The organism is Streptococcus cristatus (assembly GCF_003943505.1).
Taxonomy (GTDB): Bacteria; Bacillota; Bacilli; order Lactobacillales; family Streptococcaceae; genus Streptococcus; species Streptococcus cristatus_E.
This window is the reverse complement of sequence record NZ_RJPS01000003.1, coordinates 1-57,671: the sequence shown is the minus strand read 5'-3', so window position 1 is coordinate 57,671 and position 57,671 is coordinate 1. Positions and strand designations below refer to the sequence as shown.

At 40.7% G+C, this 57,671-nt stretch carries 61 protein-coding genes and 1 other annotated feature (1 of these 62 running past the window's edge); of the genes, 9 read left to right on the top strand and 52 right to left on the bottom strand.

Annotated features, from left to right (window positions below; translation table 11 throughout):
- From D8792_RS03805 to D8792_RS03780, 6 genes are all read right to left on the bottom strand, one after another.
- Window positions 1-115 carry the 5' portion of a tyrosine-type recombinase/integrase gene (locus D8792_RS03805; RefSeq protein WP_125372947.1) on the bottom strand. 1,064 nt of this gene lie to the left of the window's left edge, so the window shows 115 of its 1,179 coding nt (coding positions 1-115); the start codon lies at window positions 113-115; its stop codon lies beyond the left edge, outside the window.
- A gap of 18 nt (window positions 116-133) precedes the next feature.
- Complete coding sequence (locus D8792_RS03800; RefSeq protein ID WP_016465959.1) at window positions 134-358, bottom strand: DUF3173 family protein; 225 nt, start codon at window positions 356-358, stop codon at window positions 134-136.
- A complete protein-coding gene (locus tag D8792_RS03795) occupies window positions 345-1,028 on the bottom strand; it encodes a rolling circle replication-associated protein (protein WP_102568072.1) in 684 nt (227 codons plus the stop codon). The genes D8792_RS03800 and D8792_RS03795 overlap by 14 nt, the downstream gene beginning before the upstream one ends.
- A 302-nt stretch (window positions 1,029-1,330) precedes the next feature.
- Window positions 1,331-2,500, bottom strand: a complete 1,170-nt coding sequence (locus tag D8792_RS03790) for an FtsK/SpoIIIE domain-containing protein (RefSeq protein ID WP_260470204.1) — start codon at window positions 2,498-2,500, stop codon at window positions 1,331-1,333.
- A 112-nt stretch (window positions 2,501-2,612) separates the two neighbouring features.
- On the bottom strand, window positions 2,613-3,014 hold the full coding sequence (locus tag D8792_RS03785) for a hypothetical protein (RefSeq protein WP_260470202.1): 402 nt from the start codon (window positions 3,012-3,014) through the stop codon (window positions 2,613-2,615).
- A gap of 63 nt (window positions 3,015-3,077) precedes the next feature.
- Window positions 3,078-3,566 carry a hypothetical protein gene (locus D8792_RS03780; RefSeq protein WP_125372945.1) on the bottom strand — a complete coding sequence of 163 codons (489 nt, stop codon included), beginning with the start codon at window positions 3,564-3,566 and terminating at the stop codon, window positions 3,078-3,080.
- Between the two features lie 341 nt (window positions 3,567-3,907).
- Between D8792_RS03780 and D8792_RS03775 the strand changes: the two genes are divergently transcribed.
- Entirely contained in the window at window positions 3,908-4,780 is an 873-nt protein-coding gene (locus tag D8792_RS03775; protein WP_125372944.1) for a hypothetical protein, read from the top strand.
- 1,532 nt (window positions 4,781-6,312) lie between these two features.
- On the opposite strand, the gene rplL is transcribed toward D8792_RS03775, so the two are convergent.
- The 30 genes from rplL to D8792_RS03605 all read right to left on the bottom strand — a co-directional run bounded on the left by rplL (window position 6,313) and on the right by D8792_RS03605 (window position 31,289).
- Complete coding sequence (gene rplL, locus D8792_RS03765) at window positions 6,313-6,681, bottom strand: 50S ribosomal protein L7/L12 (RefSeq protein ID WP_001196964.1); 369 nt, start codon at window positions 6,679-6,681, stop codon at window positions 6,313-6,315.
- A gap of 74 nt (window positions 6,682-6,755) precedes the next feature.
- Window positions 6,756-7,256, bottom strand: coding sequence for a 50S ribosomal protein L10 (gene rplJ / locus D8792_RS03760; RefSeq protein ID WP_075229427.1), 501 nt, complete (start codon window positions 7,254-7,256; stop codon window positions 6,756-6,758).
- A gap of 38 nt (window positions 7,257-7,294) precedes the next feature.
- Window positions 7,295-7,429 (bottom strand) — a sequence feature (ribosomal protein L10 leader region).
- Between the two features lie 93 nt (window positions 7,430-7,522).
- The gene (locus tag D8792_RS03750) at window positions 7,523-8,320 is read right to left on the bottom strand and encodes a formate/nitrite transporter family protein (RefSeq protein WP_005589763.1); all 798 of its coding nucleotides are present in this window, start codon (window positions 8,318-8,320) and stop codon (window positions 7,523-7,525) included.
- A 107-nt stretch (window positions 8,321-8,427) separates the two neighbouring features.
- A complete protein-coding gene (gene mmuM / locus D8792_RS03745) occupies window positions 8,428-9,375 on the bottom strand; it encodes a homocysteine S-methyltransferase (protein ID WP_125372942.1) in 948 nt (315 codons plus the stop codon).
- Between the two features lie 137 nt (window positions 9,376-9,512).
- Entirely contained in the window at window positions 9,513-10,211 is a 699-nt protein-coding gene (locus D8792_RS03740; RefSeq protein WP_125372941.1) for a glucosaminidase domain-containing protein, read from the bottom strand.
- A gap of 293 nt (window positions 10,212-10,504) precedes the next feature.
- Window positions 10,505-11,092 (bottom strand): ribosome biogenesis GTP-binding protein YihA/YsxC, encoded by a 588-nt coding sequence (gene yihA, locus D8792_RS03735; RefSeq protein ID WP_125372940.1) that lies wholly within the window; start codon window positions 11,090-11,092, stop codon window positions 10,505-10,507.
- A 9-nt stretch (window positions 11,093-11,101) separates the two neighbouring features.
- The gene (gene clpX / locus D8792_RS03730) at window positions 11,102-12,331 is read right to left on the bottom strand and encodes an ATP-dependent Clp protease ATP-binding subunit ClpX (RefSeq protein WP_015604700.1); all 1,230 of its coding nucleotides are present in this window, start codon (window positions 12,329-12,331) and stop codon (window positions 11,102-11,104) included.
- 219 nt (window positions 12,332-12,550) lie between these two features.
- Window positions 12,551-13,063 (bottom strand): dihydrofolate reductase, encoded by a 513-nt coding sequence (locus tag D8792_RS03720; protein ID WP_125372939.1) that lies wholly within the window; start codon window positions 13,061-13,063, stop codon window positions 12,551-12,553.
- A gap of 153 nt (window positions 13,064-13,216) precedes the next feature.
- Window positions 13,217-13,702, bottom strand: coding sequence for a hypothetical protein (locus tag D8792_RS03715; protein WP_125372938.1), 486 nt, complete (start codon window positions 13,700-13,702; stop codon window positions 13,217-13,219).
- Between the two features lie 135 nt (window positions 13,703-13,837).
- Window positions 13,838-14,677 carry a thymidylate synthase gene (locus D8792_RS03710; protein WP_125372937.1) on the bottom strand — a complete coding sequence of 280 codons (840 nt, stop codon included), beginning with the start codon at window positions 14,675-14,677 and terminating at the stop codon, window positions 13,838-13,840.
- An 83-nt stretch (window positions 14,678-14,760) separates the two neighbouring features.
- Complete coding sequence (locus D8792_RS03705) at window positions 14,761-15,168, bottom strand: hypothetical protein (RefSeq protein ID WP_125372936.1); 408 nt, start codon at window positions 15,166-15,168, stop codon at window positions 14,761-14,763.
- A 45-nt stretch (window positions 15,169-15,213) separates the two neighbouring features.
- Window positions 15,214-16,173 (bottom strand): ROK family glucokinase, encoded by a 960-nt coding sequence (locus tag D8792_RS03700; protein WP_125372935.1) that lies wholly within the window; start codon window positions 16,171-16,173, stop codon window positions 15,214-15,216.
- Window positions 16,174-16,380: 207 nt separating this feature from the next.
- A complete protein-coding gene (locus D8792_RS03695; RefSeq protein WP_125372934.1) occupies window positions 16,381-17,229 on the bottom strand; it encodes a DNA/RNA non-specific endonuclease in 849 nt (282 codons plus the stop codon).
- Window positions 17,230-17,302: 73 nt separating this feature from the next.
- The gene (locus D8792_RS03690) at window positions 17,303-17,491 is read right to left on the bottom strand and encodes a DNA-directed RNA polymerase subunit beta (protein ID WP_125372933.1); all 189 of its coding nucleotides are present in this window, start codon (window positions 17,489-17,491) and stop codon (window positions 17,303-17,305) included.
- On the bottom strand, window positions 17,484-18,764 hold the full coding sequence (gene murA / locus D8792_RS03685) for a UDP-N-acetylglucosamine 1-carboxyvinyltransferase (RefSeq protein WP_125372932.1): 1,281 nt from the start codon (window positions 18,762-18,764) through the stop codon (window positions 17,484-17,486). Before murA ends, D8792_RS03690 begins: the two co-directional genes overlap by 8 nt.
- A 68-nt stretch (window positions 18,765-18,832) precedes the next feature.
- On the bottom strand, window positions 18,833-19,063 hold the full coding sequence (locus tag D8792_RS03680; RefSeq protein ID WP_125372931.1) for a DUF1146 family protein: 231 nt from the start codon (window positions 19,061-19,063) through the stop codon (window positions 18,833-18,835).
- Between the two features lie 87 nt (window positions 19,064-19,150).
- Complete coding sequence (locus D8792_RS03675) at window positions 19,151-19,573, bottom strand: F0F1 ATP synthase subunit epsilon (RefSeq protein ID WP_005589741.1); 423 nt, start codon at window positions 19,571-19,573, stop codon at window positions 19,151-19,153.
- 7 nt (window positions 19,574-19,580) lie between these two features.
- Complete coding sequence (gene atpD, locus D8792_RS03670) at window positions 19,581-20,987, bottom strand: F0F1 ATP synthase subunit beta (protein WP_005589740.1); 1,407 nt, start codon at window positions 20,985-20,987, stop codon at window positions 19,581-19,583.
- Between the two features lie 37 nt (window positions 20,988-21,024).
- Window positions 21,025-21,903: a F0F1 ATP synthase subunit gamma gene (locus tag D8792_RS03665; protein WP_125372930.1), complete on the bottom strand. Its 879-nt coding sequence runs from the start codon at window positions 21,901-21,903 to the stop codon at window positions 21,025-21,027.
- Between the two features lie 15 nt (window positions 21,904-21,918).
- Entirely contained in the window at window positions 21,919-23,424 is a 1,506-nt protein-coding gene (atpA, locus tag D8792_RS03660; protein ID WP_045496794.1) for a F0F1 ATP synthase subunit alpha, read from the bottom strand.
- Window positions 23,425-23,439: 15 nt separating this feature from the next.
- Window positions 23,440-23,976, bottom strand: coding sequence for a F0F1 ATP synthase subunit delta (locus D8792_RS03655; RefSeq protein WP_125372929.1), 537 nt, complete (start codon window positions 23,974-23,976; stop codon window positions 23,440-23,442).
- Window positions 23,976-24,470 (bottom strand): F0F1 ATP synthase subunit B, encoded by a 495-nt coding sequence (atpF, locus tag D8792_RS03650; RefSeq protein WP_005589735.1) that lies wholly within the window; start codon window positions 24,468-24,470, stop codon window positions 23,976-23,978. Before atpF ends, D8792_RS03655 begins: the two co-directional genes overlap by 1 nt.
- Window positions 24,471-24,492: 22 nt before the next feature.
- Window positions 24,493-25,206: a F0F1 ATP synthase subunit A gene (gene atpB / locus D8792_RS03645; RefSeq protein WP_045496788.1), complete on the bottom strand. Its 714-nt coding sequence runs from the start codon at window positions 25,204-25,206 to the stop codon at window positions 24,493-24,495.
- Window positions 25,207-25,239: 33 nt separating this feature from the next.
- On the bottom strand, window positions 25,240-25,440 hold the full coding sequence (locus D8792_RS03640) for a F0F1 ATP synthase subunit C (protein ID WP_005589732.1): 201 nt from the start codon (window positions 25,438-25,440) through the stop codon (window positions 25,240-25,242).
- 347 nt (window positions 25,441-25,787) lie between these two features.
- Window positions 25,788-27,164 (bottom strand): sensor histidine kinase, encoded by a 1,377-nt coding sequence (locus D8792_RS03630; RefSeq protein ID WP_125372928.1) that lies wholly within the window; start codon window positions 27,162-27,164, stop codon window positions 25,788-25,790.
- A complete protein-coding gene (locus tag D8792_RS03625) occupies window positions 27,161-27,817 on the bottom strand; it encodes a response regulator transcription factor (RefSeq protein ID WP_125372927.1) in 657 nt (218 codons plus the stop codon). The genes D8792_RS03630 and D8792_RS03625 overlap by 4 nt, the downstream gene beginning before the upstream one ends.
- A 21-nt stretch (window positions 27,818-27,838) precedes the next feature.
- Window positions 27,839-28,993 (bottom strand): ABC transporter permease, encoded by a 1,155-nt coding sequence (locus tag D8792_RS03620; RefSeq protein WP_446677390.1) that lies wholly within the window; start codon window positions 28,991-28,993, stop codon window positions 27,839-27,841.
- A 74-nt stretch (window positions 28,994-29,067) separates the two neighbouring features.
- Window positions 29,068-29,742: an ABC transporter ATP-binding protein gene (locus D8792_RS03615; RefSeq protein ID WP_005589728.1), complete on the bottom strand. Its 675-nt coding sequence runs from the start codon at window positions 29,740-29,742 to the stop codon at window positions 29,068-29,070.
- Window positions 29,729-30,994, bottom strand: coding sequence for an efflux RND transporter periplasmic adaptor subunit (locus D8792_RS03610; protein WP_125372925.1), 1,266 nt, complete (start codon window positions 30,992-30,994; stop codon window positions 29,729-29,731). The genes D8792_RS03615 and D8792_RS03610 overlap by 14 nt, the downstream gene beginning before the upstream one ends.
- A gap of 28 nt (window positions 30,995-31,022) precedes the next feature.
- Complete coding sequence (locus D8792_RS03605) at window positions 31,023-31,289, bottom strand: hypothetical protein (protein ID WP_005592220.1); 267 nt, start codon at window positions 31,287-31,289, stop codon at window positions 31,023-31,025.
- A gap of 239 nt (window positions 31,290-31,528) precedes the next feature.
- On the opposite strand from D8792_RS03605, the gene D8792_RS03595 reads away from it, so the two are divergent.
- Together D8792_RS03595 and D8792_RS03590 are read left to right on the top strand one after the other, a co-directional pair.
- On the top strand, window positions 31,529-32,539 hold the full coding sequence (locus D8792_RS03595; RefSeq protein ID WP_125372924.1) for a lactonase family protein: 1,011 nt from the start codon (window positions 31,529-31,531) through the stop codon (window positions 32,537-32,539).
- A 31-nt stretch (window positions 32,540-32,570) separates the two neighbouring features.
- The gene (locus D8792_RS03590) at window positions 32,571-32,756 is read left to right on the top strand and encodes a hypothetical protein (RefSeq protein ID WP_005589722.1); all 186 of its coding nucleotides are present in this window, start codon (window positions 32,571-32,573) and stop codon (window positions 32,754-32,756) included.
- 59 nt (window positions 32,757-32,815) lie between these two features.
- Here D8792_RS03590 and D8792_RS03585 read toward each other — a convergent pair whose 3' ends face one another.
- Both D8792_RS03585 and eno read right to left on the bottom strand, forming a co-directional pair.
- Window positions 32,816-33,400: a hypothetical protein gene (locus D8792_RS03585; protein ID WP_125372923.1), complete on the bottom strand. Its 585-nt coding sequence runs from the start codon at window positions 33,398-33,400 to the stop codon at window positions 32,816-32,818.
- A 76-nt stretch (window positions 33,401-33,476) separates the two neighbouring features.
- Window positions 33,477-34,781 carry a surface-displayed alpha-enolase gene (gene eno, locus D8792_RS03580; RefSeq protein ID WP_015604660.1) on the bottom strand — a complete coding sequence of 435 codons (1,305 nt, stop codon included), beginning with the start codon at window positions 34,779-34,781 and terminating at the stop codon, window positions 33,477-33,479.
- A gap of 184 nt (window positions 34,782-34,965) precedes the next feature.
- Here eno and D8792_RS03575 point away from each other — a divergent pair, with 184 nt between their 5' ends.
- Together D8792_RS03575 and D8792_RS03570 are read left to right on the top strand one after the other, a co-directional pair.
- Window positions 34,966-35,424, top strand: coding sequence for a DUF1694 domain-containing protein (locus tag D8792_RS03575; protein ID WP_125372922.1), 459 nt, complete (start codon window positions 34,966-34,968; stop codon window positions 35,422-35,424).
- The gene (locus D8792_RS03570) at window positions 35,421-35,780 is read left to right on the top strand and encodes a nuclear transport factor 2-like protein (RefSeq protein WP_125372921.1); all 360 of its coding nucleotides are present in this window, start codon (window positions 35,421-35,423) and stop codon (window positions 35,778-35,780) included. Before D8792_RS03575 ends, D8792_RS03570 begins: the two co-directional genes overlap by 4 nt.
- 122 nt (window positions 35,781-35,902) lie before the next feature.
- On the opposite strand, the gene D8792_RS03565 is transcribed toward D8792_RS03570, so the two are convergent.
- The 9 genes from D8792_RS03565 to D8792_RS03525 all read right to left on the bottom strand — a co-directional run bounded on the left by D8792_RS03565 (window position 35,903) and on the right by D8792_RS03525 (window position 47,616).
- Complete coding sequence (locus D8792_RS03565; protein WP_125372920.1) at window positions 35,903-37,033, bottom strand: glycerate kinase; 1,131 nt, start codon at window positions 37,031-37,033, stop codon at window positions 35,903-35,905.
- 8 nt (window positions 37,034-37,041) lie between these two features.
- Window positions 37,042-37,689, bottom strand: a complete 648-nt coding sequence (gene serB / locus D8792_RS03560; RefSeq protein ID WP_125372919.1) for a phosphoserine phosphatase SerB — start codon at window positions 37,687-37,689, stop codon at window positions 37,042-37,044.
- Window positions 37,690-37,788: 99 nt separating this feature from the next.
- Window positions 37,789-39,513, bottom strand: a complete 1,725-nt coding sequence (gene ezrA / locus D8792_RS03555; RefSeq protein WP_125372918.1) for a septation ring formation regulator EzrA — start codon at window positions 39,511-39,513, stop codon at window positions 37,789-37,791.
- 85 nt (window positions 39,514-39,598) lie between these two features.
- Window positions 39,599-41,548, bottom strand: a complete 1,950-nt coding sequence (gyrB, locus tag D8792_RS03550; RefSeq protein ID WP_125372917.1) for a DNA topoisomerase (ATP-hydrolyzing) subunit B — start codon at window positions 41,546-41,548, stop codon at window positions 39,599-39,601.
- A gap of 1 nt (window position 41,549) precedes the next feature.
- Window positions 41,550-42,128 carry an HAD-IA family hydrolase gene (locus tag D8792_RS03545; RefSeq protein WP_185758394.1) on the bottom strand — a complete coding sequence of 193 codons (579 nt, stop codon included), beginning with the start codon at window positions 42,126-42,128 and terminating at the stop codon, window positions 41,550-41,552.
- A 123-nt stretch (window positions 42,129-42,251) separates the two neighbouring features.
- A complete protein-coding gene (locus D8792_RS03540) occupies window positions 42,252-42,800 on the bottom strand; it encodes a DJ-1 family glyoxalase III (RefSeq protein WP_125372915.1) in 549 nt (182 codons plus the stop codon).
- A 36-nt stretch (window positions 42,801-42,836) separates the two neighbouring features.
- Window positions 42,837-44,069, bottom strand: a complete 1,233-nt coding sequence (locus D8792_RS03535; protein WP_125372914.1) for an FtsW/RodA/SpoVE family cell cycle protein — start codon at window positions 44,067-44,069, stop codon at window positions 42,837-42,839.
- Window positions 44,070-44,081: 12 nt separating this feature from the next.
- On the bottom strand, window positions 44,082-45,056 hold the full coding sequence (locus tag D8792_RS03530) for a YeiH family protein (RefSeq protein WP_125372913.1): 975 nt from the start codon (window positions 45,054-45,056) through the stop codon (window positions 44,082-44,084).
- A 115-nt stretch (window positions 45,057-45,171) separates the two neighbouring features.
- Complete coding sequence (locus D8792_RS03525; RefSeq protein ID WP_125372912.1) at window positions 45,172-47,616, bottom strand: bifunctional DnaQ family exonuclease/ATP-dependent helicase; 2,445 nt, start codon at window positions 47,614-47,616, stop codon at window positions 45,172-45,174.
- Between the two features lie 132 nt (window positions 47,617-47,748).
- On the opposite strand from D8792_RS03525, the gene D8792_RS03520 reads away from it, so the two are divergent.
- Entirely contained in the window at window positions 47,749-48,384 is a 636-nt protein-coding gene (locus D8792_RS03520; RefSeq protein WP_125372911.1) for an MBL fold metallo-hydrolase, read from the top strand.
- Between the two features lie 469 nt (window positions 48,385-48,853).
- Here the strand turns inward: D8792_RS03520 and ftsX are convergent, their stop codons facing one another.
- The 5 genes from ftsX to D8792_RS03490 form a co-directional block, all read right to left on the bottom strand.
- Complete coding sequence (gene ftsX, locus D8792_RS03510) at window positions 48,854-49,780, bottom strand: permease-like cell division protein FtsX (protein WP_125372910.1); 927 nt, start codon at window positions 49,778-49,780, stop codon at window positions 48,854-48,856.
- Entirely contained in the window at window positions 49,773-50,465 is a 693-nt protein-coding gene (gene ftsE / locus D8792_RS03505) for a cell division ATP-binding protein FtsE (protein ID WP_005589698.1), read from the bottom strand. The genes ftsX and ftsE overlap by 8 nt, the downstream gene beginning before the upstream one ends.
- 54 nt (window positions 50,466-50,519) lie before the next feature.
- A protein-coding gene (gene prfB, locus D8792_RS03500) for a peptide chain release factor 2 (protein ID WP_111705360.1) occupies window positions 50,520-51,615 on the bottom strand; the annotation gives its coding sequence in 2 pieces (ribosomal slippage) (window positions 50,520-51,542 and window positions 51,544-51,615; 1,095 coding nt in all).
- Between the two features lie 283 nt (window positions 51,616-51,898).
- The gene (locus D8792_RS03495; protein ID WP_125372909.1) at window positions 51,899-54,595 is read right to left on the bottom strand and encodes a cation-translocating P-type ATPase; all 2,697 of its coding nucleotides are present in this window, start codon (window positions 54,593-54,595) and stop codon (window positions 51,899-51,901) included.
- Between the two features lie 191 nt (window positions 54,596-54,786).
- Entirely contained in the window at window positions 54,787-55,191 is a 405-nt protein-coding gene (locus tag D8792_RS03490) for a YwiB family protein (protein WP_185758393.1), read from the bottom strand.
- Between the two features lie 117 nt (window positions 55,192-55,308).
- Here D8792_RS03490 and D8792_RS03485 point away from each other — a divergent pair, with 117 nt between their 5' ends.
- The 3 genes from D8792_RS03485 to D8792_RS03475 all read left to right on the top strand — a co-directional run.
- Window positions 55,309-56,610 carry an HD domain-containing protein gene (locus D8792_RS03485; RefSeq protein WP_125372907.1) on the top strand — a complete coding sequence of 434 codons (1,302 nt, stop codon included), beginning with the start codon at window positions 55,309-55,311 and terminating at the stop codon, window positions 56,608-56,610.
- Window position 56,611: 1 nt separating this feature from the next.
- Entirely contained in the window at window positions 56,612-57,421 is an 810-nt protein-coding gene (gene yidA / locus D8792_RS03480) for a sugar-phosphatase (RefSeq protein WP_125372906.1), read from the top strand.
- Window positions 57,421-57,671, top strand: a 251-nt coding sequence (locus D8792_RS03475) for a peptidoglycan bridge formation glycyltransferase FemA/FemB family protein (RefSeq protein WP_185758392.1), incomplete at its 3' end; no start/stop codon positions are given. The genes yidA and D8792_RS03475, both read left to right, overlap by 1 nt.

Genomic DNA, 57,671 nt, shown 5'->3' with positions numbered 1-57,671 from the left:
TATTTCGATATCTTTTAAATCTTTGACGTTTACCTGTGGCTGATGCTTTGAATTCTGTCTGACAGTAAATTCTTCCTTTACTATCTCTAAATACTCCTTTATATTTCTTTGACATTGCTTTCAATTCCTTTCATTAAGTGAATTGAAAGCCGAGTAATTCTTCCACAATAAAACTAGGTGCAAGATCAAGTCTTTTGTTATCGAAAGGCGATTTACTTAATTTTACCATATTATTTGAAGAATTCAAAGATTCATCAAATTGATTTATAGCAATCTTTTTAGCTTGCTTAATTATTTCTTTTGAAGCTGTTTTGGAAAAACCAAGCTTCATAATATCTCTATGATTAACTGTCTTCATTTTTATCTCCTATATTATAGAACTCAGTAATATAACTAATTTCATCTCCTGTACTAATAATATGATTAGTTTTTTTTGAATAATTAGCTTCTAAATCAATATCTAGCCCATTGATAGTCATTACTTCTCCTTTAGTAGCTGTTATTTCAATTGGTTTTTTTATTCCTCTAGAACACCTATAAATCCTGACACCTTTTGGATATAAATATAATCGTGCACCTTTGATGTATTTTTTTGAATTCTGATTATCATCTATCTCCAAATTAGTTAAATACGCAATAACGTAATTACCAACTTTATCACTATTTTTAAGTCTTTTAGTTTTGGTAAAGCCTTTTTTCCAGCACTCTTCAATAATCTTATTTGGGATATAAAGAGAACTCCTTTTAGGTGCTTTTACAAGCAGATGACAATGCCAACTCCCACTAGCTTGCGGTTCAATAACATTGATATACTCTAAACCTGAATATTGTTTTCTTAAATCTCTTATAAATAATTTAAAATCTCTATATACATTTTCTATTTCATTAGTGTACTTAGCATAGGTCAACGTTATCCAAAGCTCATTCTTATTTCCATTGAAATTATGAGAAATAAGGCGCCTTAACTTTCTCATTGTAATGCGAGTTGACTTTATATTATCACTTCTTGTCACTCCACTTGTATCCATATCAAATACTTCTCCAGTCTCCAAAACAACATATTTTTTATTCGGGAGTACTTTTATTGTCTGCTTGTGTAATCCATTAGAGGTTGTTAATTCTAGGGTATTACCATATCTATAAGATTTAACGATAGCATCTGCCTGTACTTTTGAATTATTTACTTTCACTCCTTACTTTCCTTATTGTTCTATTGTTTGACGTTTATCAAGTTAAAAGCAATAGAAGCAAGCTTCTATTGCTGGGCACATTTCTTAGAGTAAAGAAAGAGGGACGTTCCACTTGCTCTAGCTCTCTGAGCTGAGCACCCCTATTCTTTACTTTCGAAAGTGCTCAAATAATATTTTTCCAATTCTTTTAAAAAGTCAAAATTTTTACCAAAAAATGGAGTTTCAAAATAAGCTGGTAAAGTCATTTTCCCATCAATCTGTACATACCCTCCTCCCTTTACTTCAATTGATTTATAGTCCTTAAAGTTAGAACCAAAAACCATTCTGTATCCATCTTCTGATAGATTGCCAAGTGCAACTCGGCAACCCAATTGATCCCTAATAGCACCATCAAGAATACTCGCATCTGGGCGCTGCAAAGACACCTCGATTAATATACCGACTTGCCTTCCCATCATCACTAAGTTATAAATGTAAGACATGGCTTCTTCAGCAATTTTTTTATCAGATACTTTTACAAAAGCTGTAACTTCATCAATAAAAACTACTATTGGTTTTAATCCAAAATCTGTAAAATCTTTACCAAATGATTCTTTACTAGAAAAATATTTATCGTACCTATTCATCATTTTTGTATTTACCATTCTAAGTATTTTACAGATTTGATTAGAGGTAACAGCAACATTCTCTTCTGAAAAACCATTAACATATCTCAATAAACTTAAATCTGCATTTTTCGGATCACAGATATAAATATCAGCCCCCATCGATGCATATTGTAAAATTTTATAGTTCAAAAACATACTTTTTCCTGAACCAGTTGTACCAACTGTTAAACCGTGCGGAGCTTTGCTAATATCGAAAGATATTTTTTTTGTGAGTTGAATTACTGTCGAATTTCTACCTTTTTCTAAATTTAAATCCGATACTTTTAAACGTTCATCTTTTATTAATTCAAAAATATAATCTGTGTATGTTAACTGCTTTTCATTAGATATCAATTTTTTCCCTAAGAATGCTTCCAACTTGCTTCCAAGATCATTAACTTTATGGCTTAGAAGTCCACCTATATTATAAACCCTAATGGTAAATGTACTTGTATCTTTTTTATTATCAATCCATTCCATTTCCAAGGTTTCAATATATTTTTTTTCTTTAGTTTCAGTTATCTGTGAAATATATAATTGGTTTAATTTAATAAATTTAAATAATTTTTTCTGTTTTAAATACTTACTCCTGTTAAATTGACCGAATACAAACAAAAGAACTAACAGTAATTCTAAAAAATATATAATCCAAATTTGATTCATACTTAATCTCAAATTAATTAATGGTAGCAAATATAAATCGATAAAAAAGACCACTATTACAAATAATAGTAATATTATTCGACTTGCCCAGAAAGGAAACATCCAATTTATACTAACCCTTTTCATGCTGTTTATTACCTTGTGGATCTGTAATTACATCTGCTGTTATTGACAATTGATTTTGGAACTCACCGTATACAACCGCTTTAGTAATATTTTCAATTCTACAAATTGTTTTCATTGGAATAAATTTGGAATATTCATCAATTCCTTTATTATTTACAGTAACGACTACTTGCTCTCCCAGATTGGTCTGACCATTCTGATATTCTGTTGTATCTTTAACAATAAGTAAGCTCACTTTAAATTTGTTATCTTGTGTAAGTTTAGAACCCAAATAAACAAGTTCTTTGTTATCAAAAAATGATTTATCAAACTTTAAAAAGTTTCTTAAATTTTTTAATGCCATTTTCATTCCTCTTTCAAAATATAAAATATTTAATTCATCTTGCATCTAGATCAGAATACTAAATTCAAAAATCTTTAACTAATCTAGATGCAAAATCCATTTTTATAATTAATCAGCTACATTAATTTTATGCTCAGAAATAGCTAATTCTATAGCTTCTAAAATATCTTTTTCAGTCAGTATATCTTTACTCCACTTTTTGCTAAATAGTATCTCTTGTATAGTATTAATAATTAAATTATTATCCATGTTTTCTCTAGAATAGTGATCAAAAATTATAATTTTAGATTTTGGAAAATCTTTAAATTTCCACTCTATTTTTGAGTCTTCAACTATTCTTGAATCTGAACAAACTAGTTTCAAATCACCACAAACAATTTTTTCGACAAAATCAGTTATTTCAATCTTCTTATAGAATTTATTGGTACAAACTATTTCATAAGCTGTAAGAACATAATTTGTTTGATCTTTATAATTTATTTGTATATATTTGAGCTTATCATTTGAATCTAATCCCCAATATTCGTGTAAGGGCTTAATTATGATATGAGAGTTACTACAATTAAAATCTGAAGAAACAATTAACACTATCGACATATAATTCTCCTTTTTCATTAGTTTTCTTTATTACCTTACTTTAAAGATAAATCACCTCATCTTTTAATGATGCATCACATTATTTGAATATTCATAGTTAAATTAAAACACATTATTTTTTAAATGTGAATACGACATTATTACATAAAATTATTGCATTTTTTATATAACGATGATATTCTATATAATAACAATAACTATTTTTCTATAAATGAAAAATGCTAATTCTATTGTTTTTTTATAATTTTTTTCTAAATCAAATGTCAAACTTTAAAGTAAATTCATTTAAAACTTATATTTTATTTGCAATAAAATTTTATATTTTTATATAAGAGGTACTTATGAAACATAAAAATGGGATATTTAAAAACTCTGCAGAATTTCTTCATAAATCAATTTCTCATAATTTAATTAATTTCTTGAATGAAAAAAATCAACCTCAATATAATTTATTGATTGATAATTCTGTTCCAGAAAGAATTCTGAACGGTGAAATTAAAAATATTGATGCCGAAAATTACTACTCTCATTCTAAAGAAGGTGCATCTTCCAAAATAAGTAACTTACTACAATGTAAAGAAAAATATTCAGATGGTATCATAGAACTCATTTGTAAGAATATAGATAAAAGTGTTGATGAAATAGTTTGGCTTAAACTTCCAACTAAAGATAATAACTACAATTCATTTGAATTTTATTTAAATATAATTATCCCTATGCTATATGATGCATTTTGTTCAAATGATTATCATGATTACATGAAAAATTATATTTTAGAATACTATGATTTTTCTGATGTTACTATTAAAAACATACAAGGAGCTTACACTAATATAGAAGAGTATTATGATAGTATGAAAAGAATTTTTATACATATCTTTCAAAATAAACTTGCTATTAAATTTGATGCAATTGCTCGTGATAAAGGTTTTATAAATTTTCATGAATACTTCCTTGATTTTTTCCATACTAAAAAGAATCCATTAAGAAATTTAGAAAAGTATTATTCTGAGTTTTTTATTTTAATGAAGAAAGAATTTTTAGATTATACAGGTCCCAACCCAGAGGGAAGTGACACTTTTGCTAAGTATTATCTCAACTTAATGATCCACAGGTATTCTTTAAAAATTAAAAATCCAGAAATTCAATTAAAATTTGACTACCTTACATCTGAATTAGTTGATTTACTTGAGGAGATTGATTATTCAAAATAGAAAAAGGTTACAATTTTTGTAACCTTTTTCTACTTCTCTATGCTTGTATCATATATAACTCTTTACTACTATTGATTTTTTCCGATGACTCGCTACTCAGGAAGTTATCTTAAGTATTCCAGTTGATACTGTTTTTGAGGAATTATTATCACAATCCGTCAGTACAAATGGAGACATAAGTAATGTTGCTATAGCTTTAGCAATTTATGTGTTAGGATTTCCGAGCTATACTGGGTTCACAAAAAAATAGATACCTACACTATTTAGAACTTCATATACACCAATATTCAATATTAAAACCTTTTTAATAGCTAAAAAGAATGTTGATTTATCAGCATTCTTTTTTAGTTATAGCAATAATACCCCTATATAATTACATAACAATAATACCATCTCTTCCTAGAGATATAGATGAATCTTTATGTAAATAATTTTCATAAGAGTAATATACCTCATACGAAAAGTTAAAAATAGTTTTGAATAAATTAGTTTCATTCCTATATTTCAAATCCATAAAATTAATAAAAAGTTTTTCAGACTCATCTATTCTAAAGTATTCCTTCAAAGTTCCAAAAATAAAGCTATTCAATCCCAATTTATAACTTTCAAATTCAACAAAAATATAATTATTATTATTCATTGTTATAGTTTTAGAGTCTTTATAGTTGAATAATATAAGAAACATAATATTTTTATAATACATTAAAATTTCAAAATCATTATCAAATTTATAAGTTATTGTACCAGTATCTTCCGGATCAATATCACAGATATTTAATTCTCTATTTTCAAAATAAGCTCCAACTACATGTCTATCAAACTCTGTGATTTTTCTTAAAGAATTTCTGAAATCGATAGACTTGATAGCATTTACTTGAGCTTTTGCCTTAAAAACGGTTGAGGTTGCTAAATTTGATCTATAAGTGCCTTTAGCTTCTATTAAGATTGGAGTATGAAAATCANAATTTTTAAAACCAAAAAAATCAGGACTTTTATTATTATAACCTTTATATCGAGTTATATTTTTAATAACTGGATCTTTTAAATGAAATAAAAATGGAACGTTATATTCTTTCTCTGCTATTGCATATGCTGCCATGCTACCAATGAAATAAGAAATAGCCGTTTTTATTGTTGCTTCTGCGTTAAAATAGTCATCTGAAATTTCAAAGATTCCATTTTTTTCTTCAATGGCCATTTTAACTAAGCTAAAATAGAATTTCATTCCATTAAAACTAAGCTTTGTATTGCTAAAAGCTCCTAAATTTATAAGATATCTTATAAAATCTTTATCAGTACAACTTATAGATGAGTTTTTAAAGGGGTTCTTATTTTTAAAATCTATATCACTATTATAAAAAGATACATTGACCATACTTCTATACCCTCAATCAAATCCACAAACACCCCCACAAAGTTATGTGGGGGTGTTTGTGGGGAAGTTTCAAAGGAAACATCTCCTATTATAACGCCTTTACAAATAACTAAAGGCTTTTAAACTCGGCTTTCGTCCTTAAACAATCAACAATTGATTATTTAAGAGTAACTGAAGCTCCAGCTTCTTCCAATTTAGCTTTGATTTCTTCAGCTTCTGCAGTTGGAACGCCTTCTTTGATGACACCTGGTGCACCATCAACAAGTTCTTTAGCTTCTTTAAGGCCAAGACCAGTGATTTCACGTACAACTTTGATAACGCCAACTTTTTTGTCACCAGCAGCTGTCAATTCAACGTCAAATGAATCTTTAGCAGCACCAGCGTCAGCAGCACCAGCTGCAGCAACAGCTACAGGAGCAGCTGCAGTTACACCAAATTCTTCTTCGATAGCTTTTACAAGGTCGTTCAATTCAAGGATTGAAGCTTCTTTAATTTCAGCAATAATGTTTTCAATGTTCAATGCCATTGTTATTTCCTCCAAATAAGTTTTTATTTTTATAATAATTTTTTTGTAGCTAGGCTACGCCGCGTAGCTTAAGATTAAGCTGCGTCTTCTTTGTTGTCTGCAACTGCTTTGACAGCAAGTGCAACGTTGCGAACTGGCGCTTGAAGTACAGAAAGGAGCATAGAAAGAAGTCCTTCGCGGTTTGGAAGAGTTGCAAGTGCAAGAATCTCTTCTTTTGATGCGACAGCGCCTTCGATAGCACCACCTTTGATTTCAAGTGCGTCAGCAGTTTTAGCAAAATCGTTCAAGATTTTCGCTGGTGCGATAACATCTTCGTTAGAAAATGCTACTGCAGATGGTCCAACAAATACTGATGCAAGATCTTCAAGACCAGCTTTTTCAGCTGCACGACGTAAGATTGAGTTTTTAATGACTTTGTACTCAACTTCGCTTCCACGAAGCTCACGACGAAGAACTGTATCTTGCTCAACTGTCAAACCACGAGCGTCCACAACAACGATTGATGCAGCAGCTTTCATTTTCTCAGCTACTACGTCAACTAATTCCGCTTTTTTAGCAATAATTGCTTCACTCATTTAGTGTTTCACCTCCGTAATTATTTTGCTTGGGACATTTTTCCAAAAGAAAAACGCGCCCAAACCTAGACACGAAAGTACAATACGCTTCTTTTACATGATACGTTTTGTCCTCGGTAGGATTTTTATGAGTCGAGCTCCCCTACTGTCTTAGGCAGTTTTTTCAAACCATGGATAATTATAGCAAAAGGAAAAAAAGATTGCAAGCTTTTTGCGCAATCTTTTTAAAATATTTTTATAGAATTATTGCAACACCTAGCTACAGATTAATCTACATAATGTTCTTCCTTTTTATTAAACCAAGCATATGGCAGACCGATTAGAAGACCACCGCCAATCAGGTTTCCTACGAAGGTCACAGCCCAGTGACGCAGGATATTTCCAATACCAAAATTTGCCACCTGTGATGCGGCTGAACTAAACTTAACGATAGCAAAAGAAGCAAAGTTAGCTGCCAAGTGTTCGTTGGTTAAGAATACAAACATATAAATGGCTGAAATAACCAAGAAAAGCTTAGCTGTACTATCTTTCACCAAGACGAAGGAAAGAATCGCAATATTAACGAATACATTGGCTAGAATTCCCTCAAGTAAAATAAGTTCATTGGAACGGGCAAGTTTCATCTGCACAACACCAGCAATGAAACTTTCCTTACTAAGTCCCGCATAAGCCGCCGAATTAGCAAAGAGCCACCCAGCAATCAAAGCCCCAATCAAGTTAAAGAAAGTACAATAGAACAAAATAATCAGTGCTTTTTTCCAGTCAATCTTCTTCAAGAAAGTGCCAGCTGTCAAAAACATCATGTTGGAAGTCACCAGCTCAGCATTCAGAAAGACGATATAGGCCAATCCCCAAGCAAAGATAAAAGGAAATAGAAAGCGACCTGTTCCTGGGACAATCTTATTTGTCAGGTCTGCCGCAATAGCTCCTGCTCCTGTACTGAAAGTCAGGAAAGCCCCCGCAAAGATAGAGCGGACAGCATACTTCCCTTTGCTTGTGTCGAACAAGCCTTCTTTCTTACGGCAAGCTGCTTCTATTTTTGGAATAAATGTCGATTCGACCATAATAATTCTCCTCTAAGTTAAACTATGTACAGTATATCACAAACTTTTATTTTTCGAAAGCGTTTTCTGTAAGTTTTTTTCTAAATTTGAACTTGGAATTCTATATTTCAAGTTCTTAATTCGCCTGCTAGCCGCCTTATATCTTCTGGCCGAGTTCGACAGCAACCGCCAAAAAGCTGAACGCCCTGCTTCTTCCAAAGCTGACTGTAATCAGTTAAACAGAGCTGCTGCTCAGGATTGTCTTGCCAAGTATTCGTCGCCACATTATAGACCTCTCCAGAATTTGGATAGGCCAGCAAGGGTTTATCGCACACCTGTTTTAACTTTTCTAATAAGGGAACAAGCAGATGCGGAGCTGTGCAGTTAAAACCAACAGCCAAAATTTGCGGACTTGATTGAGCTAAGCGCCCAACTTCTTCTATCAATGTTCCGTCCGAAATCGCCGATGCCGTCTGAGCTGTAAAAGATAAATAGGCCTCCGCCTGCGGAAATTCTTCTGATAGTAAATGAACAAGCGCCTCTGTTTCTGCTCCGTTAGGAATCGTTTCAAGTGCCAATAAATCACAGCCCGCGTTCAGTAAGGCTTGAATGCGCGGACGATGAAAGTCTTTAAATTCCTCCTCACTCAAGCGATAGGATCCTGTGTACTCCGAACCATCAGCCAGGTAAGCAGCATAAGGCCCGACCGATCCAGCTGTCAAAGGATAAGAGCGCTGCTTCTGTTCATCTAGCGATAATCTCCCCCAGACATTTTTAACCGCTGCCTGTGCCAAAAGGACTGTTTCTTTGAAGATTTCATGAGCCTTATCTAAACTCAATCCTTCTTCGACAAAAGCTGGAATGCTGGCCTGATAACTGGAAGTGGTGATAATATCACTGCCCGCCCAAACATAGTCTTCATGCAGGTCTTGGATAATCTGAGGATTCTCAAGCAAGTACTTGGCTGACCAAAGCCGACCAGAAACATCATAACTCTGCCTCTCCAGCTCTGTCCCCAAAGCACCATCTAGAATTATTATGTCTTGCTTTTCAAGTAAATCTTTAAACGCTCCCATTCTTGCTCCTCAAGCTTTTTCTAAAATAACAGCTTAGTCAGTTTTGCTAAAGATAAATAAGTCTGCTTATTTGAAATGATCGTCTACTTCATTAGTAAAACGCAAAAAAGAGATTATTATAATCTCTTTTTTCTTATCTAGTTATGTGATGCCCATGCTTGGTCTGTTTCCAGAACATCTTGAGTCGTGTATTGTCCACGGTAAGGATTATAAACCATATTAGACGCTCCTGTCTGATAGCTAGGTGAATCAAACTGAGTCAGATTATAAGCTTCAATCAGATAGTTCAATTTCGCGTAGTAGTTACTATCCGTCGCATACACACCAGTCAAGGCAGCTGTCGCGTCTTGATAAGTCGGAGCATTGCTCTTCCAAGCCCCCGCAAAATGACTTTGTCTCAAGACATAAACATAATCCTGAAGCGATTCAACGTAGCTTGAGTAAGAGCGGAATTGATCATTGATTGCGTAGGTATTGCCCTGACCGTCTTCTTCTAAGGTCTCCATCGTCGCTGACTGACCAGCATAGGCTCCTTTAATCCCGAACAGATTATAGTGAGGATAGCCTGATAGACCAGACTTGCCAGAACCACTCTCTAAAATAGCTTGTGCAATCATCACAGAAGCATATAGATCATTATCCTGAGCCAATTGGCGAGCCGGCTCACTGATTTGTGAAATGAAATATTCTGTTTGGTTCAATGGCTGCTGAACAGCATCATTTGCACTTGCTGGCTTGATTTGCTTTGACAAAGCAAGACCAAAGACAACGGTTGAAGCCATTACTGCCAAACCTGTCAAAAGTTTTTTTCTTTCTTTTGAAATTCTCTTCTTCACAGTCTTTCTCCTAAATACAATATTTATTCTACTATTGTAACATACTAAAAGCAAAATAACATTAGCAATAAATTACAAGTATATGACATTTTTTTAGATCTTCCGCGAATATAAGTTTCACAAGCCACGATTGTTCCATTCAAGACTTCCTCATTTGGCTTGCATAATGAGCCTTATCATTCAGATATGCAGGCTGAGCTAAAGATGAAAATAACCTGACTCCAACCCATACGGAATCAGGCTATGATCTTAAACTCTGAAAGTTCAACTATCATTCCGATACAATCTAACATCTAGATCTTGTCCAAAATCGCATCCCAGGCTTGATCAAGACCAGTTTTATCAACTGAAGAAAAGATGATAAAATCATCAGTTTTGTCAAAGTCCAGCTTTTTCTTAATGGCACTTTCATGCTTATTCCACTTACCGCGTGGAATTTTATCAGCCTTGGTAGCCACGATAATGACAGGAATTTCATAGTATTTGAGAAACTCGTACATCTGTACATCATCTGCACTAGGATCATGGCGTAAGTCTACTAGACTCACGACCGCTCGCAGATTGTCCCGACTGGTCAAGTATTCCTCAATCATTTTGCCCCATTTAGCACGCTCCGCTTTCGAAACCTTGGCATAACCATAGCCAGGAACGTCCACAAAACGGAGCTTGTCATCGATATTGAAAAAGTTCAACAGTTGCGTTTTACCAGGCTTACCCGAAGTCCGTGCTAGATTTTTACGATTGAGCAGAGTATTGATAAAACTAGATTTACCAACATTGGAGCGACCCGCCAAGGCGATTTCCGGGATATCATCCTGCGGGTAATGCGATTTATTGGCTGCACTCAGTAAAATCTCAGCATTATGTGTATTGATTTCCATAAGCTTCCCCTAGGCAGTTTCCAAGATTGGCTTGTCTGTACCGTCCACTGCTTCCTTCGTGATACGAACCAGTTTGACATTTTCCTGACTCGGCACTTCAAACATAACATCCATCATAGTTTCTTCAATAATTGAACGAAGTCCACGCGCACCTGTCTTGCGTTCGATGGCTTTTCTAGCAATGGCTTGCAGGGCTTCCTCGTCAAATTCAAGCTCAACATCATCATAAGAAAGCAAGGTTTGGTATTGCTTCACTAGCGCATTTCTCGGTTCATTCAAAATGCGAACCAAATCATCAACAGTCAGCTGCTCTAGTGCTGCAAAAACTGGCAAACGGCCGATCAACTCAGGAATAATCCCAAATTTTTGAATATCGTCAGCGACAATGGCTTGCATATAAGACGCACCTTCGTCGATTGCCTTATTGTTTTGACCGAAACCGATAATCTTCTCACCAAGACGTTGCTTAACAATTTCTTCTATACCATCAAAAGCACCACCAACGATAAAGAGAATGTTCTTGGTATCAACCTGAATCATTTCTTGCTGTGGATGCTTACGACCACCCTGAGGAGGCACGCTAGCAACTGTTCCTTCGATAATCTTCAGCAAAGCTTGCTGAACACCCTCACCTGAAACATCACGAGTGATAGAAACATTTTCGCTCTTCTTAGCAATCTTGTCGATTTCATCCACATAGATGATGCCGCGTTCTGCCCGTTCGATATTAAAGTCAGCTGCCTGTAAAAGCTTGAGCAGGATATTTTCCACGTCTTCACCGACATAGCCAGCCTCAGTCAAAGCTGTCGCATCAGCAATAGCAAAGGGAACATTGAGACTGCGCGCCAAGGTCTGAGCCAGGAAGGTTTTACCAGATCCAGTTGGACCAATCATGAGGATGTTGGATTTTTGCAGCTCCACATCATCCTCTTCACGACTATCATGAAAATTAATTCGCTTATAGTGATTGTAAACGGCAACTGCCAAAGCTCGCTTAGCCCGATCTTGACCAATCACATAGTGGTTCAAAATATTGAGCAATTCTTGCGGTTTTGGTACTTCAGAAAGATCAGCTAGAACTTCCTCAGCTAATTCTTCTCGGATAATTTCCTGCGCCAACTCGACACATTCATTACAGATAAAGGCATTGTTGCCCGCAATAATTTTTTGGACTTCGTCCTGATTCTTTCCGCAGAAAGAACAATATACCATCATCTCATTATTACGATTTGTAGGCATTGTTTACTCCCATTCTAAATTTCTAATTCAATTTTTTATTTACATTTTAAAAGAGTGTCATATAAAAAGCATGGATGGAATTAACAAGATTCGTAAAAGCATTTAACAAAAATAAAATAGCCAATCCAAAACGTTTTTTACGAAAAGTCTGAAAAGAACAAATCAGACAAATTGCACATAAAAAGGCCGTAAAAAAACCAAAAACACTTCTTTCCATTCCTATGAGCCCTTTCTTTTGAGGATTTTTACGGTGAAATCATACTCATTTTTTTCATCTTTTGGTCGAAAACGACTGCTTACTTCATCAAACTGTGTCAAATCAAAGTCTGCTGGGAAATAAGTATCACCTTCTAATCTAGCATGGATTTCTGTCTTAATCACCTCATCCAATTCATGCTCGAATAAAGAAAAGATTTGACCGCCACCGATAATATAAAGATTCTTCTCTTGCTCTTGGTACCATTTCAACACCGCTGGGAGATCATTGAACACCAAAACACGCTCATCTTCAATCTGATAATCCCTATCGCGTGTTAAAATCAGAGTTTTTCTATTTGGCAGCACGCGCCGATGCATGCCATCAAAAGTCACCCGCCCCATTAAAATTGCATGTCCAGTCGTGATTTCTTTGAAATGCTTCAACTCTGCTGGTAAATGCCATGGCAAGCTTTGGTCTTTTCCAATCAAACCATTTTGATCCTGTGCCCAAATCGCCGCAATCTTTTTTGTCATTTCTCCATCCTTCGCATTGATATTTCTATTCTATCAAAATTTATTAAAAAAGACTTGTTTGGACTATCACTTCTATCTATTTATTTTTGCCAGCTGATCCAGATAAAAAATCGATAACCCAAAAGATTATCGACTATTCGTTTGCTAGGCAAATTACTCTTTCTTCATCTTTTTGATAAAGACAAATCCTACAACAGCAGCTACAAGGCCAAACAGGGAGACATTCAAGAGCGTTGAGTCTGTCTTCTTAGGCTCAGCAGTAGCAGCCTCTTTTTTATCCGCTAAGGGATCAATATCGCACCCCTCTCTTTTGACTGACTTACCTTCAGTTGAAGCATCAGCATTACTTTGCTCGGTCCCTTTGTTTTTAGGGCCTTTTCCATGACAAAGCAAATCAATCGTATAGGATTTCTTTCCCTGATTTGCCCCATCCGAACCTTGGTCTACAAGCTGCAGAAAGTCATCTTCTTCCACTGAAGAATCCGCAATTTGCTCAGGTTGGGACTCTGCCTGCTGGACTTCATCCGCACCCACAACAACCATCGGTGTCACAGAAATCGATAAACCAAGCAAAAATGAACAAATGCCTAGACTAAAGAGTTTTCTCCTGCTTCTATGTGTTAAAAGATTTGCTTCCATATCAATACCTCCGAGATAGGCACTAGCGAAACACATATATCTATTGTCATTATAGCACTTACAAAATATATTTCAATCATTTGCTCTCGGAAATTTAAAATCCCCACTGACCTTCATTCAGTAGGGAAAATACAATCAAATCGCTAAGTCGAATTTGAGCTGAGGTTTGACCGGATCGTAGTCTAAGAGCTCAAAGTCCTCTGCTTTGATATCAAAGAAATTGGTTCCGTCTGGCACATTTAAAATGAGTCTCGGTTGACAATCGCTAGGTTCTCGGCGTAACAGCTCCTCCGCCTGCTCGAACTGATTGTCATAGATGTGCAAGTTATTGATAAAGTAAAAGAACTTGCCGACTTTCCAACCGAAATGCTTGGCTATCATCATCTGCAGAGCCACATATTGCATCGCATTGATGTGGTGAGCCACCAGCATATCATTTGAGCGCTGGGTCAGAGTCGCATCCAAATAAATGTCTCCATCAACACGTCGAACGTCAAACATGGTCTGAAAAGCGCATGGCAGCAGGCCATCTGTTTCTTCAAAAGCTTCATAATCCCAGAGAGAGATGATATTGCGACGATTCCAAGGATTAGCCTCCAGCTGTTGGAGAATTTTATGGATAATGTCATGCTTTTTGACAACAGCTCCATAGCGCTGACCAATCGTACCCGTATCGCCAACTTCCCAGTCATTCCAATAGTGAACATTGTACTTGTCATTGAGCAGTTCCAAGCTATTAGACTGGTCTTGATAGATCCAAAGAACTTCCTTGATGGCAGACTTGATAGCAATAGGGCGCAGAGTCGTAATTGGGAACTCGCCCTTGCTCAAATCATATTCCGCAAATGAACCTGTAATATATTTGGAGTTGGCCACATTTCCATCCTTGTAACGCGGACGAGCATTTTCAGAGAAAACGCCTTGCTCCATAATCTTTTTTATATTCTCTTTAAAAATCGTATCTGCTTTAGTCATGATGTCTCCTGAATCCTTAAACTTTCTTTAGTATAGCAGATTTTTCAAAAAAATTCTCCTGCCAAGTTTAGCAGGAGAAAAGTCTATTTGACCCATTCATCTGGATGATTGAGCTTATTCACATCTTTTTCTGATAATCTCAAGGTAATATCTGACACAGCAGGGATATTTGAGATGGTGACATAGGGGTAGTTTTTGTAAGTCGTGAATTTGACACCACTTTCTCCCTTTCTTCCACTAATATCGTAGATGTAATTAACCTCTGCATCATCAGGTAAATCAACCCAGGCATCTTCATTATCTTCCTCAGATTCGACCTTATCCAGAATGTCTGCAAATTCATCCAAAGTTTTGGTATTATTCGTCTGATAAACTTGCTGATTCTGACTATCCAATATGGTCAGAAAACCTTCTGTCTTTGATTTGCAAGCGGATAGGATCAAAAGAAAAATGGGAAATAATATTAGAAAATATGCAACTTTTCTCTTCATTTTTAGCCCTCCTTATAGCTATGCTAAGAGAGGAAGTAATTAGAACTATTGAAGTACCAGCGAAGCTGCTCCAATTACGCCAGCATCATTTCCAAGTGTAGCCAGCGCCAATTTAGTTGATGTACGCACTTGTGGGAAGGTATTTTCATCATAAACTTTTTGGACACCTTGTAGAAGGAATTCTCCCGCTGCTGACACTCCGCCACCGATAACAATGGTTGAAGGGTTTAGGATAGAGCCGATATTGGCACAAGCAATCCCCAAGTAACGTGAGAAGTTACGATAAACGATCAAGGCAAGATCGTCGCCTTCTTTTGCCAAATCAAATACAGTTTTAGCGGTTACTTCTTCTCCGTTATCAATCAAGCGTTTCAAAGTTGCGTCACCCTCATATTCATCAGCGTAACGACGAGTCAAATTGACAATCCCTGTTGCAGAAGCTACTGTTTCAAGACAGCCTTTTTTACCACAAGTACATGCGATTGGTTGATCGAAATCAACAGTGATGTGGCCCAGCTCACCTGCCGCACCTGCCACACCATGGAGTAGTTTACCTTCTGCAACAATACCGCCACCAACACCTGTACCAAGTGTCATAAAGACAACGTCTGGCTGGTTTTCACCAGCACCCATCCAACGCTCACCAAGCGCAGCTACGTTGGCATCATTATCGATGAAGAATGGAATGCCCAAGGCTTTTTCAATTTTTTCTTTAATTGGTTGGAGGGTTTTCCAGTTCAGGTTGTAGGCACCGATAACAGTCCCTTTCTCACGGTCAACCACACCCGGTGAACCCATTCCAATTCCGACAAAGTTCTCTGCTGATAGATTTAAGAGCCCCAAGCGATGCTGGATAGACTCAATCATATCGTCTACAATATGGCTTCCCTCGTCCAAAATATTGGTCTTAATAGACCATTTTTCTTGGATTTCACCCTCTTGCGTCAAAATAGCAAATTTGATAGAAGTTCCGCCTAAATCAATCCCAATAATTTTTTTTGACATGATATTCTCCTCTGTATTCGTTCTCCCTTTCATTATAGCAAATTTTTTCAGCGTAGAAAAGGTTTGCACAGTATTTTTTGCTTTTAGTTTATGCTCATTTCAATACAAAGCAAAATCGGCACCTCTTAAGGCGCCGGGAAGTCTATTGAAGACCTGAAAGCCAGCTTAGCTGCTGACTTCAAATGAATCATATTATTTAAACCACATTTATCTAAGGCTCACTTTGCCAGTGCGATAATCAAGGACAATTCCTGACTGGACATTGGGAACAAAGACATTGAATTCCAAACTTCCATCGCTGGACTTGGCTTCTAAATGCGAGCCAGATGGCACCAGATCATTTTCTGAAGCATAGATCAAAGTGACACGATAACGGACTCGCTTATTCTGATCCAAAGCACGACGAACTTGAGTTTCATAGTAATTCTGTCCCGTCGAGTTGTCTTTATTGGCCTGATTGGCCCAGGCTGTTTGGACTGCGATATTGGCTGGATTGCTAGTGGAAGCATCGAAGCCCTTTAAGCCACCGATGAGAGAGTAAGCCAAGAGATGCCCGCGATCTACTGCATGGTTGTATTCACCTGATAGATGTTTGACTTGATGCCAACCGGCAGGGACCCAAGAAGTGGAACCATTTCCCGTTTCTTCTCGTGATTTATACTGGCGGGTCGATTTGGCAAGCAAGGCATTGGCGACTGTTGGAACAGTCTGCCCCTGAACCATCTTCGTTTTATTATCTGCATAAGGCGCACTCGACACTTTGGCATTTAAGTTCGTTTGATTCCCATTGATGATGAAAGCCCCTGCCCCATTCCACTCGATTTTTCCACCAAGTTGCGAACGCACTGAGTCTGTGAGAACACTCTCAGCCAGCGCTTGATCTGGTGTACTGGTATCCTTATTTTGACTGACAACTGCAGGTGTATTTACTGCTGGTGACTGATTGCCATTTCCAAAAAAGTAGGCTCCCAGTGATAAAGTCAGAGCAACCAGAAGCCCAGCTATAGTCTGAGTAGATTTAGTGCTCTTTTTTTGTAATTTCTTTCTTTTTGGCATATTTTCCTATCCATTTAAAAGGACTGTGCAAAGATTCTGCACAGTCGGTAAATTAACGAACACTCTCGGCAGATCATTGACCAGTAAACTTAGAAATAAGCTCTTTCCAAGTATCTGGTGATAAGATAGACCAAGGATTATCTGCATTTCCAATCACACCATATCCGATGACCAGACCAAGACAAAAAATGATAAAAGCGACTACCAGCACCAAGGAAATGATGCCTAGTTGTCTAGCCAAATATTTCCAATTTTCACTCATCATCTTCTTCCTTTACGCGTTTGACGTTGGCACCAAGAGCTGCCAGCTTTTCATGAAATTTATAATAGCCACGATCCAAATGAACTAACTTGCTGACTTTTGTCTCCCCTTCAGCAATCAAGCCCATCAAAATCAAGGTCGCACTAGCTCGAAGATCTGTCGACATCACTTCTGCTCCTTGCAGGCTGCTACCACCCCAAATCCGTGCGGTATCCCGCATAATGTCAGAGTGAAGTCCCATCCGTCGCATCTCTTCTAAGTGCTGGAAGCGATTTTCAAAGACCGTCTCAACCATGACAGACTCTCCTTGGGCTATCGCCATCAAGGCAGTAAACTGAGCCTGCATATCGGTTGGGAAACCTGGATAAGGTAGAGTTTTGACAGAAACAGCTTTTAACTTTGAAACATCTGAGCGGACGCGAATTCCTTCGTCTTCTTCCGTCACTTCTACTCCCATTTCTTGCATTTTTGATAAAAGCGGACGGTTGTGCTCCCAAATCGCATCTTCAATCAGCAAGTCACCACCTGTCATGGCAGCAGCAACCATAAAGGTTCCAGCTTCGATACGGTCTTGCACGACATTGTGCTCAGCTCCATGAAGTTTTTCAACACCGATGATTGTTATATTCTCCGTTCCTGCCCCTCTGACTTTAGCGCCCATTTTATTTAACAATAAAGCCAAATCAACAATTTCAGGCTCTCGGGCAGCATTTTCGATAACAGTGGTGCCTTGAGCCAAAGTTGCCGCCATCATAATATTCTGTGTCGCGCCAACACTTGGGAAGTCCATGTAGATATGGGCTCCCATCAAGCGGTCTGCCTTGGCTTCGATGTACCCTGCAGTCTGCGTAATCTGAGCACCCATTGCCTCCAAGCCCTTCAAATGAAGGTCAATCGGACGGCTACCAATCGTACAACCACCCGGCATGGATACTTTTGCATGTCCATTTCGAGCAAGAATGGGACCCAATACAACAATCGAAGCCCGCATTTTGCTGACATATTTGTAGGGAGCTTCTTCGGTCAATGGTTTAGTCGCATCTACAACTACAGTATTTTCATCTTGGTTAAAGTCTACCTGCGTATTCAAGCCACGAACAACATTGTTCATGGTAAAAACATCCGAAAGGACTGGCACATTCTTGAGTATTGTTTTTCCCTCACTGGCCAAGACTGTTGCCGCCAACAGCGGCAACACCGCATTTTTAGCTCCTTCAATCCTAACTCTGCCAACCAGACGGTTATTTCCACCCTGAATAATAATTTTTTCCATACTAACTAGTTACTCCAAATCTTAAAAATTCATCCTTACTATCATATCATAAAATCAGCAATCTGACCTTATAATGCTCCATTAAAAATTGCCCGACTCATGTCATAAATACCAATAAAAAACAGGCTAGCCATGTAGCCCAAGGCAATACTCAGCAACAAAATCAAAAAACGAATTTTGATGGCATTATCGGCATTTACTTTTAGAAATCTTTCCCAACAGACCACTGTAGATAAAAGATGAAAAGCCATAAAGATAAAGAGCAGATGACTGCATAATCGAAACATTAATTCTATCATAGATTTTATTATACCATAAGAAGAGCTATTTCTAGCGGAAAGGAGTATGGGACAATAAAAAAGAATGGAAATTCCATTCTTTTTTCATTACATTCTTGTTCCAACGTTAATACGGTTGATGGCACGCTGGAGAGCGATTTTAGCACGTCGCTCTTGGTCAATCAAATGCTTGTCTTGGGCTTCTTCAATCTCTTTCTCAGCACGTAGCTTAGCTCGCTCGGCACGGCTGATATCAATATCACGCTCACGCTCAGCTGAGTCCGCGATAATGGTAATCACATTATCAGCGATTTCTATGATGCCACCGTTGACCGCAATCCAGTCAATATGCTTATCATCATCGATTCTGCGTACCTTGACTTGATCCACTTCCAAAACAGCAATTGTATTGATATGGCGAGGCAAAATCCCCATTTCTCCGTCAATCGTTTTTACGGAAACAAATGCAGCACGGTGGTCATAAATCAGACCATCCGGTGTAACGATTTGTACTGTCATTTGAGCCATCATTCACCTCTTAGAATCCCATTTTTTCAGCTTTAGCAATGACATCCTCAATTGAACCGACACCACGGAAGGCATCTTCTGGTAACTTATCGTACTTGCCTTCGAGGATTTCTTTAAAGCCACGAACTGTCTCAGCTACAGGCACATAAGATCCCGGCTGACCAGTAAATTGCTCCGCAACGTTGAAGTTTTGAGACAGGAAGAATTGGATCCGGCGCGCACGTGCAACCAAAGTCTTTTCTTCATCTGACAACTCATCCATACCTAGGATGGCAATGATATCCTGCAATTCATGATAACGTTGCAATACGCGTTTCACTTCGGCAGCCACTGCATAGTGCTCTTCACCAACAATCTCAGGAGAAAGAGCACGAGAGCTTGAAGCGAGCGGATCCACGGCTGGATAAATCCCCAATTGAACCAATTTACGTTCCAAGTTGGTTGTAGAGTCCAAGTGGGCAAAAGCTGTCGCTGGCGCTGGGTCAGTATAGTCATCGGCTGGCACGTAGATGGCTTGAATCGAGGTTACAGAACCCTTCTTAGTCGATGTGATACGTTCTTGCAATTGTCCCATTTCTGTCGCAAGTGTTGGTTGGTAACCAACGGCTGACGGCATCCGACCCAAAAGGGCAGAAACTTCAGAACCTGCCTGCGTGAAACGGAAGATGTTGTCAATGAAAAGCAAGACATCTTGACCTTCCACATCACGGAAGTATTCTGCAATCGTCAAACCAGTCAAAGCAACCCGCATACGCGCTCCTGGCGGTTCATTCATCTGACCGAAGACCATGGCTGTTTTCTCGATAACACCAGACTCTTTCATTTCCCAATAAAGGTCATTCCCTTCACGGGTACGTTCCCCAACGCCAGTAAATACAGAAATACCACCGTGTTCTTGGGCAATGTTATGAATCAATTCCTGAATCAAGACGGTCTTACCGACTCCGGCACCACCGAAGAGTCCCACTTTACCACCTTTAAGATAAGGGGCTAAAAGGTCGATAACCTTGATACCTGTCTCTAAGATTTCTGATGAAGTAGACAACTCATCAAAGGTTGGAGCTTTTTTATGGATTGGTTGACGCTCTGCATCATCCGCAAAAGGAGCATCCAAGTCAATGGTATCTCCCAAAACGTTAAAGACGCGACCAAGTGTTTCTTTGCCGACTGGCACAGAAATTGGACGGCCAGTATCTAGCACTTCCATGCCACGAGTCAACCCATCCGTTGATTCCATAGCGATGGTCCGAACCACTCCATCACCAAGCTCAAGAGCTACTTCAAGGACGATTTTTGATTTTTTTTCGTCATTTTTATAGACTACAAGTGCATTATTGATCTCAGGTAGCTTGTCGCCAGCTGCAAACGCTACGTCTACAACTGGTCCGATAACCTGAGTAATTTTGCCTGAGCTCATTCTTTTCTCCTCTTTATACTATTTATTTTCTGTGACACTATTCCAGTGCACTTGCACCCGCCACAATTTCAGTAATTTCCTGCGTGATAGCTGCTTGTCTAGCACGGTTATACTGAATGGTCAAATCATTGATAACTTTTTTAGCGTTATCCGTTGCTGTCTGCATGGCTGTCATACCAGCAGCATTTTCAGCAGTTTTTGCGTCAATAATGGCTCCGTAAATCATACTTTCAGCAAACTGAGGCAAGAGCTGATCCAAAATCGCATTTCGACTGGATTCTAATTCTAGATTGAGTATATAGTTCTCATCCGCTTCACTAGGATCCAAGTCAACGATTGGCAACATCTGCTCTACCCGCATCTGACTAGTCAGACTGTTGACATGGTGGTTATAACACACATAAAGTTCATCAAAAAGCTCATTCTGATACATTTCAATGGTCTTGGAAATGATTTTCCGAACTTCATCAAAACTCGGATGATTGGCTAAGCCACGCAATTCATAAATCGGCTGAATGCCTCGTGCGCGGAAGAAATCAGCTCCCATTCCTCCGATCGAAATAATGACATAATCATCCTTTTCGTGGTATTCAGAAATCAATTCCATCATTGATTTGAGGATGGTTGCGTTGTAGCCACCGACCAAACCACGATCAGATGTAATGACGATATAAGCCGTTTTCTGAACCGGTCTGCTCTTGAGCAGTGGATGATGGCTAACATTTTCTGCCTCATGACCATGCAAAAGGTCGGTCAAGAGTTTCCGAACCTTAGAAGCATAGACTTGAAAGTTCTTTGCTGCTTCTTCGGATTTTCCCAACTTAGATGCAGAAACCATCTGCATCGCGTTTGTGATTTGACTGGTGTTTTTTGTGGATGCAATTTTATTTTTGATATCATTTAATGAAACTGCCATCTGACACCTCTATTCTTATTTGAAGTTAGACTGATTAATAAATTCAGTAATAGCGGCGTCCAGCACTTCTTCGCTCGGCAAATCTTTTGTCTGGCGAATGGTTTCATAAATGTCTTCATGATGAGCGTCAAAGTAAGCAAAAATCTCTGCTTCAAACCGAAGAATCTCATCTACTGGTACTGCATCAAGGAAGCCGTGAGTCAGTGCATAAAGGATCACAACTTGTTTTTCAACTGGCAGTGGCTCATGAACTGGCTGTTTCAATACTTCTACCGTACGGCGTCCACGGTTCAACTTAGCCTGAGTTGCTGCATCGAGGTCACTACCAAATTTGGTAAAGGCTTCCAGCTCACGATATGAAGCAAGGTCAATACGCAGAGTTCCTGCAACCTTCTTCATGGCCTTGATTTGTGCAGATCCACCTACCCGAGATACGGAAGAACCCGCATCAATAGCTGGACGAATACCTGCATTAAAGAGACCATCTCCAAGGAAGATTTGTCCATCTGTGATTGAAATTACGTTGGTTGCGATATAAGCAGAGATATCTCCTGCCTGCGTTTCGATGAATGGCAATGCAGTGATTGAACCACCACCCAGCTCATCAGAAACCTTAGCCGAACGCTCAAGCAGACGGCTGTGAAGGTAGAAAACATCCCCAGGGAAGGCTTCACGACCTGGTGGACGACGAAGCAAGAGGGAAAGCTCACGATAAGCTACCGCTTGTTTTGACAAGTCATCATAAACGATGAGGACGTGCTTGCCATTGTACATGAACTCTTCTGCCATTGCTACACCGGCATAAGGAGCCAAGAAGAGCAAGGGAGAAGGCTGAGAAGCTGACGCTGTTACCACGATAGTATAATCCAAAGCTCCATACTGGCGAAGAGTTTCCACCTGTGTACGGACAGTAGATTCCTTTTGACCAATGGCAACGTAGATACAGATCATATCCTGCCCTTTTTGATTGAGGATAGCATCGATGGCAATACTAGTTTTACCAGTCTGACGGTCACCGATAATCAATTCCCGCTGACCACGACCAATTGGTACAAGGGCATCAATAGCTTTCAAACCTGTTTGCAATGGTTCTGATACAGACTTCCGTTGCATAACTCCTGGTGCTGGTGCTTCTACAGGGCGTGTTTTAGTTGTAGCAAGCTCACCTAAGCCGTCAACAGGACGACCAAGTGGATCTACGACACGACCAATCAAAGCATCTCCGACAGGAACTTCCATGATTTTACCCGTGCGACGAATCGTATCGCCCTCACGAATATCTGTAAAATCACCCAAGATAATGATTCCGACATCGGTTGACTCCAAGTTTTGGGCCATACCATAAGAACCATTTTCAAAAATCAAGAGCTCGCCACTCATGGCATTATCAAGACCGTGGGCACGAGCGATTCCATCACCAATATAAGTGACGACCCCAGTTTCTGTGACGTCAAAATTTGGCTGGAAATTTTCAATTTGTTGCTTAATTAAAGCGCTGATTTCTTGTGCGTTAATCGCCAAAATTCACACCACTTTCTATTTCAAATTTTCTTTTACGAGTTGTAATTGACGTTTTATACTTGCATCAATTGTTTTATTATTGGCTGAAATGACGAAGCCACCAATCAGGCTGGCATCCAATTCCTGCTTGAGCGAGCGAACCTTGAGGCCCATTTTTTGCTCAATCATTGGTTTCAATCTTTCTTTTTGACTGTCTGTCAATGCTTGAACAGATTTAACCGTCACTTCAAATTCATTGCTTTGTTTCTCAATCTGATGCTGAATTTCTACCAACATATCGTAGAACAAATCTGCTCGATGATTGAGAATAACGACTTCGATAAAGTTATCAATCAGCTGTGAATCTGAGTTTTGAAAAAGTCGAAGAGCCTTCTCCTTTTCTCCATCATCAACGCCAATATGTGATAAAAAGTCAGCAAGATTTGTTTCCTCAAACACGGCCCTAATTTGGCTTAGTTTTTCAAAAACATCTTGTTGCTGACCTTTTTCAAATACTAATTGAACAAAAGGCAAGGTATATTTTTCAATTACCGCATAGTGCTTTTTGTCCATTAAGCATCTCCTAATTTATCAATATAACGATCAATGAGCTCACTGTGTGCTTTTGTATCAAGCTGCTGGCTCAAGATCTTACTTGCAAGACTTACTGTTAGGTCAGCCACATCGTCTTTAATGCTATTCAAGGCTTCTGCCTTGCTTTGAGCAATTTCCTGATTGGCTTTTGCTTTCAAACGTCCAGCTTCTTCAGCTGCATCCGCTAAAATTCCAGCCTTATTTTTTTCAGCTGTTTCCTTAGCATGTTCAATAATCGTCGTTGCTTCCTGACGACTTCCTGCTAATTCATTCTCACGTTTTTGCGCAAGTTCCTCAGCCTTTTTACGGGCTGACTCAGCCCCGTCAATATCATCCGTAATCTTTTTAGAACGTTCTTCTAAGATACTGGTAATATTGCCCCAGGCAAACTTCTTTACTAAAAAAATTAATAAAAGGAAGGAACCAGCGATGAGAATAAAGTCACCAATAATGGCACCGATAGTTACGTGCATTCCTTTTCTTCCTTTCTACTTACTATTCTTCACCGTTTATTTTCTTACCGATATACATCGAAGACAGCATGGTAAAGACATAGGCCTGGATACATGAAATAAATATCGAGAAGGCTGTCCATAACATACTACCTAGGAAAGCAGCTGGATACCAATAAAATGCTTGTTGTGACAAGGTAAGCAACAAGCCAGCCAAAACTTCCCCTGCAAAGATATTTCCGAAAATCCGCAGAGCTAAGGAGGCAAAATTGGTGAATTCTTCCAAGATATTCATTGGAGTCATAAATCCAGGTGTTGCAAAAGCTTTTAAGTAATCTTTAAAACCACGACGACGGATTCCTTCCACATGACTAATCAATGTAATGATAAAGGACAAGGCTAGGTCATAGCCCAAATTTGCCGTCGGTGAGGTCCAGAGATTGTAGCCATTGGTGGTTTGAATTTTAGCCATCAAACCGATATTATTGGCAACTGCAATAAAAAGAAACAAGGCAAACATAAACAAAGAATAATCTTTGATGTAGTGTTCCCCAATATTTTCTTTAGTAAAGCCAATGACAAAATCATAGACGTACTCAAGTAAGTTTTGCTTTCCTTTTGGTCGGATGGACATTTTTCTACTGCCCCAGTAGATAAAGCCAAAGACCATCAAGACGGTCACAAGTGACATAGCAAGCAGGGTCAAATCAAAGGATATTGGGCCTAGCTGAATAGTCGGATTAAGACTCTCTTCCAAGGTTTGACACCCCCTTTTCTAAAATAGAAAAAACTATTTGATAATGAAAGACATAACCAAAGTAACGAAGAAAGTACCTTCAACAAAAGCGACACCCATGATGAGCAAGCTTCTTAATTGATCAACCATTTCTGGCTGACGTGAAGCTGCTTTAAACAGATTGCTCATAATCAAACCTTCAGCTAATGAGACGCCAAAGCAGGCAATACAAAGTCCTAGAAATGTTAAATTCATGATGAATTCTCCTTTTATTTTTTTAAATGTACCCCATTAGTTTACTCCTAATAAAGGTAATAGTCAATTATTTTGTGATATTGTAAGCGTTTTTCGCACTTTTCTTTTAAATTTAAAACAAAACTTGAATAAAAGTGCTTTTCAAACATTTATCCTATAAAAATCCAAGCAAAAATGAGAGTGGGACAGAAATCAGTAATTCGTTAGAATTCGATCTCGTCGTCCCACCTCCGCACAGTTGAGTAGGGCTGTAAAAGCTGATGAAATCAGCCTAGTAGAGCCCACTCAACCACTGCGTCTTGCTTGACAATCCAAACAATTGAGAGGCTAGGACTTTTGTCCCAGCCTCATATCTGTTCCATTTGAGGTAAAAAAATCGTGAAGCGCATCCACCTATTCTCAACTGCTTCAAAGCGATAAGTGAGATGGTGCTTTTCCAAAATTTGCTGCACGATAAAGAGTCCCAGTCCTGTACCGCCATCCTTACGATTGCGACTGTAGTCCGGTCGATAAAATGGCTGGAAAATCTGCTGAATCTGTGACTCATCCAACACTCGCTCAGCTTCATTTTCTACAATTAATACCCCATCTTCTAAACGAACCAAGATTTCTCCACCTTCTACTGTATAATGGAAGGCATTATCAATCAGATTTTTAATAGCTTTAAGTAAATAGGTCTTATTTCCTCGGACTTTTGTTTCTGTAAGTTGGACATTAAATTGATAATGCTTGAGGTCCGCNAGAACCTTGTATGTACTGATATTTGCTTCAAGCAGCTCTTTGAGAGAGAAGATTTCTCGCTCTGTCTCCATGGTCATTTCTAGCTTTGAAATGGCTAGGATAGACTGAACTAAGCCTGATTGTTCTTCCAATATTTCGCGGCACTTCTGTAGGTATTTGTCCCGATCTTTAAAATCACCCACTCCATAAATCATCCCGTCAATCATTCCCATCATGCTGGTGATGGGGGTCTTGAGTTCGTGGGAGGTCATTCGGAGAAATTCTGCCTTTTCGCGCTCGCTTTCTGCGACTTTCTCATTTTCTAATCGCAGAGCTTCCATACTGGTTAAGAGGTTAGCATATAAGTGATTGATATCCTGAGCCAAATCAGCAATCTCGTCATGACCTTTCACCTGACAGGAAACGTCTGGAAGCAGACTCGTCATTTGTCGAGTGCTAGAAGAGATATCCTTAATCCGCTGACTGGAGGTCCGACTATAGAGATAGGCGGCAAGCCCACCCAGACTCAGCGACAAGAATAATACAAAGGGATAGAGATTGAGCAAGATCCGACTGGCGTCCGAAACGGGTTGCAGGGAATATTCCCCACGCAGGACTACTTCTTTGCCATCTGATGTCCGAAAACTTTCTGACAGGGTCTTACTCTCATAATTGCTATTGGCAATGGTCGGAACAATGGTCAGCTGGAGAGAGCTTTCTCCATTCGTTTCGAGTGCTGGGTAAAGAATTGTATTGTCTTTTGCCAGCAAGGTGAACCAGATCTGATTGCTTTTTTTGCTATAATTACTCAAAAGCTCACTGATTTCTTGGCTGGACTTTCCCTTGACCTGCTTGGCTACCTGAGCAAACTCACGCTGGGCTTCTCCCCCCTTGACCTGCTGGTAATAAACCGGCATGGCGAAATAGAGAGTGGATAGAACGATCGTCACAACGACAAAGATGATGAAAGTCGTCAAGAGGAAGTTCTTTTTGACAATCTTCACGTGTCTTCTCCTCCAAGCTGATAGCCCATACCTGTGATGGTTTTCAGAGGAATACCTGGAATCTTCTTACGAATATTCTTGATATGATTATCCAGCACCCGGCTGTCCAGCTCGCTGTAACCCCAGATGGTATTCATGAGCTGATCGCGGGTCACTAAGTGATCCTTTCTCTTGGCTAGAGCCTGCAAGATTTCGTACTCTTTCTTGGTCAGAGGCATCTTTTCTTCCTGCCAATAAACTGTACAATCATCGACAGAGACTGTCAGTTCACCGACAGTAATCTCTGAAGCAACCGTATTTCGTCGCAGAATATTCTCAATACGTTTGACTAAGATCAGTGGTGAGAAAGGCTTGGTCACATAGTCGCTGATGAGATGGTTAAAGCTGACTAGCTGAGTGTACTCATCATCTAGTGCTGTCAGGATCATGACCGGAATCTGAGAAGTCTTGCGAATTTCCTTGAGGACATCCAGTCCACTCATGGTTGGCAACATCATGTCTAAAATAACTAAGTCAAAAGACTCTGCTTCAAATTGAAGCAAAGCCTCGCCTCCATCAAAGACTGGTGTAACTGCATAGTTACTTTCTTTTAAAAATTCACAAATAACTTGATTGATCGTAGTATCGTCTTCCACTACTAAAATCTTGTGCATATATGCTTGATTCTCCTTTATTTATTCAAATCGCAGGGCTTCAATTGGATCCAGCTTGGATGCTTTCACGGCTGGCAAGAGCCCAAATACTACTCCTATTATACAACAAAAGAGCAAACTTACAAAGACAGAAAACAGAGATAAAATATATGGATAGGCCAAAGACTGGGTAATAGCAAAACCAGAGGCGATACCTGCTACCACACCAATAATTCCTCCCATCAGAGTCAGGATGACCGCTTCGATCAGGAACTGCTTGAGAATGATCTTGCGCCGAGCTCCCAGAGCCTTTTTAATCCCGATTTCACGTGTCCGCTCTGTCACTGAGACCAGCATGATATTCATAACCCCAATACCTCCGACTAAGAGGGAGATGCTGGCAATACCCGCTAGCAAGACAAAGTTAGACTGGTTAAGGTTATCCAATTGACGTTCAAATTCTTGCAGATTTAGTACACCAAACATATAGTCTGACTGAGGCATCTGCTGATTGAGATAATCACTGACCTTCTTAGCCACCTTCTTCAAGTCATCGGCCTTGTGGGTTTGGACGGTGACTTCTGGACTGATATTGATGGTATCAAAAATCCGATGCCATTGCTGCAGAGGAATATAGGCCACCTTTTCCGAACCAGAGGTTAGGCCACTCTGCTCAGTAGACTCAAAGACGCCAATAACTTTAAAAGGATTGCCCTTGACTTCTACATACTTACCGATACCGTCTCCCTTAGGAAAAAGAGTATCATAAAGAGACTTTTCTAGGTAGGTTACTTGTTCTTGATTTTTGAAGGCTTCAGAGTCAAAGCCCTCCCCTTCCAACAGCCGTTGCTGCTTGATGTCAGCTACCGACTGGGAAACTGCCTGAACCTTGCTAGATGACTTTTGGCTGAGATAGTAAATCTTTTCGTCCGCCCCATAGGTCATCAAAGCATTTTTAACTCCAGTAATTTCCTTGATTTTGGACAAGACATCCTCTCCCATGAAAGGAATGTAGGAAGGCTTCTGAGCTTGGGATTTTTCTGGAATAGAGGGATCGATGGCGCTTTTCTTGTCGTAGACGACTTTGATGGTATTATTGCTACCACCGATCAGCTGACGCTTGGTATTTTCTGTATTTCCTTCAATGATGGAAAAGATAGCAATAATAGCGCCAATCCCGATGATAATCCCCAGCATGGTCAGCATAGAGCGCATTTTGTGGGACAGGATGGAGTTTAGAGCTACAAAAATATCTTCCATATAGCCCCCTTCTATCCTAATGCCCGAGTCTCTATATTACCGTCCCGCAAGACAACTGTTTGCTTGCAAAGCTGAGCCACTTCTGGCTCGTGGGTAATGATGACAATGGTTTTGCCTTGTTCGTTAAACTGCTTGAACAGCTCCATGATCTGAACACTGGTCTTGGTATCCAGCGCTCCAGTCGGCTCGTCTCCCAGAATAAAGCTAGGATTGGTCACCAAGGCACGCGCAATGGCTACCCGTTGCTTTTGACCACCGGACAGCTCCATAGGCTTAAAGTCGCTTCTCTCTTCCAGACCGACCAATCGCAGCATTTCCAAAGCGCGCTCGCGTCTCTCTTTTTTAGGAACTTTCATGTAAGTCAGAGGCAGTTCAACATTTTGACAGGCTGTCAGCTTAGGCATGAGGTTGAAATTCTGGAAAACAAAGCCAATCTTCTGATTACGCAAATCAGATAATTGGTTGTCAGACAGGTCAGAGACGTCAGTCCCTTCGATATGATAAGAACCTGCGCTAGCCTTGTCCAAACAGCCGATAATGTTCATCAAAGTGGACTTACCTGATCCAGACGGCCCCATAATCGCTAGAAAATCCCCCTCTTTCACATGCAAATCAATTCCTTTCAAAATCGGAAATTCCTGACTGCCCTGTTGATAAGATTTGTGGATGTTCTTAAGCTTTAACATTCTGTCCTACCTCCATCCCGTCTTTCATGCCTTCTCTAGGCGTCGAAATGGTATCCTGCATAGTCAGACCTTCTGTAATCTCTACCAAACGGTCAGAAACTTTCTTGGTCTTAACTTCCTTCATTTTCACCTTTTTGCCCTCTACCTTCCAGACATAGGTCTTACCATTTTTACTGAAAGTATAGGCTTTATTGACAACAACTTTGCCGGCTTCAGGAGCATTTTCTACAACATTGACATAAGAATGGGAGCCTACAAGTGGCATTTCACCGCCCTGATCCAGCTCGACAGTATACGGGAACTTGCCTTGGTTGGGGTTTTCCTGTTGTTTATTTCCACCATTGTTATTTCCAGCATTCGCAGTTGTCAAGGTGCCGACCTGAGTGACGGTGCCACTCCAGCGCTTCTTAGGATCCTTGCGGTCTACAATATCTACTCTCTGACCCACGCTCAGCTTTTCACGGTCAAATTCGCTGACAGTCCCTTTTACCAAAGTCTTGGACTTGTCCATGATTTCGATAAAGGTTTCTTCTTCCTTTTTAGCTTTGGACTGAGTCGGAAGATCTTCGTTCATAGAGGTAATGGTTCCTGCTGTATCAGCCGTCACAGTATCATATTTCATGCGGTCTGATTCCGTCTGGGCTGTCACCTGAGCCTTTTCAGCCTCAATCTGAGCATTCGTTACTTCATTGTCAGCAGTCTTTGCATCACTTAGCGCTTGAGCCAGCTCATCTTCAGCAGATTTTATCTGATCCAAGAGAGACTCATCCTTACTAGAATTGTATTTATTCTTAAGAGTATTGAGATTAGCTAGCTTCCGATTATACGTTTCCCATTTGATAGATGCGCTGGTTTGAGCAGTCGTAATGCCGTTGGCCTTAGCTTGAGCATCATACTGAGCAGACTGAGCTGTCAATTCCTGAGACGTCACATAGGAAAAGAGGGGCTGCCCTTGTGTAACAGTATCGCCATTTTTNACNAATACTTCNTTAACTTCACCTTTTGATGGGTCAATCTTGACCTTACTACTATTGTTAGCAACTACTTCTCCAGATAAAACCAGGCTTGTTTTTTTACTGTTATTGACAGCATCCTGGACCGTCAGAGAATCAATCTTATTATCAACCATTTGCATGGCCTGTTTTTGATTAACCTGATTGAGAAGTACATAGCCTCCCAGCCCAGCACAAGCAAGAATGACCGTGCTTCCCAATAGAATGGTTTTACGATTCATTTTTTTTATTTGAAACATATTGCCTCCAACCTACAAGTTCTAACCTTTATTTATCAGTTGATTCAGATTCATCTGTTGGTAATTCTTCTCCATCCGCTGGGATTTGAATTACATTTCCATCCGGCATGGTGTACTCTGTCACTTCCTTGCCGTCTACTGTTTTCGTTTTTTGATCAACAGCATCTTTCTTAAAATCTACTTTTTTCCCATCGCTAATTTCTTTATTGTCAGCATTCTTAGAACCACATGCAGCTAGGAAAAAGACAGACATTCCGATAAGAGTTACAAGCATAGCGAATTTTTTTACGTTCATTTGATTTCTCCTTTGTTTTAGAAAACAGGAATTTTGAGCTTTCCTGATCGTATTTGTTTTTTTGAACAATTCCATTCTATCAAAGTGGTCTATCCCCTTCCTACCCACCATCTGTTTTTTGTCTGTTTTTTGAAAATAACTCAGGCTTTTCCATTAAAATACAGGCTTTTCTTGCATCAACAGCTTCTCAAGTCATTTTGTGGTATAATAGATTGACTTTAAAAGAATGAGGTGGAGACATGACTCAAACAGTTTATTTTGGAACATATACCCGACGAGATTCCAAAGGAATTTATAAGGCGGATTTTGATACTGAAAAGGGACAACTCTCAAACTTAGAATTAGTAGCCGAAGAGCCAAGCCCAACTTACCTAGCCTTTGACCAAGCTGGGCATCTATACACCGTTGGCGCAAAAGATGGACAAGGTGGGATTGCTGCCTATGACCAGGAAGGGCAGCTGCTCAATCACGTGGTTGAGGAAGGCGCTCCGCTTTGCTATGTCGCTGTAGATGAGGAAAGAGGACTCGTTTACGGAGCCAACTACCACAAGGGGCAAGTGCTGGTCTACAAGCAGCAAGAAGATGGCAGCCTAAAACTGGCTGATTCAGACACTCATGTCGGTCAAGGACCTCATGCCAATCAAGCCTCTGCCCATGTCCACTACACTGACTTGACACCTGATCAATATCTGATTACCTGTGACCTCGGAACAGACCAAGTCACTACCTACGATGTGACTGAAGACGGGCAACTAAACAAACTGGCCACCTGCACATGTGCTGCTGGAGCCGGGGCACGCCACATTGTCTTTCATAACCACTATAAAATTGCTTACCTTATCTGCGAACTAAATTCTACTATCGAAGTATTGATTTATGACGGCGTTGGTCAGTTTGAACACATGCAGACCGTCTCAACTCTCCCAGAAGAATTTAAAGATTTTAACGGAACTGCAGCCATCCGCCTTTCAGCAGACGGTAAATTCCTCTATGGCTCTAACCGTGGCCATGACTCAATAGCGGTTTATCAAATTCTAGCTGATGGAAGCCTACAGCTCGTTGAAATCACACCAACAAAGGGCAAAAATCCACGTGATTTCAATATCACCCCTGACCAAAACTACCTCATCGCTGTTCACCAAGACTCGGACAATGCAACTATTTTCAAACGCGATCCTGAAACAGGCCGATTAACAGAAGTCTCTCATGATTTCTATGTGCCAGAAGCTGTCTGCGTGACCTTCCAATAATCAAAAGAAAATTATCAAAGGAGCATTCAAAATGAATCCAGTAGAATTGTTTAACCAAGTAAAAGAATTAATCGAAAAGAAAGATTTTGATGCAGCTAAGAAGTTTGTCGAAGATCACAAAGATGAGCTAGGCGAATACTTAGATAAGGCTAAAGATTTAGTAGCAAATTCAAAAGGGCTCAACGACGTCATCAACAAAGTTAAGTCTATTTTCTAAAATCTTAATTAAAAAAGCTGTTGGATGAAAATCCAACAGCTTTTTTATTTGATCGAGCCTTATTTAGTCCATTTCCGATTCATGAAATCCTCTAATTCTTTCAATCGCTCCCTTGTCAAGGGTTGAGCAAGAAAAACATCCTTATCGACATCTTTGTCCTTATTAAAATCATGTAAGTCAACCTTTTCATAAACTAGCTTATTGGCAAGAGGGAGTTGACCATTTACATAGGTCGTGATTTCTATATCGCTTTCACTAAAAAATGCTCCATAATAATCTTCCCGAACCATTACTGTCTGCCCTTTTTCCTCAAGATAGGCATACTGACTCACTGGAACATAAACTCTAAAAATATAGCCAATAATAGGAGAAACTGCCAATAGCAACAAGCCTAAAGCAAGAGCAGGATAAAGAAGCCACCTATATATTTTGACCAATAAATAGGAAACAAGAAACAAAAAGGGAAAAGCAAACCATGGGCTGAACTGAGGATACCAGAATATACTGGTGATTGTAAGAAATAAAAGAACTGCCAAAAGCATCAGAGAGCTTGATTTGCGTTTATAAGCCAAAAAGAGGCCTATAAATAAAACAGTAAGAGCTGGCCACTCTCTGCTTAGGATATACAAAATGAAATAAAACATCCCAAAAGTCTCCCCTTATTTATTAAAAATCCCTTGAGTTAGCCTCAAGGGATTTGCTTCATTCCATTAGAATGAATTATTTTTTCAAGTTGTAGAATGATTTCAATCCACGGTATTCAGCAACTTCACCAAGTTGATCTTCGATACGAAGCAATTGGTTGTATTTAGCAATACGGTCTGTACGTGAAAGTGAACCAGTCTTGATTTGTCCTGCGTTAGTTGCAACTGCGATGTCAGCGATTGTTGAATCTTCAGTTTCACCTGAACGGTGTGATACAACAGCAGTGTAACCAGCTTCTTTCGCCATTTCGATAGCGTCGAATGTTTCAGTAAGAGTACCGATTTGGTTAACTTTGATAAGGATTGAGTTAGCAGCGCCTTCTGCGATACCTTTTTCAAGGTAAGAAGTGTTTGTTACGAAGAAGTCGTCACCAACCAATTGAACTTTACCACCAAGACGTTCAGTAAGAGCTTTCCAACCATCCCAGTCGTTTTCGTCCATACCATCTTCGATAGTGATGATTGGATATTTGTTTACCAATTCTTCAAGGTAGTCGATTTGTTCTGCAGCAGTACGTACAGCAGCTCCTTCACCTTCGAATTTAGTGTAGTCGTATACTTTACGTTCCTTATCGTAGAATTCTGATGAAGCACAGTCAAATCCGATAAATACGTCTTTACCTGGAACATAACCAGCAGCTTCGATAGCAGCAATAATAGTTTCTACGCCATCTTCAGTTCCTTCGAAACGAGGAGCAAATCCACCTTCGTCACCAACAGCAGTTTCCAAACCACGAGATTTAAGAATTTTCTTAAGAGCGTGGAAGATTTCAGCACCCCAACGAAGAGCTTCTTTGAATGATGGTGCACCAGCAGGTACGATCATGAATTCTTGGAAAGCGATTGGAGCGTCAGAGTGAGAACCACCATTGATGATGTTCATCATTGGAGTTGGAAGAACTTTAGTGTTGAATCCACCAAGGTAGCTGTAAAGTGGGATTTCAAGGTAGTCAGCAGCAGCACGAGCTACAGCGATAGACACACCAAGAATTGCGTTCGCACCCAATTTACCTTTGTTTGGAGTACCGTCCAAAGCGATCATTGCACGGTCGATAGCTTGTTGGTCACGTACATCGTAACCGATAATAGCTTCAGCGATAACGTTGTTCACGTTGTCAACTGCTTTTTGTGTACCAAGACCGCCGTAACGAGATTTGTCACCATCACGAAGTTCAACTGCTTCGTGTTCACCAGTAGAAGCTCCTGAAGGAACCATACCACGTCCGAAAGCACCTGATTCAGTATAAACTTCTACTTCAAGTGTTGGGTTACCGCGTGAGTCGAGGACTTCGCGAGCGTAAACATCAGTAATAATTGACATTTTGACTCTCCTTATTGTTTAAAATTATTTACTAGTCTATGATACCTCAAAAGCGCTTTTTTTTCAAGGAAAAACAGCAGCTTTGCTTGAAAAATCACAATTTTTGAAATGCAATCGGTTACATCCTATCTTTTTCTTAACAGTTTGAAAATCAGAAATCCTTTATTTATGATATACTAGAAATATGAGAGACCTAAATAACATTATCATGGAAAAATCTCAGGGGAATGCTAAGCTCAATCCTGATGAACAGCGTAAATTTCTGGAAACTTTTGAAGAGCGGGTGATTGCTTATTGCTCTATTTCAGATGCAAATTCCTCGCTTCTAAAGCAGCATTTTAAAGAAATAGTTGAGAAGATCACTGAAAACTATCAGCCCGTCACAGTCAAAATATCGCCTGAAGTCATATCCAGCCAACAAGTTTTCTACCTAAAAACAGCCAAAGACTTAGGCTGTGAGGCCACCATTGTCTCCGCTTTTTGCCAATCCTCTCCTTTCGGTTTGGTTATCCATAGTGATCGTCCTGTGACCGTGGAAGAAAAGGACTTGAGCAAGCAATTTGCTGACGTCCTCCATCCAGCAGAAGATAAACCATCTACCCACAAGAAAACTTCCCTTTGGAAAAAAATGTTTCATAAATGACGAATTTAGAGAAATTATTTGCCTTTTTCGAGGCAGAAAATCAGCGTGACTGGGACATTTATCAGACTTTTTTAGACGAGCATGTCGCCTGGGAGCTACATGGAGAATCCCCTGAAATCATTCAGGGAAAAGAAGCCTACCTCCACAGGATACAGGAGGCCTATCAGAACAGTTCCGCACAGTTTTGTTGCCAATACTATCACACCAATGCCGAGCAAAGTCGGATTCTAACAATTTTGGTCAATGACTACGGGGACCTTTCCTGCGATCTATTTGAATTTGCAAGCGGATTAATCGTCAAAGAAGTCGAATATTTACTGAAAAAGAGAGTGGGACAGAAATCGGTCATTCGTTAGAATTCGATTTCGTCGTCCCACCTCCGCGCAGTTGAGTAGGCCTGTAAAAGCTGATGAAATCAGCGTAATAGAGCCAACTCAACCACTGCGTCTTGCTCGACAACCCAAAGACAATTAAGAGGCTAGGACTTTTGTCCCGGCCTCTTTTTGATGGCTAATAGGTTGCCAATATTGCAAGCCGTACGAACCAGATTTTCCCTCGCTTGAGCTAAGGTCTCATCCAAATCCGTAGTTTGGGAGATAATTGGAAAAGCTGCCTGAATATTTTCCCTAGGAAATGGAGGCAGATCAGCTGCTAAACTGCCACAAATTGCAAGAACAGGAATCTCTTTTGGCGTCCGCCTTGCTACCCCAACTGGAGCCTTTCCTGCCAAAGACTGCTTATCCATGCGGCCCTCACCAACAACAACCAAATCCGCTTCTTTAACCCTGCGGTCAAAATCCAGCAAATCCAGACAGGTATCAATTCCTGACACGACTTTCCCCTTGGCAAATGTGACTAGCCCTGCTGCCATGCCTCCTCCTGCACCAGCACCAGCTTGGGTGAAAATCTGCGGATTGGTCAGTTCATAGAAGTTCCTAATTTCCTGATCGACAGATGAAAGAAGCCATTCAGACAGGCCTTTCTGTCGTCCAAAGACCTGAGTCGCTCCCTGCTGACCACATAAAGGATTGGAAACATCTGTCAAAATTTCGATTTCTATATCATCCAAGCAAGCTGGAACACGTTCCGCAGAAATTCGAGCAACTCTCCCTAAAGAGGAACCGATAGGTCGCAGTCGATGATTGTTTTCATCAAAAAATTCATAACCTAAACCGGCTGCCATACCGATTCCACCATCATTCGTTGCCGAGCCTCCAACACCGACCAGCATCTTCCTGACTCCATTTTCGGCCAAATGAAGAATCAGCTCCCCCAGCCCTCTGGTTTCTAAGCCTAAAGGATTGCGTTTTTCCTTAGGAATTAAAGCCAGTCCCACTAAATCTGCCATTTCAAAGAGAGCTAGCTGGTCTTGTCTTGCATATTTCATTTCGACTGGCTGGCCGAAAGGTCCGGTCACCCAGTGACGAAACTCTTTTAGCTTCATAGCAGAAATCAAGGCAGTTACAGTCCCCTCGCCGCCATCTCCGATAGGCAACAAATCAAAAGTAGCCTCTGGCAAGGCTTGGGAAAAACCTTCTTTCAAGGCTTCTGCTACCTGAACGGCAGACAAACTTTCCTTAAAAGAATCTGGTGCTAACAAGATATGCATCATGCCTCCTATTTTTCCTTCCCATCTAAAATATCCATTACTTGATAGAGGTCATAAACATTGATTTGATAGGGTGCTTGCTCTCTTACAATTTGCTTGGCATTAAAAGCAATTCCAATGCCGGCTGTTTGAATCATAGGCAAATCATTTGCGCCATCCCCCATAGCAATAGTTTGATTTAATTCCAAATTATTCTCTTGAGCCCATTCTTTCAGCATCTGAACTTTAATATCTTTGGTAACAATATCTCCCAAAACTCGACCGGTCAGGAAACCATTTTTACTTTCCAAGCGATTAGCTTTTACATAGTCAATCCCTAGCTGCTCAGCCAGCCTATCCACCGTTTCATGAAAACCACCCGAAACCAAACCAATCTTGTAACCACGCGCATGCAGCTCATCTACTAATTTTTTAGCACCAGGCGTGAAATGAATCTTGTCAGCTATCCGCGAAAAGATAGTTTCTGGAAGCCCCTCCAAGAGTAAAACCCTCTCCCGTAAGGCAGCCTCGAAATCCAATTCCCCGCGCATGGCTCGCTCAGTGATATCAGCTACTTGCTGCCCAACTCCTGCTTCCTCGCCCAGTAAATCAATCCCCTCTTCCATAATAAGAGTGCTATCGACATCCATAACCAATAGACCTTTGACCTGACCCATCTACTCACCTCATGTTTTCTATGATTTGTTGTATTATACAGGATTTTCAGTGACAAGACAAGCTAGATTGCAAAGAAAAAAGTTCCCGAAGGAACTTTCTTAGAAGCGAATATTTTCGCGTGTTTTTTCATATGAGTTGATGAAACGAGCTGAAACCCCAGGCTCAACAACATCCAAGGCTTTTGAAATAATTTCCAAAGATTTTGCGTAATCAAATTCAACTTCAAAAGCATGAAGGGATTCATTGAAGGCTGCCTGCACATTGTCATCAAATGAACGATAACGGTTAGAGTATTGTAGCAACTGCTCTGTTAAGGTAGAATTTCGAACGATTCGATATGTCTCTTCTTCCAATTCATTCATTGTATTTGCCAAAATCTCTAACCAGCGGTTAACAGATTCGATATTCACACGAGTTGCTTCCAACTCTCTAGCCAGCTCCTCAATATAGTCGCTTGCTCCAAAGAAAATTGTTAAGAAGGACTCTGGAATACCCGGTAAATTACGTTTTTCCATAAATCGCTTAATCGTATGCAATTTATTGGCGTAAATCGTAACTTTTTGACGGGCATTGACATCGTCTTTTTCGATCTTTTCTAGCTGCTCACCAAGTTCAATCTGTTCATCTTCGATTTCTTTCAATCGGTCTTGAATAGCTTCCAACTCTTCTCTAACTAATGAGAAAGGTTTCTTCATTTCAGCTGTATCTTCAAGTGAAGAGTGAACCACTGCTTCTTGAGCAGATAATTCAGATTTCAAATCTTTGATATGATTTATTTCAGGCTCTGGCAGCAAGAAGGAATGTGATAAACGTTCCATTTCGCTTTGAAGCTGTTGGTTATTCTCTTTAGTGTGTTCTAGGTAGTCAGGAAGGTAGTTCACCAACTTCTCAACGACTTTATGAGCCTCAATTTCTCGAGTAAAGATGGCATACAGAGCATCGATTTCCTCTTGAATTTGTTCATTCTCATACAAGGCATTATCCAACTCCAACGCTGCAAGATTTTCTTCATTTCGTTTCAAACTAGCACGAAGTTGTTGGAAACGCGCCTCTAAGTCAGTCTCAATAAAATGATAATTGGTTTCTAATAATTTACGGTAGCCAGACTCCAAATCTTCTAATTGATCTGGTAATTTCTCAGTCAAGTCTTCTACAATTGCTGGAACTTTTTCGACGATCTGTGTCAGTGCCAAGATACGATCTTCTGTTTTGTCTAAGATNTCTGCCGCTTCCACAGGATCCCCTGAAGAATTGAGGGTTACAAATTGAGAGAAATCAGACTCAATATTTTCCATTTGCTTCTGAATTTCTGCAAGAGCTCGTCCATAAGCATCAGGATTGCTAGCTACAGTATGCTGCAAATTTTCAAACAGATCTAGGGCGTGTAAGACTCGTCCGCTATTTTTAGATTCTTGTTTTTTCAGATCTTCTAAAGCTTGACGAATTGCATGAATATCCTCACTGATTAAATCAATTTGACTTTCAATATTTTCGATAGCATGCTTAGCTTTGAGGAAACGGAAAGAATTATTGTAGCCCTCTGCCTCAAAGAGATTGTTCTCAATATCAGCAAATGAATTTAAAGAGAGGTCTACCCATTTTTGATTCCANTCACGGAAAGTCACTTGACTTTGNCCNATCAAATGTAAATTTTTAACTTCTTCCACTTCATCATTCACGGGAAGATTGTAAAGTTCCTCTTTTTTCTCCTCCAAACTTCGAAGCTTCGCTTCATTTCGTTTTCTCATATAGATAGCAGTAAAATAGCCTAAAATTAATAGTGCCGCTACTACAATAATGAGAATAATCAGTCCATTAGACATATAAAACTCCTTCATTCTTTTACTAAAAAGCAAACATATTGATTATATCACAAATTCATTTGTAATGGTTGTTTTTTCCAACTTTTTAGACATCAAGTGTGCTATATACTGCATTTTTTTCGATAAAGTCACGACGAGGCTCTACACGATCTCCCATCAGCATATCAAAAATCTTATCAGCTTCTGCTGCATCATCGACAGAAACTCGCGCCATTAGGCGGTGTTCTGGGTTCATGGTCGTTTCCCACAACTGATGGTCATCCATTTCTCCCAAACCTTTGTATCGCTGAATCGTCGGCTTAGAGCGACCCTCGCTATAGCGCTCGAGAGCAGCTTGCAGTTCTTCTTCTTGATTAGCACCTGGCTGGATGTATTCTTTTACCTCGCTTCCGACCTTGACACCATAGATTGGTGGTTGGGCGATGTAGACATAGCCTGCTTCCAGAACCGGCTTCATGTAGCGGTAAATCAAAGTCAGGAGCAAAGTCCGAATGTGAGCTCCATCCACATCCGCATCAGTCATGATGACTAATTTATGATAGCGAGCCTTGCTGACATCAAAGTCGGCTCCAAAGCCAGTTCCCATAGCAGTAAAGAGACTGCGGATTTCTTCATTAGCCAGAATCTTATCCATGCTGGCTTTTTCAACGTTGAGAATCTTACCGCGAATCGGTAAAATAGCCTGAAATTCACGGTTACGCCCAGACTTAGCTGAACCACCCGCTGAGTCCCCCTCCACGATGAAGAGTTCTGTTTCCTGTGGGTTGTTGGACGAGCAATCAGCCAATTTCCCTGGCAAATTAGAGATTTCCAAACCAGACTTCTTGCGGGTTACTTCCCGAGCTCGCTTGGCAGCAATTCTGGCCTTAGAAGCCAAAATTCCCTTTTCAACGATTTTCCGAGCCACCGCAGGATTTTCCAAAAGGAAATCTGAGAAAGCTTCGCTGAAGAGGCGATTGGTAATCTTGACCACTTCGCTATTGCCTAGCTTGGTCTTGGTCTGACCTTCAAACTGAGGGTTAGGGTGCTTGACAGAGATGACCGCTGTCAGTCCCTCACGAACATCTTCCCCAGTCAGATTGTCCTCGTTTTCTTTGAGAAGTTTATTTTTCTTGGCATAGTCATTGATGACCCGTGTCAGGGCTGTCCGGAAGCCTTGCTCATGCGTTCCACCCTCATGAGTGTGGATGTTATTGGCGAAACTCATGACTGTTTCATGGTAGCCAGTCGTGTACTGCATGGCCACTTCAACCGTAATGTCGTCCATTTCGCCGTCGGTATAAATCGGCGTTTCAAAGATTACATCCTTGTTTTCATTGATGTATTGAACATAGCTGGCAATCCCACCCTCATAGTGGTAATCCTTGGCCTGCTCCATTCCATCTCGCTTATCGGTGATGGAAATTCTGAGACCACGATTGAGGAAAGCTAATTCCTGCACCCGTTTATTAAGCTTCTCAAAGTCAAATTCTACTGTTTCAGTGAAAATCTCTGGATCCGGTGTAAAGTGGACTGTCGTACCTGTACGATCTGTCTCACCGATGACTTCTAAATCAGCGACTACATGACCACGACGGTATTCTTGGTAATGAATCTGGCCGTTTTTATAAACAAGGACATCCAGCTGAGTGGACAGGGCATTTACAACGGAAGAGCCTACACCGTGCAGACCTCCTGAAACCTTGTAGCCGCCACCGCCGAATTTTCCTCCTGCGTGAAGGACAGTAAAGACGGTTTCTACAGCCGGACGGCCTGTCTTCTCCTGAATATCAACCGGAATTCCTCGACCATCGTCAACAACTGTAATCGAATTATCTTTTTCAATAAAAACTTGAATGTGAGTGGCAAAACCAGCCAAGGCCTCATCAATCGAATTGTCAACAATTTCCCACACTAAATGGTGCAGACCTTCCTTAGAGGTCGAACCGATATACATACCAGGGCGCATCCGAACGGCTTCTAAGCCCTCCAAGACCTGAATTTGACTGGCGTCATATTCTTGCGCTTGTATGTCTTGTTGCTTTTCTTCTGTCATGTTATTCCTTTTCTAGTTCAATATCTACAAATTCTTCAAGATTTTTCATATTATCAAAGAGATAGCAGCTAAAGCCTGCCGCCTGACCAGCTTCGACATCAATCGGCCGATCTCCGATAACCAGCCCAGACTTAATCTGGTACTTGTCTTTTAAATACAGCATAGACTCAGGATCTGGCTTACGTTTAAAACCATTAGTAGCCGTCACTACTTCTGTAAAATAAAGACCAATCTGCGTCTTCTGCAAAATCTCTAACACCTGATCATCTCGGTGAGAAATCAAAAAATTTCTACCACCCTGCTGGATAATTTGCGCCAATAATTCTGATGCACCGTCAAATAAAATCGGATGCTCTAATGCCTTGGCCTCGTTGGCCTTATAAGCCTTTAAAAATTCCTTGTTTCTAGGGGCAAACTGGCGGACTGCATACTCTGTCGAAACCTTGAGAGCCTTATAAACTTCATCATGACTCGCAGTTAGACCAAAGTCCTGCAAGGTATGGACAAAAGCTGCGGTAGAAGTCCCATAATTATCCAAGAGAGTCCCACCTAAATCCCAGATGTAATCTTGATAATTCATACCCTTTATTATACCATATTTTTTGAAAAAAAGGGGCTTTTATTTATGATGAAATAGCATATTTTCATAGATTTTTCATCCAACTTAGACAGAAAAAATTCACTCGAAAATCGAGTGAATTTTTTACTTCTCAAAAACGTCTTTAAAAAGCATAGAACTTGCCAATTGATCCGCATCTCCACCTAGCTGGTGAACCAACTCATAGGCAAAAGGCAGGGCTGTAGATGGGCCACGGCTGGTGATTAGCTTTCCATCTACGACAACGGTCTGCTTCTGATAGCTACCATTCTCAATGTTTGCTTCCACTCCATCGTAACAAGTGAAGTTCTTGCCATTCAGGAGCCCTGCGCGGTCAAGGGCAATAGGGGCCGCACAAATTGCTGCGACAAATTTATCTTCTGTTTGAAATTCATGCAAAACTTCCATCAAGCGGTCGTCATCACGCAGATTTGTTGATCCTGGCATACCGCCCGGAAGAACGACCATATCATAAGCAGATAGATTGCCATTCCAGACTTGATCGGCTTTGACAGTAATCTGGTGAGAGCCTGTCACAGACTCCTCAAAACCAATCATATCACAGATAAAGCCTGCACGACGCAAGACATCGACAACGGTGAGGGCTTCAATTTCTTCAAAGCCATTGGCTAACATGAGAGCTACTTTTTTCATGCAAAACACCTTTCTAGGATACAAGGTATCCATTTCTTATTTTATTTTTCTAAGTACAATTTTTTTACGAACAGGCGGAGTCACCGCATGTTTCTCCTCTTCTAGGCTATTTTGATAAGAGACAGACAGTAGGAGTCCAATTCCGATGAGATTGCTGACGATGGAGGAGCCACCTTGGGAAATGAAAGGAAGCGGAATTCCTGTCAAAGGCAAAATCCCTGTCACAGCACCAATATTTTCAAAAATATGAAAGAGCAGCATCATAATGAGACCGGTCGAGATATAGGTGTAGAACTGATTGTTGGACTTAATAGTAATCTGAAGCATACGATGAATCAAGAACAGATAAATAACAATCACCAAACTCGAACCAAGAAAACCAAAATCCTCTGCAATTACGGTGAAAATCATATCACTTTCACGGACAGGTACTAGAAGATTTGAGACATTAAATCCTTGACCTAGCAAACCACCACTTCCAATAGCAATCTGTCCCTGTGCCTGCTGATAGGTTACTGTCTGAGCATATTCAAACGGATGGAGCCAGGCTGAGATTCGATTGATCTGGTACGTCGGCATCCCTAAACCATGGAGAAAAGCACGGCCACCATTTGAAATAAAGATCAACATAAAGACAGTAAAAAGAAGGGATACTGTCAAGAAAACCGGTAGAATAATCTTCCACGAAACACCAGATAAGAGAACAATGCCGCAGTAAATCGCAGCAAATACTAGAGCTGTCCCCAAATCACTCTGCAAGGCTAAAAGAAACAAGACTGGCAAGGTATATAATGCTAATTTTACAATCAAAAAGAGATCTAAAGCAATGGTTCGCTCATAGTTCTTATTTTGCTGCAGAAACTTCACTACAACTCGCGACAGCATCAAAATATATGAGATTTTCATAAATTCAGATGGCTGAAAGAGGGTGACGCCATGAATAGCTACCCAGTTTTTCGCCCCTGTAGAAGCCACTAAGCTCTCACTATAAAATACAAGCGGAAGAACCATAAGTCCTAAGCCTAAAACATACAGAAAAGGCGTCATCTTCCAAAGAAACTTAGTGTTAAAAAACATAACGATAAAGCTAATCAGAAAGCCTAATAAAATCCAAACTACTTGCTGACCAACAATCTGCAAGACATTATTTGGATAATCATGACTAACCGCTATATAAATAGCTGTAACTCCGATTGATAGTAAGAGCAAGACAGGTAAAAGCAAGCTGTAATCAATCCGAGACTCAAATGTTCTTCGCTGTGAAGGCATAATTTTCCTTTCTTACAAAAAATATTGGATAATCAAGCTAGAAACTGCGACGCAGAACCATGCAAAAGCTCCAGTTAATAAAGGTCCCGCTCCAGCCTCCCTGAACTGTTTGAATGACACCTTGGCTCCAATTCCTGCTAAGGCCATAGCCATCAGCCATTGGGACAACAGCTTTGTGTAAGGGACTAGATTTGATGGAAAAATTCCCAAACTGCTCACTACAGAAGCCAGGACAAACCACAAAATAAACCATGGAAAAATCTTCTTCAAGTCTACTTTTTGAGCTGACCGCTTATCTCGAACATATCGATAGCCTGCAAAGATGAGGCAGGCGGGTACAATCATCAAGGCTCTGCTTAGTTTGACAATAGTTGCCAAATCTCCCGCNGCNTGACTGTAAGTATAACCTGCTGCAACGACTGACGAAGTATCATTGATGGCCGTCCCTGCCCAAGTCCCAAAATAGGCATCAGACATTTGCATGAGATGCCCCAGAAAAGGAAAGATAAAAACAGCTAAAATATTGAAAAAGAAGATGGTTGAAATGGAAAGAGCAATATCCTCTTCTTCTGCTTCTAAAATAGGCGAAGCTGCTGCAATAGCCGATCCACCGCAGATAGCCGTTCCAAAGCCAATCAAAATGGTTAAAACACGTCTCATTTTGAAGAATTTCCCAGCGGTATAAGCCGCCAAAAAAGCGATCAAAATAGTTAAAAGACTAATCTTCAAAGAGGACAAACCTGTTGCAGAGACTTTCCCGATCGACATAGAAAAACCTAAAAAGATAATAGAATATTGAAGCAGTTTCTTTCCTGAATAGGTCAAGCCCGGCTGAAAGGAGTCTGGTAGTTTCCATAAATTACTGAGCAAAATTCCTAAGACAATGGCAAAAACACTGGACCCAATCAGCGGAAACCAAGTCCCTAAACAAATGGAAATAGCTGCTATTGCAAATGATAGAGCAATTCCTGGTAGATTCTTTTTCACGTCATAACCTTCTTCCTAGTCTTTTCATTATAGCAGATTTTTGGCATCAGTAGCCGAGAAAATTTGCATTCATTTAGAAAAACAGCCAGATAAAATTGACTGTTTTAAAGCAGTTTTAGTCGAAAAATTCTTTTAATTCCTTTACAATATCCCGCTGCGACAGCATTTCTAGAGATGCCAGCTGGTTTAAATTTTGCTGGATCTGACGGCCGTAACGCTTGGTTGAAATACGCTTGTCTAGAAGAATAACCGCTGATTTTTGATGCTCATTGCGACGAGTTCGCCCCATGGCCTGCTTCAATCGTAAAATAGCTGACGGCAACTGATAATCGTAAAAAGGATTTTTTCCTTCTGCCTTCAGATGATGATTGATTTTTTGAACAAAGAAATCTTTGGGATTATCAAAAGGAATCCGCGTGATCAGCTGAATGATATTCTCTTGCTGAGCAAAATCCGCTCCTTCCCAGAAACTGCCTGCTCCCAGCAAGATGGGCGCCTCTCCCTTGTCAAAACGACGCTTGATATTGGCTGGCTCACCGTTCTTATACTGAGCCAAATGCGGCAAGGTCAGCTGGTCTGAAGTGGCCAGCAATAAATCCTTTGAGGTAAAGAGAACCACCATCGGCAAATTCAGTGGGGCTAAACTCTCCAAGCTTGAAACAATCCTCTCAGCGTATTCCTGCGTTGGTAACTCTACCACATCTGGAAAATCTAGATCTAAAAAAAGTTTCTGCAAGGGCTTCTTTTGCTGAGGAAGTTTATAAAAATGATAATCCTCAAAGCCTAGTAATTGAGGCAAATTCACCTTGGAACTAATCTCCAAAGTAGAGGAAACAAGGAGCACCTTGACTGTATCAGGCAGGAAATCCTTAAATCTCATGAGTTCTGATCGCCCAGCATGAAGCCTTGTCACCCGATGGTCTGCAAATTGTTCTTCCGTTAGCCAGTAGTATTGGTACTTGGTCGAAAATAATTCCCTGAGCTCTGGCAGCAAGTTCTCATCCAGCTCAGACACATCCTGACGTAGCTTGGCTATCTTCTGGGAATCCAATTCACTGGTCTTACCCCGCTGCTTTTCAGCAGCATCTGCCAGTTCAAATTGGATGCTTTGCAAGAGGCGTTCTTGTAAAATCCGTTTTTCTGTCTGCAAAGCTTGGCTGATAGCTTGCAATTGCTTGGTCAAATTGATACTGGCCTGCGAAAAACTTTCCAAGGTAAAAAACATTTTTTGAGCCTCGTCCACCACCAGCATCCGATTGTCCAGCAAAGACTGGTCATCTTCAAGGCGCGTCAGAAGGTAAGCATGATTGGTAATCACGACACGACTGCTAGCCGCCTTGACCTGCCCCAGTCGCCAAAAATCCTCTTGATAAAAGAGCGAATATTTACTTAATTTCCCATCATGGCGTATCTGGCTAAAGTAAGACTCGAAACGATAAGCTTGACCGATTTCATTTAAATCACCCGTCTCGGTCTCTGTCAGCCAAACCAAAAGCTGCATTTTGCAACGATTAACAAGTCGATTATCATCCAAGACCGATAGACTTTGATAAAAATGATCTAATTTCAGATAATTTTCTGGACTTTTGAGGTTATGAAAAGAGATATGAAAAACTTCCTCTAAGAGTCGGCCTTCCTTTTGCATCAGCTGGTCCTGTAAAATCTTCGTCGGAACGGTTACCAAGACTCTTTCCCGACCATGAGCCAAAATAGGCAATAAATAGCCAAAAGTCTTGCCAAGTCCTGTCTGAGCCTCTAAAAAGCTAGCCGCAGTCTGACTAAGTGCCTCAGTCACATACTGCGCAAATATCAGCTGGTCGGGGCGCTCGTCCAGTCCCAGCAGATAAAGGTTGGTCAGAAAGTCCTGCGAAAGTTTCTTTTCAGGCGGCAGGATTCTCGGCTTTTTCAAAAAGATACCATGCGTCTCCTGCAAAGCCTGACCAGAACAGTCTAGCATTGACTGAAAAATCTCTTCGATCGCTAGCCGTGACTCATAGATGAGACTATCGGAAAATTCCAACACCTTCTCTAGTAAAGCCTTCGGCAGTCCAGCCATCTTTTTCTGGATTTTCAGAAATAGCTGAGCTGTCGCCTGAGCATCTGCCAAAGCGGTGTGAGCATTTTCCAGAGGAATCTCCAAAAGCTCGCACAGATTTCCTAAGGCATATTTATCAAAAGTCGGATAGAAAACCTGAGCTAGTTCAACCGTATCCACTCTCGGAGTCAGCAGGTCAAAGCCTTCCCAAAAGAGAGCTTCCGCCAATAGATTGGCATCAAACTTGACATTATGGGCGACAAAAATCGCATCCTCAATCAGCTCGTAAACTTCACGGGCAACCTGTGAGAAGTCTGGAGCTTGACGCAAGCGCTGATCATCCAATCCTGTCAGCTGTTTAATATGCTCATCCAGATCCTCATGCGGATTCACATCTGTTTCATACGTTTGGCAAATCACCCCGTTTTCAATGATGACAATGCCGATTTGAATAATTTTTGCATTGCTGTTCGCACTTGTAGCCTCCAAGTCGATAACAGCATATTTATAGTTCGATTGTGTCATACTGCTATGATTATATCACAAATGCCATCCTGAAACATCTGAAAATAAGCTGAGCCCCAAAATAAATTTTGTGCAAAATTTCTGCTTTTTTGTTACACTCTTTATTGAGAAAACATACACAGAGGAAGCCCAATGAAAGTTCACAAAATTGTCAATCTCATCGCTTTTGAAAATACTTATATCCTTGAAAATGACCGTCATATCATCGTAGTTGACCCCGGCAGCGACTGGCGGAAGATCCAACGCAAGCTAGAAGAAATCGCTAAACCCATCACTGCTATTTTGCTGACTCATACGCATTACGACCATATTATGAGTCTGGATAAGGTCCGAGATAACTTTGCCAATCCACCCGTCTATGTAGCGGAAAGCGAAGCAAGCTGGCTCTATACTCCTACTGATAATCTATCTGGGCTTGATCGCCATGCAGATTTGGAAGACGTCATTCTCAGACCTGCCGAACATTATTTCACCTATCACCAAGACTACCAGCTGGACGACTTTCATTTCTATGCTGTGCAGACACCTGGTCATTCTATCGGAGGAGTTTCCATTATTTTCCCAGAAGATCTGGTCGTTCTGACTGGTGATGCTCTCTTCCGTGAAACCATCGGCCGTACAGATCTACCGACTGGTAATTTGGACCAGCTCCTTGCTGGTATCCGCGAAGAATTATTTGTCTTGCCCAAAGACTATCGTGTCTATCCCGGCCATGGAAATGACACAACGATTGGTCACGAAAAGAATTTCAATCCATTTTTCCAATAAACTAATAATGAGGCAGAAATCAATACTGCCTCAGTTTTTATCTACTAAATAATTATTACTGCATAAGAAAAAGAGCTTTTAGATGAAAAGGTAGGAAATTGCCTCTACAATCTGACTTCCATGTCATGTCGCTTTTTGCTTAATATGATATACTTGGTTCATAGAAAAGAAATGATGGTATTCATAATGGATAAAAGAAAAATTTGGTTAATTCTGCTGGCTATTTCAGCTATGATAACTCTCCTTGAATTAGGTTTTTCTGCTTATAATTTTTATGTTTTTGACAAGCCTTTTCTAAACAGTACCACAAAAGGCCTCTTGTCTGCATTCTTTTTTACCCTCATCATAATCAGCCTCGGCCTATCGAAAACAAAGCGATAGCAATAATTTATACTTTTAATGCAATAAAAAAACAAACACCACATGATATTTGTTTTCAATCCGAACAGCCTACACGGCTGTTTTTTTATTAAATCTTCAAGAAGCGTCTCATGGAGATAGATGAACCAAGTGAACCAATTAAGATTCCCAAGACTGACACAGCTCCAATCATAGCTGGGACAAACAAGTGTGGCTCAATCATGGAAAGATTTTGCGCAACAAGATTTTTATTCATGGTTTGATAGGCCATATTATAACCAAAATAAACTAAGGCTACTGGTAAAACTGAACCTAGCAAGCCAATCCAAGCGCCTTCAAAGAGGAAGGGACCACGGATATAGCTATTTTTTGCCCCTACCAAACGCATAATCTGAATCTCACGGCTCCGTGAAATAATGGTAATCCGAATAGTATTGGAAATAAGGAAGACTGCAATAAAGATGAGCAAGCCTGCCCCTACCAGTCCCCATACTCGGATAAAATCAGATAAGGCAAAGAGTTTTTGCGTATTAGCGCCACCATCCTGCACTTCCGAAACGCCTTCCAGCTTCTTGGCTTCTGCCGCAACGGAATCTACGTATTTATGCTCTGTCGTGTCGACAATGTAAGCATCATAAAGTGGGTTTGAATCTCCCTCAAAGACCTTCCATTCACTTCCCATCGTCTCTGTCAGCTTTTCGTACTGTTCTTCTTTACTTGAGTAAGTAACCTTTGAGACATGATCCATAGAAGTTAGGGCGTCATAAATCTTATGGTAATCATTATTTTTAACGGTCTGACCTTCTTTAACGATTGTTTTGCTGTTGTCAGCGATGTCTTTACGCATATAGACAACAATACGAACGTTGTTTGAAATATCAGACGCTAGCTTTGCGGTATTTAAAATAACAGAGGCAAAGATAGCAACTAAACTGAGAGTAATCGTAACTGAACTCACAGCTGCGACTGTCATCCAACCATTCCGCTTAAGGCTCTTAAGCGATTCAATCAAATGACGGAAAAACCTTCTAATCATCGTATCCGTATTCTCCTTCCGCCTCATCACGCACCACACGACCATTTTCGATAGCAATGACGCGGTGACGTAGGGTATTTACAATCTGACTATTGTGAGTCGCCATCAGGACTGTAGTTCCTTGCAGGTTAATGCGCTCCAGCAAATTCATAATTTCCCATGAATTATCTGGGTCCAAGTTACCAGTCGGCTCGTCAGCAATCAAGACCTGGGGATTGTTAACAATGGCACGCGCAATAGCAATCCGCTGCTGTTCTCCCCCTGATAACTCATTCGGGAAGGAACGAACCTTGTGCTTAAGGCCAACCAGATCCAAAACTTCCATGACGCGTTTCTTGATATTTCTACGACGCTCACCGATAACTTCCATAGCGTAGGCAATATTCTCATAAACAGTCTTTTTAGGAAGTAGTTTATAGTCTTGGAAAACCACACCTACTCTACGGCGCAGCATTGGAATATCCCGTTTCTTGATTTTTCCCAAGTTAAAACCTGCTACAGCAAGGTTTCCTTTATCGATTTTAATTTCACGATAGAGGAGTCTAATAAAAGTTGATTTACCTGCTCCTGATGGACCTACAATGTAAGCAAATTCACCTGGTTCGATATGTATAGATACACCACGTAGAGCAGTTGTCCCGTTGTCATACTTTTTAACAACGTCTTTCATTTCAATCATTGACATGAATTAGTACAATTCCTTTCATCAGAGTTTTTATCTAGCGATTTCACTCTGTTTTTAGTTGAGTCTCCATTTTAAATAGGCATCAATAAAGCCATCTAAGTCTCCGTCCATGACCTTATCCACCTGAGCTACTTCATAGCTAGTTCGATGATCTTTGACCATTGTATAAGGAGTAAAGACATAGGAACGAATCTGACTGCCCCAAGAAATCTCTTTTTTATCTCCCTTGAGCGAGTCGACTTCTGCTGCTTTTTTCTCTTGCTCCAACTGATAGAGCTTAGCCTGCAGCATTTTCATAGCTCGGTCACGGTTGCCATACTGGGTCCGGTCAACGGTAGACTGTACGACAATTCCTGTCGGAATATGGGTCAATCGCACACCAGTTGATACCTTATTGACGTTCTGTCCGCCGGCTCCGCCTGAACGGAAAGTATCCATCTTGATGTCATCATCACGGACTTCTACTTCAATCGTGTCATCCAGCTCTGGCATAACCTCTACTGAAGTAAAGGAAGTATGACGGCGTTTCGCTGAATCAAATGGCGAAATCCGAACCAAGCGGTGAACACCCATTTCTGACTTAAGTAGACCATAAGCATGCGGCCCTTCAAAGGAAAGGGTCACTGACTTAATACCCGCCTCATCACCAGCCTGATAATCCAAGACTTCTACTTTGAAGCCCTTGGCATTGCCAAAGCGCGTGTACATCCGCAGCAGCATATCGCCCCAATCCTGAGCTTCCGTTCCACCAGAACCTGGGTGAATTTCGAGAATGGCGTTGTTATTATCATAAGGCTCCGACAGCAAGAGAGTCATCTCATAGCTGGTCATCATCTTCTCAAGCTCGGTCAACTTTTCTTCCAGCTCTTCCTGAACCGAGTCGTCCTCAGCCAAAAAATCAAGCAAGATTTCCGATTCATCAAAAAGCTCGGTCATCTGATGGAAATTCTCATAGGTTTGCTTGAGTTCATTGAGCTCCTGAGATGTCTTTTGAGCTGCAATATTATCATCCCAAAAGTCAGGCTCTGTCATCTTATTTTCTAAGATGGCAATTTCTTCTTCCAAGCCCTCTAAGTCAAAGAGACCCCCTGAAAGAAGCCAATTTTTCACGATTTGCGTCAATCTTTTGACGAATTTCTGAAATGTCCATAAATACCTCTTTTCATATATCGTTTTATTATAACACATTTTCAGACATTTGCCTAATCGGATAATGAAGCACCTTCATTTTATACAATTTTTAGTAGATAGGCAAGAATGGGAGCTGCTTGTTACGGAATTGTTAAAAAAGTAATATAATGACATGGGTTGATAGGATTTTTCGAGACTTCCCAGTCTTTATCCACGAAAATGAGCTGTTTTTTAGTCAGATACATCACCGCCACCAAAGCCATATTTACTCAAAAAAGCCATCCGAAGATGACTTTTTGCTCTTAAATAGCATTCTTGTCCATACCTAATTTACGTTGGATGAACTTAACAATTTCAACAATGATAATCATAGAGAAACTGCCGATCAGGACAACAGTCCATTGGGTCAAATCTAACTTGGTCACATGGAAAATCTTTTCCAGTGGATCAATCACAATGGTTGAAATCAAGAGAATGAAAGAAACCAGAATAGACCAGTTGAAAGTCTTAGACTTGAATGGACCAACTGTAAAGATAGATTGGTAAACAGATTTCACATTATAAGCATGGAAGAGCTGGATGAGCCCTAGAGTTGCAAAGGCCATAGTAAGGGCATCCGCATGGATCGCTTTTACATCGCCGATATGAACTGGATTAGCAATAGCATAACCATAGACAGACAGAACGAGAGCACCTTGCAGCAATCCTTGGTAAATGATGGAGCTCATGACACCACCTGAGAAGAAGCTTGACTTACGGCCACGAGGCTTATGAGTCATGACACCTGGCTCGGCAGGTTCAACTCCCAAGGCGATAGCTGGGAAAGTATCTGTTACCAAGTTGATCCAAAGCAGATGAACGGGCTGCAGCACATCCCATCCAAAGAGGGTTGCCAAGAAAATAGTCAGCACTTCAGCTGTATTAGCTGAAAGAAGGTATTGAATGGTCTTTTGAATATTTGAAAAGACTTTCCGTCCTTCTTCAACTGCGACGATAATTGTCGCAAAGTTATCATCCGCTAGAATCATGTCAGAAGCACCCTTAGATACTTCTGTACCTGTGATTCCCATACCGATACCAATATCGGCTGTCTTCAGAGCTGGTGCGTCATTGACACCATCACCTGTCATGGCAACGACCTTACCTTGGTTTTGCCAAGCTTTGACAATCCGTACCTTGTGCTCTGGAGATACACGCGCGTAAACAGAGTATTGACCAACTACTTTTTCAAATTCTGCATCAGAAAGTTCATTGAGTTCAGCACCAGTCAAAACATGGTCTTCCGTATCTCCAGCTTCAATGATTCCCAAGCGCTTAGCAATCGCTTCAGCTGTATCTTGGTGGTCACCAGTAATCATAATCGGACGAATACCAGCTTCTTTGGCGACACGAACAGCTTCTGCTGCTTCTGCACGTTCTGGGTCAATCATACCGATTAAACCAGTAAAGATTAAATCATTTTCTAGATTTTCAGAAGTTAGGTCAGCCGGAACCGCATCAATAATCTTGTATGCGCCAGCCAGCACACGCAGAGCTTGGTGAGCCATTTCAAAGTTATTGGACTTGATTAGCTGTGATGTAGCATCATCAATCGCTGCAATATCTCCAGCCTTGTCACGGGAAACACAACGTTTCAAGAGTTGATCTGGCGCTCCCTTGACCGCCACGAGGAACTTCCCATCTGGCAATGGGTGAACAGTTGACATAAGCTTACGGTCTGAGTCAAATGGCAGCTCAGCCACACGAGGATATTTCTCTAAAAATCCTTTAACATCATAGCCCTTGTCCAAGGCATACTGGATGAAGGCTGTTTCTGTCGGATCACCAATTAGCTTGCCTTCTTGGTCAATCTTAGTATCATTGGCTAAGACAACCGAACGCAAGAGCGGCAGCTCCAAGCCAAATTCAATATCTTGTCCAGCTTCATTCAAGACTCCGTCATAAAAGACTTTTTCGACCGTCATCTTATTCATGGTTAGGGTACCTGTCTTATCTGAAGCGATAATCTCAGTTGATCCCAAAGTCTCAACAGCTGGAAGCTTACGGACAATGGAATTACGCTTGGCCAGAACCTGTGTTCCCAAAGCCAAGACGATGGTAACGATAGCTGGAAGACCTTCTGGAATAGCTGCAACCGCAAGAGCAACCGAAGTCATCAGTTCACCAAGCGGATCTTTTCCTTGAATGAAAACGCCGACTACAAAGGTCACCGCAGCAATCACCAAGATTGCGTAGGTCAGAACCTTAGACAGGCTATTGAGATTTTGCTTGAGCGGTGTGTCGGTTTCATCCGCATCTTGCAACATACCTGCGATATGGCCGACTTCGGTGTACATCCCTGTATTGACAACGACCCCTACTCCTCGTCCATAAGTGACATTGGAGTTTTGGAAGGCCATATTGACCCGGTCGCCAATACCAGCATCTGCAGCTACGTCGACAGTCAAATCTTTCTCAACTGGCACAGACTCACCTGTCAGAGCGGCTTCTTCGATTTTCAGGGAATTAGCTTCCAACAGTCGCATATCTGCTGGGACAACGTCACCGGCTTCCAATCTAACGATATCACCAGGTACCAAGTCCTTAGAATCCACTTCTGTGACATGGCCATCACGCAGGACACGCGCAGCTGGGCTGGACATAGATTTGAGAGCCGCAATGGCTTCTTCAGCCTTACCTTCTTGATAAACACCAAAGATGGCATTGATGATGACCACGGCTAGGATAATGATAGCATCTGCAATATCCTCTCCACCTGACGTCACAACAGACAAGATAGCCGCTACCAACAAGATGATAATCATCAAATCCTTGAACTGCTCAATGAATTTCATCAAGAGAGTCTTTTTCTCTCCTTCTTCCAATTCATTGCGACCGTAGTCCGCCAAACGTTGCTGGGCTTGGCTGCTGGTCAATCCTTGTTCGGAAGCTTCCATTGCTTGCAAAACTTCCTCAGGACTTTGCGTATAAAAAGCTTGGCGCTTTTGTTCTTTTGACAAAATGTCTCCTCCTTTTGATGGGCCTCTTTCAAAATAAACAAAAAAGAGACCTGTTTATTAACAAGTCTCGCTATTTCATACAAGGCCGGAAATTTCTTTCGTATTGACGACCTTGTAACGGTAAAACCGTTAGCTACTCCCTTGAGTGTATTTATTATACCAAAATTTTTGTATTTTTCAAGGCAGAGCTGTTATTTTTCAAACTTTTCTTCCGTCCATTCGATTTTCATCTGATAGGAGGCAAAAAGCTGATCATCGCCGCCTCTTTTCAAATCATAGTGAAGTTCCAAAACCTGATTTTCTACATCTAAGTGATAATGCTGAGTGTCCGTCACAAAATGCTGAGCTCCTAGCGGAGTCGGGATGGATACTACATGCTGACCATTCTTGATAAAATGAAGAATGGTTTTTGGCTCAGAAAAGCGGGTCATGGTCAGCTTGTCCTCATTAAACTTCAGAACGACTTTTTCCTGCTCCTCGCTTTGATAAATCAAATAGTGATTGCTCCCTTTTTGTGTCCATTCTACATCATAGACCTGGTCAATCAACTCCATTTGCTCATCTAATTTGATTTGATTTCTCATTCTAATTTTCATTATTTTCTCACATTCCTTGTTTCTTTCTTCTATTTTACCAAAAATTTCTTGAGAATTCTTCCTTTCTACTTCGGGCTTTGAATTTCGCCCACTGAGCATTTATGATATAATAGTACTATGATTGAAAAAGTATTTCGGGACCCGGTTCACAATTATGTGCATGTGGATCATCAGGTCATTTATGATTTAATCAATACCAAAGAATTTCAACGGCTGCGCCGCATCAAACAGCTGGGTACTTCTGGCTATACTTTTCACGGCGGGGAGCACAGCCGTTTTTCGCATTGTCTGGGAGCCTATGAGATTGCTCGACGCATCACCAAGATTTTCAATGAAAAATACAGCAAGGTCTGGGACAGCCATGAAAGCCTGCTGACCATGACAGCCGCTCTCCTGCATGACTTGGGGCACGGAGCTTATTCACACACTTTTGAGCGCCTCTTTGATACTAATCACGAGGATATTACGCGGCAAATCATCACCAGTCCAGAGACAGAGATTCATCAAGCCCTGGTACAGGTTTCGCCAGATTTCCCCGAAAAGGTGGCTAGCGTCATCAACCATACATATCCCAATAAGCAAGTGGTCCAGCTGATTTCCAGCCAGATTGATGTGGACCGGATGGACTATCTCTTGCGCGATTCCTTTTTTACTGGCGCTTCCTATGGGCAATTTGACTTAACCAGAATTTTACGAGTGATTTGTCCAGTAAAAAACGGCATCGCCTTCAAGCGCAATGGTATGCATGCGGTAGAGGACTATGTGGTCAGCCGCTACCAGATGTACATGCAGGTTTATTTCCACCCGGCTAGTCGAGCTATGGAAGTCTTACTGCAAAATCTGCTCAAGCGGGCCAAGTTTCTCTATCCAGCTCAGAAGGATTATTTTGCCCTGTCATCACCCAACCTCATTCCATTCTTTGAAAACAGGGTGACCCTGCAGGATTATCTGGCCTTGGATGATGGTGTCATGAATACCTATTTCCAAGTTTGGATGACTAGTCCAGACAAGATTTTATCTGACTTAGCTCAGCGTTTTATCAACCGCAAGGTCTTTAAGTCTATCGTCTTCTCTCAGGAAAACGAAGGGCATTTGGATATCATGCGAGACCTAGTTGGACAGGTTGGTTTTGACCCTGATTACTATACTGCTATCCATCGTAATTTTGATTTGCCTTATGATTTCTACCGGCCTGACATTGAAAAACCCCGGACCCAGATAGAAATCCTGCAAAAAGATGGCAGCTTAGCAGAACTGTCCAGCCTGTCTCCTATCGTCCACTCGCTAGCAGGGACCAGACAGGGCGATAATCGCTTCTACTTCCCCAAGGAAATGCTGGCAGATACAGGACTGTTCAGTGAGAAGAACCAGACCTTTATGCACTATATCAAAAACGACCAATTTACCTACGGAGAATAATATGTCTATCAATTTAGTTGCCGTTGACATTGACGGTACCCTTTTAAATAACCAAAAAGAAATCACTCCTGAAGTCTTCAGCGCTGTTCAAGATGCCAAGGCTGCCGGTGTTAAAATCGTCATTGCAACTGGCCGTCCTATTGCAGGCGTTCAAAAGCTTCTCGAGGAGCTTGAGCTTAATCAGCCAGACAACTATGTCGTGACCTTCAATGGTGGACTGGTGCAGGATACTGTCACAGGTCAAGAATTGATCAAAGAAACACTGTCTTATGACGACTATCTGGATATCGAGCTACTCGGACGAAAATTAGGCGTTCACATGCATGCCATCACCAAGGACGGCATTTATACGGCCAATCGCAACATCGGCAAGTACACTGTTTACGAGTCCAATCTAGTCAGCATGCCTATTTTCTATCGTACACCTGAAGAAATGGTCAATAAAGAAATCGTCAAGTGCATGTATATTGATGAGCCGGAAATTTTGGATGCGGCCATTGCTAAGCTACCACCGGAATTGGCCGAAAAATATACACTGGTTAAATCCGCTCCTTTCTATCTGGAAATTGTCAAAAAGACTGTCAATAAAGGGGCTGCTATCCTTCATCTAGCTGAAAAACTTGGCTTGACCAAGGAGCAAACTATGGCTATCGGTGATGAAGAAAACGACCGCGCCATGCTAGAAGCAGTCGGCTCTCCTGTTGTTATGGAAAACGGTAGAGAAGAACTCAAGAAAATCGCCAAATATATCACCAAATCGAACGACGAATCCGGCGTAGCACACGCCATTAGAGAGTGGGTTTTAAAATAATGTACAGCTACAAAATTGGAATTTCAGCTCAGGAACACGATGATTTTGTCACGGCTCATCCGCAGGCCAATCTCCTGCAGAGCGCTGCTTGGGCTCAAATCAAGGACAACTGGGGAAATGAACGCTTGGGCTTCTATAAAGACGGCCACTTGGTTGCTGCTGCTAGTGTCCTAATCAAACCACTGCCCTTGGGGATGACCATGCTTTATATCCCTCGCGGTCCCCATGCTTTATATCCCTCGCGGTCCTA

Coding starts and splice junctions, on each gene's coding strand:
- D8792_RS03800 (WP_016465959.1), bottom strand. CDS start 358: ATGAAGACAGTTAATCATAGAGATATTATGAAGCTTGGTTTTTCCAAA.
- D8792_RS03795 (WP_102568072.1), bottom strand. CDS start 1,028: ATGGATACAAGTGGAGTGACAAGAAGTGATAATATAAAGTCAACTCGC.
- D8792_RS03790 (WP_260470204.1), bottom strand. CDS start 2,500: ATGAATCAAATTTGGATTATATATTTTTTAGAATTACTGTTAGTTCTT.
- D8792_RS03785 (WP_260470202.1), bottom strand. CDS start 3,014: ATGCAAGATGAATTAAATATTTTATATTTTGAAAGAGGAATGAAAATG.
- D8792_RS03780 (WP_125372945.1), bottom strand. CDS start 3,566: ATGTCGATAGTGTTAATTGTTTCTTCAGATTTTAATTGTAGTAACTCT.
- D8792_RS03775 (WP_125372944.1), top strand. CDS start 3,908: ATGAAACATAAAAATGGGATATTTAAAAACTCTGCAGAATTTCTTCAT.
- rplL (WP_001196964.1), bottom strand. CDS start 6,681: ATGGCATTGAACATTGAAAACATTATTGCTGAAATTAAAGAAGCTTCA.
- rplJ (WP_075229427.1), bottom strand. CDS start 7,256: ATGAGTGAAGCAATTATTGCTAAAAAAGCGGAATTAGTTGACGTAGTA.
- D8792_RS03750 (WP_005589763.1), bottom strand. CDS start 8,320: ATGGTCGAATCGACATTTATTCCAAAAATAGAAGCAGCTTGCCGTAAG.
- mmuM (WP_125372942.1), bottom strand. CDS start 9,375: ATGGGAGCGTTTAAAGATTTACTTGAAAAGCAAGACATAATAATTCTA.
- yihA (WP_125372940.1), bottom strand. CDS start 11,092: ATGGAAATCAATACACATAATGCTGAGATTTTACTGAGTGCAGCCAAT.
- clpX (WP_015604700.1), bottom strand. CDS start 12,331: ATGCCTACAAATCGTAATAATGAGATGATGGTATATTGTTCTTTCTGC.
- D8792_RS03720 (WP_125372939.1), bottom strand. CDS start 13,063: ATGACAAAAAAGATTGCGGCGATTTGGGCACAGGATCAAAATGGTTTG.
- D8792_RS03715 (WP_125372938.1), bottom strand. CDS start 13,702: ATGGAAGCAAATCTTTTAACACATAGAAGCAGGAGAAAACTCTTTAGT.
- D8792_RS03710 (WP_125372937.1), bottom strand. CDS start 14,677: ATGACTAAAGCAGATACGATTTTTAAAGAGAATATAAAAAAGATTATG.
- D8792_RS03705 (WP_125372936.1), bottom strand. CDS start 15,168: ATGAAGAGAAAAGTTGCATATTTTCTAATATTATTTCCCATTTTTCTT.
- D8792_RS03700 (WP_125372935.1), bottom strand. CDS start 16,173: ATGTCAAAAAAAATTATTGGGATTGATTTAGGCGGAACTTCTATCAAA.
- D8792_RS03695 (WP_125372934.1), bottom strand. CDS start 17,229: ATGCCAAAAAGAAAGAAATTACAAAAAAAGAGCACTAAATCTACTCAG.
- D8792_RS03690 (WP_125372933.1), bottom strand. CDS start 17,491: ATGAGTGAAAATTGGAAATATTTGGCTAGACAACTAGGCATCATTTCC.
- murA (WP_125372932.1), bottom strand. CDS start 18,764: ATGGAAAAAATTATTATTCAGGGTGGAAATAACCGTCTGGTTGGCAGA.
- D8792_RS03680 (WP_125372931.1), bottom strand. CDS start 19,063: ATGATAGAATTAATGTTTCGATTATGCAGTCATCTGCTCTTTATCTTT.
- D8792_RS03675 (WP_005589741.1), bottom strand. CDS start 19,573: ATGATGGCTCAAATGACAGTACAAATCGTTACACCGGATGGTCTGATT.
- atpD (WP_005589740.1), bottom strand. CDS start 20,987: ATGAGCTCAGGCAAAATTACTCAGGTTATCGGACCAGTTGTAGACGTA.
- D8792_RS03665 (WP_125372930.1), bottom strand. CDS start 21,903: ATGGCAGTTTCATTAAATGATATCAAAAATAAAATTGCATCCACAAAA.
- D8792_RS03655 (WP_125372929.1), bottom strand. CDS start 23,976: ATGGACAAAAAGCACTATGCGGTAATTGAAAAATATACCTTGCCTTTT.
- atpF (WP_005589735.1), bottom strand. CDS start 24,470: ATGCACGTAACTATCGGTGCCATTATTGGTGACTTTATTCTCATCGCT.
- D8792_RS03640 (WP_005589732.1), bottom strand. CDS start 25,440: ATGAATTTAACATTTCTAGGACTTTGTATTGCCTGCTTTGGCGTCTCA.
- D8792_RS03625 (WP_125372927.1), bottom strand. CDS start 27,817: ATGCACAAGATTTTAGTAGTGGAAGACGATACTACGATCAATCAAGTT.
- D8792_RS03620 (WP_446677390.1), bottom strand. CDS start 28,993: ATGCTGGGGATTATCATCGGGATTGGCGCTATTATTGCTATCTTTTCC.
- D8792_RS03615 (WP_005589728.1), bottom strand. CDS start 29,742: ATGTTAAAGCTTAAGAACATCCACAAATCTTATCAACAGGGCAGTCAG.
- D8792_RS03605 (WP_005592220.1), bottom strand. CDS start 31,289: ATGAACGTAAAAAAATTCGCTATGCTTGTAACTCTTATCGGAATGTCT.
- D8792_RS03595 (WP_125372924.1), top strand. CDS start 31,529: ATGACTCAAACAGTTTATTTTGGAACATATACCCGACGAGATTCCAAA.
- D8792_RS03590 (WP_005589722.1), top strand. CDS start 32,571: ATGAATCCAGTAGAATTGTTTAACCAAGTAAAAGAATTAATCGAAAAG.
- D8792_RS03585 (WP_125372923.1), bottom strand. CDS start 33,400: ATGTTTTATTTCATTTTGTATATCCTAAGCAGAGAGTGGCCAGCTCTT.
- eno (WP_015604660.1), bottom strand. CDS start 34,781: ATGTCAATTATTACTGATGTTTACGCTCGCGAAGTCCTCGACTCACGC.
- D8792_RS03575 (WP_125372922.1), top strand. CDS start 34,966: ATGAGAGACCTAAATAACATTATCATGGAAAAATCTCAGGGGAATGCT.
- D8792_RS03570 (WP_125372921.1), top strand. CDS start 35,421: ATGACGAATTTAGAGAAATTATTTGCCTTTTTCGAGGCAGAAAATCAG.
- D8792_RS03565 (WP_125372920.1), bottom strand. CDS start 37,033: ATGCATATCTTGTTAGCACCAGATTCTTTTAAGGAAAGTTTGTCTGCC.
- serB (WP_125372919.1), bottom strand. CDS start 37,689: ATGGGTCAGGTCAAAGGTCTATTGGTTATGGATGTCGATAGCACTCTT.
- gyrB (WP_125372917.1), bottom strand. CDS start 41,548: ATGACAGAAGAAAAGCAACAAGACATACAAGCGCAAGAATATGACGCC.
- D8792_RS03545 (WP_185758394.1), bottom strand. CDS start 42,128: ATGAATTATCAAGATTACATCTGGGATTTAGGTGGGACTCTCTTGGAT.
- D8792_RS03540 (WP_125372915.1), bottom strand. CDS start 42,800: ATGAAAAAAGTAGCTCTCATGTTAGCCAATGGCTTTGAAGAAATTGAA.
- D8792_RS03535 (WP_125372914.1), bottom strand. CDS start 44,069: ATGCCTTCACAGCGAAGAACATTTGAGTCTCGGATTGATTACAGCTTG.
- D8792_RS03525 (WP_125372912.1), bottom strand. CDS start 47,616: ATGACACAATCGAACTATAAATATGCTGTTATCGACTTGGAGGCTACA.
- D8792_RS03520 (WP_125372911.1), top strand. CDS start 47,749: ATGAAAGTTCACAAAATTGTCAATCTCATCGCTTTTGAAAATACTTAT.
- ftsX (WP_125372910.1), bottom strand. CDS start 49,780: ATGATTAGAAGGTTTTTCCGTCATTTGATTGAATCGCTTAAGAGCCTT.
- ftsE (WP_005589698.1), bottom strand. CDS start 50,465: ATGTCAATGATTGAAATGAAAGACGTTGTTAAAAAGTATGACAACGGG.
- D8792_RS03490 (WP_185758393.1), bottom strand. CDS start 55,191: ATGAAAATTAGAATGAGAAATCAAATCAAATTAGATGAGCAAATGGAG.
- D8792_RS03485 (WP_125372907.1), top strand. CDS start 55,309: ATGATTGAAAAAGTATTTCGGGACCCGGTTCACAATTATGTGCATGTG.
- yidA (WP_125372906.1), top strand. CDS start 56,612: ATGTCTATCAATTTAGTTGCCGTTGACATTGACGGTACCCTTTTAAAT.